58 protein-coding genes and 2 pseudogenes are annotated in these 57,671 nt (G+C 43.4%); 52 read left to right on the forward strand and 8 right to left on the reverse strand.

Going from position 1 to position 57,671, the window contains the following annotated elements; all coding sequences use genetic code 11:
- A pseudogene (locus tag DXC01_RS20435) lies at positions 1–189 on the reverse strand (plasmid mobilization relaxosome protein MobC); the annotation flags it as partial.
- A gap of 400 nt (positions 190–589) precedes the next feature.
- Here DXC01_RS20435 and DXC01_RS07540 point away from each other — a divergent pair.
- Positions 590–949, forward strand: coding sequence for an MmcQ/YjbR family DNA-binding protein (locus tag DXC01_RS07540; protein WP_118045779.1), 360 nt, complete (start codon positions 590–592; stop codon positions 947–949).
- A gap of 53 nt (positions 950–1,002) precedes the next feature.
- Here the strand turns inward: DXC01_RS07540 and DXC01_RS07545 are convergent, their stop codons facing one another.
- From DXC01_RS07545 to DXC01_RS07550, 3 genes are all read right to left on the reverse strand, one after another.
- Positions 1,003–1,341: a type II toxin-antitoxin system RelE/ParE family toxin gene (locus DXC01_RS07545; protein ID WP_015541273.1), complete on the reverse strand. Its 339-nt coding sequence runs from the start codon at positions 1,339–1,341 to the stop codon at positions 1,003–1,005.
- Positions 1,328–1,501: a hypothetical protein gene (locus tag DXC01_RS20270; RefSeq protein WP_015541274.1), complete on the reverse strand. Its 174-nt coding sequence runs from the start codon at positions 1,499–1,501 to the stop codon at positions 1,328–1,330. The genes DXC01_RS07545 and DXC01_RS20270 overlap by 14 nt, the downstream gene beginning before the upstream one ends.
- Positions 1,502–1,595: 94 nt before the next feature.
- The gene (locus DXC01_RS07550) at positions 1,596–1,859 is read right to left on the reverse strand and encodes a helix-turn-helix domain-containing protein (RefSeq protein WP_118045780.1); all 264 of its coding nucleotides are present in this window, start codon (positions 1,857–1,859) and stop codon (positions 1,596–1,598) included.
- A 171-nt stretch (positions 1,860–2,030) separates the two neighbouring features.
- Here DXC01_RS07550 and DXC01_RS07555 point away from each other — a divergent pair, with 171 nt between their 5' ends.
- Complete coding sequence (locus DXC01_RS07555; RefSeq protein WP_022214380.1) at positions 2,031–2,366, forward strand: hypothetical protein; 336 nt, start codon at positions 2,031–2,033, stop codon at positions 2,364–2,366.
- 63 nt (positions 2,367–2,429) lie between these two features.
- On the opposite strand, the gene DXC01_RS07560 is transcribed toward DXC01_RS07555, so the two are convergent.
- Positions 2,430–2,789, reverse strand: coding sequence for a helix-turn-helix domain-containing protein (locus DXC01_RS07560; protein WP_015524620.1), 360 nt, complete (start codon positions 2,787–2,789; stop codon positions 2,430–2,432).
- 456 nt (positions 2,790–3,245) lie between these two features.
- On the opposite strand from DXC01_RS07560, the gene DXC01_RS07565 reads away from it, so the two are divergent.
- Entirely contained in the window at positions 3,246–3,536 is a 291-nt protein-coding gene (locus DXC01_RS07565) for a CD1845 family protein (RefSeq protein WP_118698648.1), read from the forward strand.
- Positions 3,537–3,615: 79 nt separating this feature from the next.
- Positions 3,616–5,031 (forward strand): annotated as a pseudogene (locus DXC01_RS07570) (relaxase/mobilization nuclease domain-containing protein).
- A 168-nt stretch (positions 5,032–5,199) separates the two neighbouring features.
- Here DXC01_RS07570 and DXC01_RS07575 read toward each other — a convergent pair.
- Positions 5,200–5,559 carry a helix-turn-helix domain-containing protein gene (locus DXC01_RS07575; protein ID WP_044996579.1) on the reverse strand — a complete coding sequence of 120 codons (360 nt, stop codon included), beginning with the start codon at positions 5,557–5,559 and terminating at the stop codon, positions 5,200–5,202.
- 197 nt (positions 5,560–5,756) lie between these two features.
- On the opposite strand from DXC01_RS07575, the gene DXC01_RS07580 reads away from it, so the two are divergent.
- The 11 genes from DXC01_RS07580 (at position 5,757) to DXC01_RS07630 (ending at position 14,541) form a co-directional block, all read left to right on the forward strand.
- Positions 5,757–6,440, forward strand: coding sequence for a response regulator transcription factor (locus tag DXC01_RS07580; protein WP_005423706.1), 684 nt, complete (start codon positions 5,757–5,759; stop codon positions 6,438–6,440).
- A 79-nt stretch (positions 6,441–6,519) separates the two neighbouring features.
- A complete protein-coding gene (locus DXC01_RS07585) occupies positions 6,520–7,434 on the forward strand; it encodes an ATP-binding cassette domain-containing protein (RefSeq protein WP_117962351.1) in 915 nt (304 codons plus the stop codon).
- A complete protein-coding gene (locus DXC01_RS07590; RefSeq protein ID WP_118698649.1) occupies positions 7,427–8,182 on the forward strand; it encodes an ABC transporter permease in 756 nt (251 codons plus the stop codon). The genes DXC01_RS07585 and DXC01_RS07590 overlap by 8 nt, the downstream gene beginning before the upstream one ends.
- A 19-nt stretch (positions 8,183–8,201) precedes the next feature.
- Positions 8,202–9,119, forward strand: coding sequence for a sensor histidine kinase (locus tag DXC01_RS07595; RefSeq protein ID WP_118611846.1), 918 nt, complete (start codon positions 8,202–8,204; stop codon positions 9,117–9,119).
- A gap of 434 nt (positions 9,120–9,553) precedes the next feature.
- Complete coding sequence (locus tag DXC01_RS07600) at positions 9,554–9,976, forward strand: RNA polymerase sigma factor (protein WP_199704986.1); 423 nt, start codon at positions 9,554–9,556, stop codon at positions 9,974–9,976.
- Between the two features lie 511 nt (positions 9,977–10,487).
- The gene (locus tag DXC01_RS07605) at positions 10,488–10,925 is read left to right on the forward strand and encodes an RNA polymerase sigma factor (protein WP_005426505.1); all 438 of its coding nucleotides are present in this window, start codon (positions 10,488–10,490) and stop codon (positions 10,923–10,925) included.
- Positions 10,912–11,184 (forward strand): helix-turn-helix domain-containing protein, encoded by a 273-nt coding sequence (locus tag DXC01_RS07610; protein ID WP_118698650.1) that lies wholly within the window; start codon positions 10,912–10,914, stop codon positions 11,182–11,184. The genes DXC01_RS07605 and DXC01_RS07610 overlap by 14 nt, the downstream gene beginning before the upstream one ends.
- Before the next feature lie 424 nt (positions 11,185–11,608).
- Positions 11,609–11,830, forward strand: coding sequence for an excisionase (locus DXC01_RS07615; protein ID WP_243111571.1), 222 nt, complete (start codon positions 11,609–11,611; stop codon positions 11,828–11,830).
- Between the two features lie 104 nt (positions 11,831–11,934).
- Positions 11,935–13,149, forward strand: a complete 1,215-nt coding sequence (locus tag DXC01_RS07620; protein WP_044960653.1) for a site-specific integrase — start codon at positions 11,935–11,937, stop codon at positions 13,147–13,149.
- A gap of 400 nt (positions 13,150–13,549) precedes the next feature.
- Positions 13,550–13,927: a TnpV protein gene (locus DXC01_RS07625; protein WP_118265303.1), complete on the forward strand. Its 378-nt coding sequence runs from the start codon at positions 13,550–13,552 to the stop codon at positions 13,925–13,927.
- A gap of 47 nt (positions 13,928–13,974) precedes the next feature.
- Positions 13,975–14,541, forward strand: a complete 567-nt coding sequence (locus DXC01_RS07630) for a CPBP family intramembrane glutamic endopeptidase (protein WP_118265302.1) — start codon at positions 13,975–13,977, stop codon at positions 14,539–14,541.
- 99 nt (positions 14,542–14,640) lie between these two features.
- Here the strand turns inward: DXC01_RS07630 and DXC01_RS07635 are convergent, their stop codons facing one another.
- The gene (locus DXC01_RS07635; protein ID WP_118698651.1) at positions 14,641–15,447 is read right to left on the reverse strand and encodes a helix-turn-helix domain-containing protein; all 807 of its coding nucleotides are present in this window, start codon (positions 15,445–15,447) and stop codon (positions 14,641–14,643) included.
- 483 nt (positions 15,448–15,930) lie between these two features.
- Here DXC01_RS07635 and DXC01_RS07645 point away from each other — a divergent pair, with 483 nt between their 5' ends.
- The 27 genes from DXC01_RS07645 (at position 15,931) to aspS (ending at position 43,882) form a co-directional block, all read left to right on the forward strand.
- Positions 15,931–16,119, forward strand: coding sequence for a hypothetical protein (locus tag DXC01_RS07645; protein ID WP_002592123.1), 189 nt, complete (start codon positions 15,931–15,933; stop codon positions 16,117–16,119).
- Positions 16,116–16,457, forward strand: a complete 342-nt coding sequence (locus tag DXC01_RS07650; protein WP_116705710.1) for a DeoR family transcriptional regulator — start codon at positions 16,116–16,118, stop codon at positions 16,455–16,457. Before DXC01_RS07645 ends, DXC01_RS07650 begins: the two co-directional genes overlap by 4 nt.
- Positions 16,450–16,746 carry a DUF3847 domain-containing protein gene (locus tag DXC01_RS07655; protein WP_116705709.1) on the forward strand — a complete coding sequence of 99 codons (297 nt, stop codon included), beginning with the start codon at positions 16,450–16,452 and terminating at the stop codon, positions 16,744–16,746. The genes DXC01_RS07650 and DXC01_RS07655 overlap by 8 nt, the downstream gene beginning before the upstream one ends.
- A gap of 370 nt (positions 16,747–17,116) precedes the next feature.
- On the forward strand, positions 17,117–17,497 hold the full coding sequence (locus DXC01_RS07665) for a GNAT family N-acetyltransferase (RefSeq protein WP_044987242.1): 381 nt from the start codon (positions 17,117–17,119) through the stop codon (positions 17,495–17,497).
- Between the two features lie 110 nt (positions 17,498–17,607).
- A complete protein-coding gene (locus tag DXC01_RS07670) occupies positions 17,608–17,829 on the forward strand; it encodes a DUF4318 domain-containing protein (RefSeq protein ID WP_004612768.1) in 222 nt (73 codons plus the stop codon).
- Between the two features lie 184 nt (positions 17,830–18,013).
- Positions 18,014–19,594: a MobQ family relaxase gene (gene mobQ / locus DXC01_RS07675; protein ID WP_118698652.1), complete on the forward strand. Its 1,581-nt coding sequence runs from the start codon at positions 18,014–18,016 to the stop codon at positions 19,592–19,594.
- Positions 19,595–19,659: 65 nt separating this feature from the next.
- On the forward strand, positions 19,660–20,304 hold the full coding sequence (locus DXC01_RS07680) for a CHC2 zinc finger domain-containing protein (RefSeq protein WP_118698653.1): 645 nt from the start codon (positions 19,660–19,662) through the stop codon (positions 20,302–20,304).
- On the forward strand, positions 20,273–21,610 hold the full coding sequence (locus DXC01_RS07685; protein ID WP_118698654.1) for a virulence-associated E family protein: 1,338 nt from the start codon (positions 20,273–20,275) through the stop codon (positions 21,608–21,610). Before DXC01_RS07680 ends, DXC01_RS07685 begins: the two co-directional genes overlap by 32 nt.
- 242 nt (positions 21,611–21,852) lie before the next feature.
- Positions 21,853–22,086, forward strand: a complete 234-nt coding sequence (locus DXC01_RS07695; protein ID WP_118698655.1) for an excisionase — start codon at positions 21,853–21,855, stop codon at positions 22,084–22,086.
- A 111-nt stretch (positions 22,087–22,197) separates the two neighbouring features.
- A complete protein-coding gene (locus DXC01_RS07700; RefSeq protein ID WP_008703747.1) occupies positions 22,198–23,397 on the forward strand; it encodes a site-specific integrase in 1,200 nt (399 codons plus the stop codon).
- Between the two features lie 185 nt (positions 23,398–23,582).
- Positions 23,583–24,059, forward strand: a complete 477-nt coding sequence (locus tag DXC01_RS07705; protein WP_118698656.1) for a low molecular weight protein-tyrosine-phosphatase — start codon at positions 23,583–23,585, stop codon at positions 24,057–24,059.
- A 249-nt stretch (positions 24,060–24,308) separates the two neighbouring features.
- Positions 24,309–25,235 (forward strand): DUF5688 family protein, encoded by a 927-nt coding sequence (locus DXC01_RS07710; RefSeq protein WP_118252649.1) that lies wholly within the window; start codon positions 24,309–24,311, stop codon positions 25,233–25,235.
- A 69-nt stretch (positions 25,236–25,304) separates the two neighbouring features.
- Positions 25,305–26,069 carry an N-acetylmuramoyl-L-alanine amidase gene (locus DXC01_RS07715; protein WP_022214376.1) on the forward strand — a complete coding sequence of 255 codons (765 nt, stop codon included), beginning with the start codon at positions 25,305–25,307 and terminating at the stop codon, positions 26,067–26,069.
- A gap of 20 nt (positions 26,070–26,089) precedes the next feature.
- Complete coding sequence (locus DXC01_RS07720; RefSeq protein WP_118252650.1) at positions 26,090–26,680, forward strand: YdcF family protein; 591 nt, start codon at positions 26,090–26,092, stop codon at positions 26,678–26,680.
- Positions 26,681–26,996: 316 nt separating this feature from the next.
- Entirely contained in the window at positions 26,997–28,658 is a 1,662-nt protein-coding gene (locus DXC01_RS07725) for a hypothetical protein (RefSeq protein WP_243111572.1), read from the forward strand.
- A gap of 64 nt (positions 28,659–28,722) precedes the next feature.
- A complete protein-coding gene (locus tag DXC01_RS07730) occupies positions 28,723–29,073 on the forward strand; it encodes a TIGR04086 family membrane protein (RefSeq protein WP_022214373.1) in 351 nt (116 codons plus the stop codon).
- Between the two features lie 76 nt (positions 29,074–29,149).
- On the forward strand, positions 29,150–29,290 hold the full coding sequence (scfA, locus tag DXC01_RS07735) for a six-cysteine ranthipeptide SCIFF (RefSeq protein WP_015541285.1): 141 nt from the start codon (positions 29,150–29,152) through the stop codon (positions 29,288–29,290).
- A gap of 94 nt (positions 29,291–29,384) precedes the next feature.
- A complete protein-coding gene (gene scfB / locus DXC01_RS07740; RefSeq protein WP_022214372.1) occupies positions 29,385–30,749 on the forward strand; it encodes a thioether cross-link-forming SCIFF peptide maturase in 1,365 nt (454 codons plus the stop codon).
- A 24-nt stretch (positions 30,750–30,773) separates the two neighbouring features.
- On the forward strand, positions 30,774–33,200 hold the full coding sequence (gene secD, locus DXC01_RS07745) for a protein translocase subunit SecD (protein WP_118698657.1): 2,427 nt from the start codon (positions 30,774–30,776) through the stop codon (positions 33,198–33,200).
- A gap of 83 nt (positions 33,201–33,283) precedes the next feature.
- Positions 33,284–34,996, forward strand: coding sequence for a single-stranded-DNA-specific exonuclease RecJ (gene recJ / locus DXC01_RS07750; protein WP_022214370.1), 1,713 nt, complete (start codon positions 33,284–33,286; stop codon positions 34,994–34,996).
- A gap of 114 nt (positions 34,997–35,110) precedes the next feature.
- Positions 35,111–35,635 (forward strand): adenine phosphoribosyltransferase, encoded by a 525-nt coding sequence (locus DXC01_RS07755; RefSeq protein ID WP_022214369.1) that lies wholly within the window; start codon positions 35,111–35,113, stop codon positions 35,633–35,635.
- Positions 35,636–35,700: 65 nt separating this feature from the next.
- Positions 35,701–38,034 carry a RelA/SpoT family protein gene (locus DXC01_RS07760; RefSeq protein ID WP_118698658.1) on the forward strand — a complete coding sequence of 778 codons (2,334 nt, stop codon included), beginning with the start codon at positions 35,701–35,703 and terminating at the stop codon, positions 38,032–38,034.
- Between the two features lie 26 nt (positions 38,035–38,060).
- Positions 38,061–38,690 carry an MBL fold metallo-hydrolase gene (locus DXC01_RS07765; RefSeq protein ID WP_022214367.1) on the forward strand — a complete coding sequence of 210 codons (630 nt, stop codon included), beginning with the start codon at positions 38,061–38,063 and terminating at the stop codon, positions 38,688–38,690.
- Positions 38,662–40,212, forward strand: a complete 1,551-nt coding sequence (gene hemZ, locus DXC01_RS07770) for a coproporphyrinogen dehydrogenase HemZ (protein WP_118252654.1) — start codon at positions 38,662–38,664, stop codon at positions 40,210–40,212. Before DXC01_RS07765 ends, hemZ begins: the two co-directional genes overlap by 29 nt.
- Positions 40,213–40,234: 22 nt before the next feature.
- Positions 40,235–40,795: an HD-GYP domain-containing protein gene (locus DXC01_RS07775; protein WP_118252671.1), complete on the forward strand. Its 561-nt coding sequence runs from the start codon at positions 40,235–40,237 to the stop codon at positions 40,793–40,795.
- A gap of 12 nt (positions 40,796–40,807) precedes the next feature.
- A complete protein-coding gene (gene hisS / locus DXC01_RS07780) occupies positions 40,808–42,058 on the forward strand; it encodes a histidine--tRNA ligase (protein WP_118698659.1) in 1,251 nt (416 codons plus the stop codon).
- Between the two features lie 27 nt (positions 42,059–42,085).
- Positions 42,086–43,882, forward strand: coding sequence for an aspartate--tRNA ligase (aspS, locus tag DXC01_RS07785; RefSeq protein ID WP_022214363.1), 1,797 nt, complete (start codon positions 42,086–42,088; stop codon positions 43,880–43,882).
- Between the two features lie 80 nt (positions 43,883–43,962).
- Here the strand turns inward: aspS and DXC01_RS07790 are convergent, their stop codons facing one another.
- The gene (locus tag DXC01_RS07790; protein ID WP_022214362.1) at positions 43,963–45,261 is read right to left on the reverse strand and encodes a hypothetical protein; all 1,299 of its coding nucleotides are present in this window, start codon (positions 45,259–45,261) and stop codon (positions 43,963–43,965) included.
- Positions 45,262–45,560: 299 nt separating this feature from the next.
- Between DXC01_RS07790 and DXC01_RS07795 the strand changes: the two genes are divergently transcribed.
- From DXC01_RS07795 to DXC01_RS07840, 10 genes are all read left to right on the forward strand, one after another.
- Positions 45,561–47,006 carry an efflux RND transporter periplasmic adaptor subunit gene (locus tag DXC01_RS07795; RefSeq protein ID WP_118698660.1) on the forward strand — a complete coding sequence of 482 codons (1,446 nt, stop codon included), beginning with the start codon at positions 45,561–45,563 and terminating at the stop codon, positions 47,004–47,006.
- Positions 47,006–47,686: an ABC transporter ATP-binding protein gene (locus DXC01_RS07800; RefSeq protein WP_118252658.1), complete on the forward strand. Its 681-nt coding sequence runs from the start codon at positions 47,006–47,008 to the stop codon at positions 47,684–47,686. The genes DXC01_RS07795 and DXC01_RS07800 overlap by 1 nt, the downstream gene beginning before the upstream one ends.
- The gene (locus DXC01_RS07805; RefSeq protein WP_118698661.1) at positions 47,683–49,650 is read left to right on the forward strand and encodes an efflux RND transporter periplasmic adaptor subunit; all 1,968 of its coding nucleotides are present in this window, start codon (positions 47,683–47,685) and stop codon (positions 49,648–49,650) included. Before DXC01_RS07800 ends, DXC01_RS07805 begins: the two co-directional genes overlap by 4 nt.
- 14 nt (positions 49,651–49,664) lie before the next feature.
- Positions 49,665–50,921, forward strand: a complete 1,257-nt coding sequence (locus DXC01_RS07810; protein WP_118698662.1) for an ABC transporter permease — start codon at positions 49,665–49,667, stop codon at positions 50,919–50,921.
- Positions 50,922–51,145: 224 nt separating this feature from the next.
- On the forward strand, positions 51,146–52,018 hold the full coding sequence (locus DXC01_RS07815; RefSeq protein WP_118698663.1) for a DegV family protein: 873 nt from the start codon (positions 51,146–51,148) through the stop codon (positions 52,016–52,018).
- A gap of 12 nt (positions 52,019–52,030) precedes the next feature.
- A complete protein-coding gene (gene argS / locus DXC01_RS07820) occupies positions 52,031–53,797 on the forward strand; it encodes an arginine--tRNA ligase (protein ID WP_022214356.1) in 1,767 nt (588 codons plus the stop codon).
- 93 nt (positions 53,798–53,890) lie between these two features.
- On the forward strand, positions 53,891–55,174 hold the full coding sequence (locus DXC01_RS07825) for a serine/threonine protein kinase (protein ID WP_158583624.1): 1,284 nt from the start codon (positions 53,891–53,893) through the stop codon (positions 55,172–55,174).
- 29 nt (positions 55,175–55,203) lie between these two features.
- The gene (locus DXC01_RS07830; RefSeq protein ID WP_022214354.1) at positions 55,204–56,049 is read left to right on the forward strand and encodes a hypothetical protein; all 846 of its coding nucleotides are present in this window, start codon (positions 55,204–55,206) and stop codon (positions 56,047–56,049) included.
- A 15-nt stretch (positions 56,050–56,064) separates the two neighbouring features.
- Entirely contained in the window at positions 56,065–56,712 is a 648-nt protein-coding gene (locus DXC01_RS07835; protein WP_022214353.1) for an HAD-IA family hydrolase, read from the forward strand.
- A 110-nt stretch (positions 56,713–56,822) separates the two neighbouring features.
- Positions 56,823–57,545: a CPBP family intramembrane glutamic endopeptidase gene (locus tag DXC01_RS07840; RefSeq protein ID WP_243002410.1), complete on the forward strand. Its 723-nt coding sequence runs from the start codon at positions 56,823–56,825 to the stop codon at positions 57,543–57,545.
- Positions 57,546–57,671: the final 126 nt, after the last annotated feature.

A 57,671-nucleotide genomic window follows, 5' to 3' on the forward strand; every position in this document is an offset into this window, starting at 1 on the left:
GCCCAGCAGGGTATTCATTTTTCGGATATGAGAGTAGTCTACTTCATATACAAATCCATATAAGATCATTTTCCGTAGAAAGGCAGATTTGCTTTTCATCCTGGAAAGACGATATTTTTCTTCTAAAATGTATTGTTCGTCATCATTCAAATAAAATTGTACGGGATGAATTCTGGTACGTTTGCTCATTGAAATCCTCCAATTCGTTTTTTTTTATAAAAAAGAGTACAAAAAAACTGTCTAACCAGTTCGGCTATGACAGTTATGGTACTTGGTTTTTTGTTGGTTTGGACAGATGTATCTGTAAGTTATTTTAACAGGACTGGGTGAAAGCGTCAAATTAAGAAATTATAAAATATGAGAGGGCCAGGGATACTCCCTGATACATTTTGGTAGAATGAACCGGAAAGGGAATTTGACAAAATGAGCCAGTTGTCATGACACTGGCAGTGCTTGCTTCTTTTGGGGTGTAGCCTGCAAAGCAGGCTATGCAAAAGCTATAAAACATAAATAGAACTGTGAGAAGTGGTTGAGAATACAATCCTGATAGCGTATAATCAGAGAAAGAAATCGTAAGTGAGGGATAAATTTGAAACGTGAAGAAATTTTTCAATATGTAAAAGAGCAATATGGAACTGAACCGGAATATTTATGGAAAAAAGATCCTGATTCTGCGGTGCTTCGACATAAAAATGGAAAATGGTATGCTATAATTATGGCAGTGGAAAAGAAAACACTGGGATTAGAAGAAGATGGAAAAATTAATATCCTAGATGTAAAATGTGATCCTGATCTGGTTGGGATGATTATTCAAACGTATGGATTTTTACCGGGGTATCATATGAATAAGCGGCACTGGATTACGATTCTTCTGGATGATTCTGTCAGTGAAGCTAAGACACTGGATTTTCTGGATATGAGTTATGATTTAATTGACAGTGGGAAGTAATTAAAATTAAAAAGGAAGCCTTTCAGAAAAATCTCTGATCGGCTCCCAGGTATTTATTCTGGATATGTATAAGTTGATCTTTGCAATAGGATATTTTCCCAATCTCGTTCATGGCGCAGCACTCGGAGAATATGAATCTCTTTTGTTTCTTCCATTATAATATAAAAAATAATAGATGGCGGAAAAGATCTTTTATGTATGGAATATCCTCTGTACAGAATTTGAGTTCGGGGAAAGGCAGTACTGAACTGACTTAAATTCTGCATTTGTTCTTTCAAATCAGATTGAAAACGGTCAGCATGTTGCTGGCCGAATTCTTCTTCAATATAATCTGCAATGTCTGTGACATCGTAAATTGCTTCCCAGGTTAAAATAATTCTATATTCTTGCATTTCTTCGTGCATCCCTTAATTCTGTGATTTTGCGAAAAGCATCTTCCAGTGGCAATTCACGACCAGCTTCCATATCATCAATTCCCCGGTCTAACATGCGGAGAAGATGATTGTTTTCCTGGCTTTTATCGGTTGTAGGGACTTTTTTTGTTAATTCCATGAAATCACTCCAATCATACGGTTTATAAATAGTGTATGTTGTTCAGAAGTATCTATCCATAGTTTAGCATATAATTGGAGGCAATACAATTAAATTATTTTGCAGGAGCGTCCGTCAGACCGAGAAGATATTCGCAGGAAACATTAAATACTTCGGCCAGTGCGACAACTTCGTAGTCGGGAACGAAACGTGTGCCTTGTTCAATTCGCAGGATTGCCAGATCATTAACATCATATCCTGCAAGTTGTAATTTGGCAGCGAGTGTTTTCTGAGTAAGATTATGAGCCTTTCGTAATTCTTTTACCCGTTGTCCTATTCTGTTTTTACTGTTCGTTTTTTTATCCCAATAAATAATCATTCTGATCCTCAAAAGTTTCTAAAGATGAAGTATTATTATTGATTTTAAGGAAAAATATTGTTACTATACTTCTAAAGATGAAGTTTTTGGAAAGTTTATTTGATTTTTGAAATAAGAAAATGATAATGCTGCCTGTAATGAGAAATAATTCTAATGAGAGGTGGAAAGAAAATGAATGAATTTTATGAAGCAGTATCGAATTTATTTGAGGAATTGCGCTGTGACTTCGGAGAAAGAGAATATACAGTACAGCCGGAAGAATGGAAAGAAGCAGAGAAGAATTTGAAACAAATACAAAAGAAGCTGCCACTACATCTGGAAAAAATCCCAGAGCGTGAGCAGAATTTCTGGAATAAATATCTGGATCAGTTAGAACATTTCCATTATGAAGAGGAGCAGCGGGCTTATTACCAGGGAATGATGGATGTAGTTGAGTTTCTTATTAATATAGGGGCAATAAAGAAATCCACGAATGTTAAGAGAATGATAGAAAAATATGCACGTTAAGAGTGGCGGTATGGGAAACCATACCGCTTCTTCAGAATAATTCAGATAGAATTCAAATGAATTTCAGGGATCTTGTTTATCGTGGTCTGTAGGAATTTTGTATGTGCGCAGGTATGCTTCTACGATGGCAAGGATAGCGGTAATTTGCTCATCGTTGCATTTTGACAGGTACATGAGCAGGCGTTGATAATCAAGATTATCTGTATGATTGTTTGGATAAAACAATGGTTCAGGAGGAACATTTAAAGCGCGTACCAGTTTTCTGATTTTATGAAAACTGGGAACTCGGCCCCCATTTTCAATTTCCTTTAAATATCGGCTGGACATTTCTGCTTTTTCAGCTAATTCTTCATAAGTCAATTTTTGCTCGTGTCGGGCGTTCTTAAAAAACAATCCCAGTTCTTTATCTGTTTGTTTTGGCATATGATACACCTCCATGTTTAGTGTATAGTTCCCTTTCTTGAAAGAAAATGAACTAATATTTCACTAAAAAAGAGGGTGATATTTCACTTTTTAAAAGACATATAAAATTCTGAATTTCCGTAAAACAGATCCGGAGGTATAGGAAAGATTAAGAATTTTATTGTCTGGTATCATATCCGTCATTACGTGACGGATGAAATAGATAAATAGTTCAAAAAAGCAAATAAATTTCTTTACCTCAAAAAGTGAATTATATGCCACAAAAAATGATGGCAAAATATTATCTTTTGATATAAATAGCGTCCGATGGGCTAAAAACTACCCATTTCATTAGACCATCCGTTTTTATTTGAAAATAGATTTAGGACAGGATTTACTAATCTTTCGCAACATTTATGTCCCCGGGCAGGCATGATAAAATAGAGGTAGAAAGGATAGATAAAGGAGGTTTTGAAGATGAAGATACTGCTGAAAATATTGGTCGCTCCCTTTGCTTTAGCGTTGTCCCTTCTGGCGGCTCTGCTGGTGTTCCTGTTTGATATTTGTGCCGTCCTGCTGACGATTGCCTCTGTGATTCTGGTGGTGCTGGGTGTCGTTCTCTTTTTCACGCCGACGCCCATAGGCGGGATTGTATTTCTGTTTCTTGCCTTCCTTCTTTCGCCGTATGGACTGCAAGCGGCGGCGGGCTCCCTTCTTTGGACGCTGGATGGAGGCAAATCCGCTCTGTACCGGTTTCTGGCAAGTTAAGCAGCCTCGGGCCATACTGGCCCGAAGTTGGGGCGGTCTGGATGGGCCGCCCCTTTCTCATGGAAAGGAGGGATGATTTTTGGCTACCACAACTTTGTTACAGCGCCATGCGGGCGAAGGCGAAACGATTGCTGAGGCAATCCGGGATTGTCTGGACTATGGCAAGGACCCGGAGAAAACAGAAAGCGGAAAGTATATCTCCGCTTATGAATGTGATCCGGCCACCGTGGCGGACGAGTTCCTTTTGGCAAAGGCCAGCTATGCCGCTATGACGGGCCGGGAACAGAAAAAAGAAAATGATGTGCTGTGCTATCAGATACGACAATCCTTCTATCCGGGCGAGATCACCCCGAAGGAGGCGAACCGTATCGGCTATGAGTTGGCTATGCGCTGGACGAAGGGGCGGCACGCTTTTATCGTTACCACGCATACCGACAAGCAGCACATCCATTGTCACATTTATTACAACTCCACCACCCTTGACTGCACCCGGAAATTCCGAAACTTTTGGGGCTCCAGCTTCGCCCTCCGTCGGCTCTCTGACAGGCTGTGCCTTGAAAACGGGCTATCCATCGTGGAGAACCCGAAGCCCCGGAGCAAGGGTAAGTATCGGAATTATGGAGAATGGCAGAAAGAACGAAAAGGACCGCTTTCCTATCAGGACAGGCTGCGCCTCGCCATTGATACTGCGCTGGCGGAGTACCCCGCTGATCTGGACAAATTTCTCAATTTGATGAAGAGGGCCGGGTATGAGGTCAAGAAGGTTCGGGGCGGCGGTATCAGTTTCCGGCTGACCGGGCAAGGGCAGGAACGCTTCACCCGTCTGCGTGCCTCCACGCTGGGGGACGGCTACGACTTGCAAGATGTTCTGTCCGCCATTGAGGGCAAAGAAAAACGCCCCGGACATTCGGAGCGGAAAATCAGTCTGGCGGTGGATATTCAAGCAAAACTGGCTGCCGGTAAGGGACCGGGATATGAACACTGGGCGAAGGTATTTAACATTAAGCAGATGGCCGCTGCCCTTGCCTATATACAGGACAATGGACTGACCGATTATGAGCAGTTGGCACAGAAAGCCACCGAGGCGGCAGAACGTTTCCATGCCATTTCCGAGTAGATCAAGCAGACGGAACAGGCCATGAAAACCAATGCCGGGCTAAAGGCCGCAACGGTTCAGTATGCCAAAACCCGTCCGGTCTTTGAGCAGTATAAGGCGACGAAGTACAGCCGGAAATTCCTTGCGGAGCATGAGGCCGACCTTGAACTGTACCGGGCTGCACAAGCGGAAATGCGCTCTCTGCTGGGCGGGGCGAAGCTCCCTAAAATGGATGTGCTGAAGGAGGAAGGCCGCAAGCTCACAGCAAAGAAAAAACAGCTCTATGGAGAATACCAGAAGGCACGACGGGATATGCAGGAGATCGTCACGATCAAGGCGAACATTGACACTTTGATGGGCTACACCGAGCCGGGCAGAAAGCATGAAAAGGAGCGTTGAGATTATGAAAACAAGGAGCAAAGCGACGCTGACACTTCGGGCCATGTTGGCCCGAAGATACGGGTTTGGGGCGAGCCCCAACAAGCCGCCTTTGTGCCACTTGTGGTCACAGAGGCATTGCTTGCCATTTAGCGACACCCCCAAAATAGCACAAAAAAACAGAGGCTCTTATTTCTGAACCTCCGTTTCTCTGGCTTTCTTGAGCCCTTCGGCTGTGGCCTCCATGACAACTAGCTCCTTTTCATTCATGGAGTTGAGAAGTACATCAATGTGCTTTCTGCAACTGTGCTCGTCCCGCTGTTCTTCCCGGTAGAAAAACTGGTCTACGGAAATATCGAACATGGTAACGAGTTTGAAAAATAAATTGAAGCTGGGATGTTGTCCCTTATTTTCAATATTCATAATCGTGCGGTCTGTCTTGCCGACCAGCTCCGCCACATAGGCCTGTGTCCAGCCTCTTTCTTCTCTAGCTTGTTTGATTGCCAGCCCGAGCCCATGAAAGTCAAACCTGATTTCATCTTGGTTCATTCTCATATCACCCTATATCATTGTACATTTCGGGTTGAATTATGAGAATGTAATGAAATTTGATGTTAAGTAGTATTTTATTTCGCTGTCAGATAGCCACATGATTGAATATAGCAAACGATTGTGATAAAGTTGATACGAATATGCCATAAAATTATATTCTGCAAATTGATCAATGTTAAAGAGAGGTATTTTATATGAATTACACAATTCTAATAGTTGATGACGATATGGCTATCAATGATATGCTTGTTAAATATCTTCGGAAAAATGGTTATATAACATATTCTGCTTATTCAGGAACAGAAGCCCTTCTTTTTCTTGAAAAGCAAAAAGTTAATCTGATTATTTTGGATTTAATGCTTCCCGGTCTTTCTGGCGAACAAGTTTTAGCAGAAATAAAGAAAACAAAAAATGTACCTGTAATCGGTCTATCTGCAAAAGAAGATTCTAAAAGTAAAATTTTCTTATTGAAAAACGGTGCTGATGATTATGTAACGAAACCCTTCGATATAGAAGAACTACTTGCAAGGATTGAAACGATTTTGCGACGGATTTATGAAAATCAATATACATCAAATTCCTTGTTATGTTGTGGCGATTTAAATTTAGATACAATAGGAATGGAGGCCACTCTAAAAAATCAAAAATTGCCCCTTACAAAAAATGAGTTTGCTATATTGAAAATGCTTATGGAACATCCGCAACAAGTATTTACGAAAGATATGATTTATGAGCAATTATGGAATGAAACTTTAGAGGGAACTGAAAATGCTATCAATGTTCATATCAGCAACTTACGCAAAAAAATTGCTGCAATAGATAATAGTAAATCATATATTAAAACGGTTTGGGGAATTGGGTTTAAGATGGACATATAATCTTTATGAAATCCTTAGATTTAGAAAATAATTTACTTAAACTTATCCCTTACACTAAAACCACAAGGAGGGATATATCATGGAATATATATTAAGAACGAACACAGTATCTAAAAAATACACAAATTATTATGCTGTTGATAAAGTATCCATTTCTATTAAAAAAGGCGAAATATATGGCTTGATTGGAGAAAATGGTGCTGGTAAGTCTACTTTAATGAAAATGATTGCAGGTTTGGTTGAACCATCAGAAGGCTCTATTGAACTATTTGGAAATTTTGTTCCCCAGACCGAGCGTTATCGTATTGGTTGTGTAATTGAATCTCCGGCACTTTATGCAGAATTAACCGCAAAACAAAATTTGGAAGTATTTAGAAAAGCATATGGACTGTCAAGCAAAGAATCTGTACAGCAAATTTTAAAGCAGGTGGGTCTGTCACAATATGAAAATAAAATTGTCAAAAAATTTTCATTAGGTATGAAACAGCGTTTAGCCATTGGCATTGCCTTGTTGGGAAATCCTGATTTTCTGATTCTTGATGAACCTATTAATGGTTTAGATCCGACTGGAATACAAGATATGAGGAATTTCTTATTAAAACTAAATAGGGAAGAACATATTACTATTATGATTTCCAGTCATATCTTGGGGGAATTGTCAAAAATTGCAACGAAATACGGCATTATTAAAAATGGCAAGCTGATTGAAGAAATCACTGCAAAAGAATTAAATGAAAAATGTCAATGTTGTTTAAAAATTAAGGCATCAGATACTGCACAGGCCGCTATTTTAATAGAGAAAAATCTCCATACTAAAAACTACGAAATTCTTTCCGATAATAATATTCGGATTTTTGAATATGTAGACAATCCCGGAATTGTAAACTCCTTACTGGTTAATCATGGAATTTCTGTTGATGAATGTACTGTAACAAAGGAGTCACTGGAAGATTACTTTAATGAAAAAATGAGAGGAGGCATAGTCAATGCTTAATTTAATTAGAGCTGATTTTTATAAAGCAATACATGGAAAAGTCTTGAAAGTATGTTTTCTTATGATGACAGGATGGATATTCTTATGTGCTTATGCACAAAAAGCAACGATTGGCATGAGGGAATATTTGGTAGGTACAGAAGTTTCTGCAAATTACTGGGATTCTTTTTTTAATTATTACCCGGTTGTATTCCCTTTGATTATTTTTTGCAGCTACTATTTCTCAAATGATTTTTGTCAAGGGACTGTAAAACATTATATAGAAAAAGGTCTGTCACGATGGAGTTACTTCTTATCAAAATTGGTAATTGGCTGGAGTGTATCATTCTTTTTTTTGGTGTCTGCCTTTTTAATTGGTTTGTTATGTAATAAAATTTTTTTTGGAATAAGCGGTCTTACTTTTACAAGCATTAGCAATATAGTGTCCTACATATTCTGTGAGGCATTATATCATATGGCTGTATCAACGCTCGCAATTTCACTTGTTTTTCTCATAAGAAACAGTTCAGTTAGCATGGCAGTTAATGCTTTGCTTATATTTTTTGGTTATCTGGTTCTTCATGGATTGGAAAGTATTTTGGGCTTAGGATATAACATCACAATTTTTTGGGCAATTAGTAATATCAATAAAACAAGAATAGATATGGCAGTTCAATGGCTTCCAACCGCAATTATCATTTTCTTCGCCTATATGATTATATTTGGTGGAGTTATAGGAACAATTTTCAAGAAAAGAGATATTACATAATGCAGGGAGGGATAATGTTATGAGTGTGGTACTTCAAATATATGCTATCATTGTGACACTATCTCTTATTATTGTTTTATCATTTTACTTGTTTCATCGTAGGGAGGTAACCCGGTTAAGCCAGAAATTGCAAACACTTTTACATTCATTTACCCATGCGGAATTGACATTAGATTTTCCTTCTTCCGATATAACCGATCTTGTAAATGCTTTAAATGAATTGCTTCGAGTTTACCACAAACAAGTATATTCATTACAAAAAAAGGATGAGGCAATCAAAGAAACAATTACAAATTTAGCTCATGATCTTAGAACACCTGTGACTGCTATTCAAGGATATACCCAAATGCTTCTACAATCGCCGGAGTTGTCCGAGGAAGATTTAGATGCAGCAGCTGTTATAAACGAAAGATTGAATGTTTTAAATCAGTTACTAAATCAGTTGTTTGAATTTGCACGAATAGAAGCTGATGAAATGGAATTTTCTTATACTACATTTGATTTAAATGCTGTTTTACGCTCTGTTGCAGTTTCCTTTTTTAAATCTTTTGAGGAACGCAAAATAATTCCAGCATTAAGTATTGCAGAGATTTCTTTTCCATTTTATGGAGATGAAAAAGCAGTAACCAGAATTTTTGAAAATATCATTTCTAATGCCTTGTCACATGGGAAAAGTGATTATCATTTTTCATCTTATGATGATAATGAAAATTACCATTTTTCTTTTCAGAATTTTACAGACAGCATAAATGAATCTGATATAGACAAAATATTTAATCGTTTTTATACAACAGATTTATCCCGTTCCCGCAAAACAACCGGTTTGGGTCTCACAATAGCAAAGAATTTAACAGTAAAAATGGGCGGTTCTATCAGTGCTTCTCTAAATAATAATGTTTTTGAAATTGTAGTGTGCTTTCCTAAGCAAAAAGGATAAAAAACTGATGAGCCTGCTTTGGTGGTTAAAAAAAACCGCTTATAAAGTAGGTGTATTACATTGCTTATTCACATAAAAAACTTGATGGCGGTTTCAAAGCCGCCATTTTTCGTGCAAATAATATTCTAACACAAACATGGTGGCGTAGGAGGATGCCGTCATGTCTGCGTTAGTGATTCACAATACCCATGAGTTACATCAGTTAAAAAAAGCCTTGCCCCTCCTCCGGGGTATTCTGGTTACTTATATGAAAAATATTATCATGTAAACGACAGTTCTATTTCATGCGTCCGTATGGCTTCATGCCGTCCGGGCGTTTTTCTGTTTTTATGGGACAACTTCGGGTCATACTGGCCCGAAGTCCAGCCCCGGTGCCGTTCCCCGCCGGTTTCGTTTCGGTCACTTGTCAACCAACAACCGAAACGGAGGTCTATATGGCTATTATCAATTTGCGGGACTATTACCCATTCTATACATCAGATTGTTTTATGGAAGTATCAGAGGAAGTTGCTGAAATGTTCAAGGAATTTGACCGGAAAGAGGCGGCTTACCGTCTGCGTACCTACCGCCATAAAGCCTACTACTCCCTTGATCGGGATGATGGGCTGGAGCATGAAGCGGTATTTGTTTCTCTTTCTCCCCATGAACTGTATGAACGCAAGATTTCCATGCAGGAACTTCACGCAGCCATTTCCAGTCTGCCTGATAAACAGGCAAAACGGATTTATGCTCATTTCATTCTTGGCATGACAAAAAAGGATATTGCCCGGGCTGAGGGCGCGGATGAAAAGGTGGTTCGTGTGGCGATTGAGCGGGGACTGAAGAACTTAGAAAAATATTTAAAAAAATTTTTGTAAGGCGTACCGTTTTTGCCTCAAAAATGAAAAGGCTTATGAAAGGCAACAGAACTTCGGGTCACAGTGGCCCGAGGTTCCCATAAGCCTTCTGCACCTTGCTACGAAAATAAAACTCGTAGCAAAAAACTGAACCTTGACAACAAATGTTTTTAACAATTATGAAAGCATCACTATAAAGCAGTCACAGTATTGGCTGCCTGTAGTGAGATATTGATCGTATTTAAGAAAGGCTAGCTTTGAGCTTCCACATGATAGCCATGCTTTTCCGATTCCCGTATATAACGAGAAAGCTGTTTTTGTTCACAGTGCTTACGTCTTGTTTCAAAACAGGATTAGGACGTTTTTTATATACCTCAAAATACAGGAAAAACAATTTTCTCGTATTTATTAAGAAATTTTTTAAAAATTTCTTCCCACACCCCGACAAATGCACTCATCTGTTTGGGATATGTGTGAAGGGGAAGCAAGAACTTTGCTTATTGCCTACCGGCGGGGAAGGAGGTGAACTCTTATGGAGCAATCCTCTTTTCAAGATGAGCAGACAGTCAGACATCAGTTTGATTCTCTGTGCAAGCTGGCATTGAAAAGTGAAGTTATTAATTATGAAAAGCATATGGCATATCGCCAGAAGTATGAAGTGATGTTGTCAGAATTATCAGAAAAGGAGTTGAGCAGACTTTTTATAATGGATGAGCATGAAATGGAAACACATCGTTTTCAGGTCCTGGGTTACGACATAGAAGTCAAAGATGCATTGATTGCTGAAGCACTGCAGACACTTACTGAAAAGAAAAGGAATGTTGTGTTATTATCATATTTTATGGATATGAGTGATGCAGACATTGCCAGAGAAATGAATCTTGTACGCAGCACAATTAATGAGCATCGTAGACGATCACTGGAACTGATGAGAAAAAATATGGAGGAATCTGCAAATGAAAAAAAGTAAAAAACAGAAATGCGCATTTGATTTGCTGCCATTCCATGTTATTGAGGCAGCATCAACTGGTGATACTGAGGCAATCCAGGCAGTGTTGAAGCATTATGAAGGGTACATAACAGTTTTGGCTATCAGAAAAATGTTTGACGAATTTGGACAGGTGCATTATTGTGTAGATGAAACTCTGCGTCAACGCCTGGAAGCAAAACTGATTACTAAGACCTTGGGATTTGATACGAAATCATATGTAAGGAAAAGTAATCAGTAAAGGGAGTATTTAATATAGATTCCTTTTCCCCTTCAGGAATTTTTGTACCTTGAAAATTGTATATTGTTTTACATACAGGACGTGAAGATATGTAGAGCCACTAGGTAAATCCGCCATGATATATCTGCTCTGTTAATGGAGTAAATACGAGGAAATGCTGAAATATAACATTGAAGTAAAGGTATGGAGCGAGAAGAATTTGACAAAATGTGTAGCAGCTGCACAGGGCGACGAAGCATATCTGTGATAATGATACTTCCAGAAAAAATCTGGTCATATTTAATGACGGTGCAAAACCGATGTGGGCAGAGTACTGAACTGCCACCTGTATTGTAATTTTATCTGCCGATGACAGTGTATAAAATTGTAAATTGTCATGGGCAGATAAAAATGTTTTGTCCAAAGAGAAAAGGAGGAGAGAAGAGTGGCGATTAAAATTGAAAAAGGTAAGATTCCAATTTGGGAAAAATATATGCTTACGGTGGATGAAGCAGTGCAATATTTTGGAATAGGTGAAAAGAAAATAAGGATGTTTATTTCGGAACATCTAAATTCAGAATGTTGCTTTACAGTCCAGGTGGGGTGTAAGTCATTGATTAACCGTAAGAAATTTGAGGCCTTTCTGGATCAGACTACGTCTTTGTAAAAAATATACGAACAATTTAGCACTTTAAAGTGGAAATGCTAGCCCTGGTATGATATAATACCTATATCGTGCTAGGGCTTCTTCGTAGAAAGGGGCGAAGACGTTTGGGTAAAACAAAACGTGACCAAAAACGACGAGATAAAAAAGGTCGAATTTTACGAAACGGAGAAAGTCAGAGAAAAGATGGAAGATATGCGTTTGTATATACAGATTGTTATGGAAAGCAGAAGTTTTTGTATAGTTGGAAATTAGAGCCAACAGATTCTCTGCCAACTGGATGCAGACCATGCTTAGCTCTAAGGGAAAAAGAAAAAAATATCCAAAGAGATTTACATGATGGTATAGTACCTTACGGAGGAAATTTAACAGTTTTGGATTTGGTTCAAAAATATATTGGACAAAAAAAGGGGGTTCGTCATAATACTCAGGCGAACTATGATTTTGTGATCAATATAATAAAAAAAGAAGAATTCGGAACCAGAAGAATAGATAAAATAAAATTGTCGGATGCAAAAGCATGGTTTATTAAGCTGCAAGCAGATGGAAGAGGATACAGTTCCATTCACAGTGTGCGTGGAATTGTAAGACCTGCATTTCAGATGGCAGTTGAAGATGATTTACTGCGCAAGAATCCTTTTGAATTTCAATTATGTACAGTTGTCGTAAATGACAGTGTTACAAGACAGGCAATTACAAAAGAACAGGAAGAGTTATTTCTGGAGTTTATCCGAAATGATGACCATTACTCAAAATACTATAATGGAATGTTTATTTTGTTTAAGACTGGACTTCGTATTTCTGAGTTTTGTGGATTGACAGTGAAAGATATTGATCTTCAGGAGAGAAAAATCAATGTGAATCATCAGCTTCAGAGAACCAGAGGAATGCAGTACGTCATTGAAGATACCAAAACTTCAAGTGGAACACGAATGTTACCGATGACAGATGAAGTTTATGAATGTTTTGAACAGATTGTGAAAAACCGTAAAAAAGTAAGGGTTGAGCCGATTATAGATGGATATAGTCGATTCTTATTTCTGGATAAAAAAGATATGCCTGAAGTAGCACTTCATTGGGAAAAACATTTTCAGTGGGCGTTAGGAAAGTATAATCGTACTCATGAGGAACAAATGCCAAAGATCACGCCTCATGTATGCAGGCATACATATTGTTCCAATATGGCGAAAGCTGGAATGAATCCGAAAGCACTCCAATATTTAATGGGACATTCTGATATAGGGGTTACGTTAAATGTATATACGCATCTGGGATTAATTGATGCAAAAGAAGAGATGAATAGGATTGCAAAACTGGCATAGTATGATAAAATAATAGAAAAAAGAATTAAGAATAATCTGATTATAAGGTTCTTAGAAAGCCTGTTTTCCAGGCTGATTATTACTAAGAAGTTACTAAATTTGGATAAGAAAATATACGAATTTATGCTGTGATATACAGGAAAATGACAGGATTGAAGATTATCGGAAAATGCCTGCAAACAGCGTAAATACAGCATTTCAAGGAGTTTTAAGCAATGATAAGTGTGTTATTTGTCTGCCACGGCAGGATTTACCGGGCATGATGAAAAGTCTCAAATCGTCTCATAAGCCCCGTTTTTAAGCGTTTTTTGTGCTTCAGTCTCAAATTTACCAAAGATTTACCAATATTTCTGGAGAGCCAGACTTGCAAAAAAATGAGCCAGAATGAGGAGATTAAAACATGAGCGAATTGAAACCAAGAATAACGGAAAACGGAATTGATTATATCCTTGTTGGAGATTACTACATCCCAGACCTGAAACTGCCGGAAGAACACCGCCCCATTGGAAAGTATGGACGGCTGCACCGGGAATATTTAAGGGAAATCCATCCAGCCCGATCGAACACATTGACCTTGACTGGGGAGTTATGGACATATCTTTCAGACCTGAACGAACAGGCACAGGAACGGTTAGACACCATCATGGAGCAGATGAAAATTGCCGAGGGCGTAACCGAGGAATTAAAGTGTACCCGTCAAATGGAATGGGTGCGGCGGTGCAATAATATCCACAATCGGGCAGAAGAAATTGTTTTGCATGAGATAATTTATTCATAATAGTATGGTGTCAGGATTATGACAAATCAGAGGTTAAAAGGTGCGTTATGTTAAAAAGCATAGGGTTATATTTTAGAAAAATAGATTTTCTGAATTTTGCAGTTGGAGCTATAATGCCAATCATTGTATTGTTTATAGTTTATTCATCAGTCAAATCAAATATAATTCTTCAAGACACTGATTTTTTATCACTGTTGATGAATCATAAAGGGAAATTCATATTTTACTTTTTCGTGTCCTTTATTGAAGAAGTTATTTTTAGAGGAATTATTTTTGGGCTGTTGCTGCAAAAATGTAAAAATAAGTATTTGAGTTGCGTAATAGCTGCACTTATTTTTACACTACCACATATTTTTAATACCGATAATATTTCTGTTCTGGTAATGTTTATTTTTCCTTTTCTATATGGAATATTTGCCAATGAAATGTTTTACACTACAAAGAGTATTTGGATGCCCACAGGGTTTCATTGGTTATGGAATTATACAATAACAAGTTTGTTTCTTGTTACAGGAACACAAAGTTTCATATATGTACATATCATAGTAGCAATGATTATAATGATACCGTTGTTTTACATTGTTATTGGGAAAACACGCCTAAGTGGCGATTGATAGCTTACAGTTTATCGCTTTATACAATATCAACTGAATAACCACAGCACAAACCGCTGCTACATGGAAGCCAACAAACCATGCAACAGCGGTTTTTCTTTACCGTTTTTTCCTCTGGCTGATAGGCGTTCCCATTTTCTTTGACTTCTTGAGAATACGAATGAGCCAGCGAAATTCTTCATCTGACAGATTTTTATAGTTGATACCAAGCTGCTTACAGTAAAGGACAACCAGCTTTTCATCCCGACTGCCCTTGAAATTTTTAACCGCTTCCAGATTTTCTTTCAGTTCATCGGCAACGGTGGTCTGGGGTGCACTCTCACTGTCCTTTTTGTGGGCTTCCCGAATATCCCGAATAATGAGGTTGAGGTCATCCAGAACCATGTGGCTGAAATATTCATCATCGCTGATATGGGCGGCTTGCAGCACTTTCAAGTGCAGATCATCTTCGCCGGGGCGATACCGTTCAATGATTTCATGCCGGACGGTATCGACAAGGGCGTTGAGGTTTTGAATCTGCATGGTGGCAATCCCGTCCACATAAATCTCAATGTCTGCAAGAAACTTGATAAAATCCTTATGAGTGGCAAGCTCACAGAGCAGACGGTTGTTAATCCGCCCACTTTTCAGAAGTGCCACCATCTCATCATTCAAATGCAGTTCCGTTAATGGCGTGTTGATCTGCTCCCGGTTCTCTGTCCGGCACAGCAGATAATCAACGGAAACTCCATAGAAGTCTGCCAGCGTGATGAGGTTGCCATGATTGATTTCTTTATAATCCTCTTTTTCATAATTTCCAAGAGCTGATTTGGAAATGCCCGTCAGCTTTGATAATTCTTCCAGATTTAAGCCTTTGTCCTTGCGGAGTTCCCAAAGGCGTTCCTGTATGCTTGTTGCTCCTTTCATGGGCGCACGCTCCTTTCCGGTGGTTTGATTGCTGCCGCTTATCTGGATTATATCACACTTTCCGCAATCGTGGAAATTTCTGATTTTTACCTCTAATTCCTACTTTGTGGACATACGGCACAGGGCACAAAAATGTTCTATGATACAGGTAGTTCATCGATGGATTATTCCAATCGAATGACCAGCCTGTGTGGGATATGCTTCCCCGGCGATGTAGTGCCATGACTTTTGGCAGGGATATGGAGGAACCCTGACCAAAACGAGCGTACCAAAGGGAGCGATACGCCGCTGTGAGATTCAGGGGAGGAACGACACCGGGGAGAACTGGCGAACTGACACCGAAATGATACCGAAACACGACAATCTGATAGGGGGGCAGTCTACCCTATCGCTGATACTTCGGGGAATTTTAGGCGGCTCTATGACCATAATTTTGCCGAAAATCGCCCCGAAACCATACACGAAAACGGGAGGAAGCGCAATATGCCGAGAATGAGCAAAAAGAGGAAGCATGAGCTTTCCTTTTACCTCAATGACCGGGGGCGTGTCACTTACAACGAGTTATGCCGGAAATGCCAGCATGGATGCAGGCAGAGCTTCCGGGCGGTTGTGGTTGACTGCCCCCGTTATTTATCCAAACGAGCAAAGAAAAAGGAGGAACATACCGAATGAATTTTGAATTTATGACGATAGACACACCATTGCCACCCTGTATGCCATTCCCCAGAGCGTTGACAGGATTTCCAGTCAGCAGCACCGCAAAGGTCATGTACTGCCGGATGCTGGACGCTATGCTATCCAAAGGGCAGGAGGACGAGAACGGAATCCTGTTTGTCTGCTTCCCTATCACAGGCATTGCCGCAGTCCTGTCTCGCAGCCCCATGACGGTCAAGCGTTCTCTGAATGAACTGGAAACCGCCGGACTTATCATGCGGGTGCGTCAGGGCGTGGGAGAACCAAACAGGATTTATGTGCTGATACCGGGAAAGGAGGACGCTGCCCTTGCCTGATACCTCAAAGCTGGAAAAGCTCAACCAGGAGTTGGAAAAGAGTGAAAAGAAACTGCGGAAAGCTATTAATGATGAAAAGGCATTGCAGCACCAGCTAAAGCAGCTTACCCGAAAAGAACGGACACACCGGCTCTGTACTCGTGGCGGTATGCTGGAAAGTTTTCTGCAAGAGCCGGAACGCCTGACAGATGATGATGTCATGCTGTTGTTGAAACTCATTTTTCACAGGCAGGACACGCAGGAACTATTGAAAAAACTGTTGGAACGGGAGAAGCCGGAAACCCCTTAGTTTACTAAGGGCGCAATTATACACCACCCAGAGGTTGGTGCATTGCGTTCTCCGAAGGCTCCTCGCCGGAGGGCTGTGATTTGTGCGAGCAATGAGCCGAACGAATATGCTTGCATATTCACTCGGCGAATGCCGCAGCAGCCGACAGAATGTCGGCTTCCGCGGTCATGGTCTGCTCCAAATCATACAGGGGACGCTACGCTTCCCCTGCGCTGGCTGCCGCCAGCTACCCTTTTGTGGACTTGCCATCTGGGGACACCTTGCGCTGCAAGCTGTTCCCAGCCGACAAGTTTCATAAAATATGCTATCTTTTCGATAGGCGATGAAGTATAATGAAGATGACAACAAATCGGTAGTTGGAGGAAAAATAATGGACTACAAAATAGATGATAAAAACCTTGATGTATCAATGTTTATTTCTTTTGTCAATCAAGTATGGCAAGGTAATTATGATGTGGAACAAACAAGGATGGCATTATCTAAAACATTAAATATAACAGCCTATGACAATAAAAAGCTAGTAGGATGCTTGCGTATTCTTTCCGATGGTTACTATTTTGGAACAATTACAGAGTTACTGGTTCTTCCTCAATATCAAAAACAGGGGATTGGAAGCAAACTTCTTCAACTTGCAAAAGATAATACACCTACAATGTTATATTTCGGCTCTCAACCAGAAGCAGAAAAATTTTATGAAAAGAATGGTTGTCAAAAAAGTTTACAATCTTACATGATAAATAGAAAAGAGTAAGGGACAATTTGAAATTATAAGTGGATTTTTGCGAAGCTGTATGATACTATTATTTTATAACGATTTGAAAATTCGTGGATTACTTAACAAATTAGAAGGAGGTATTTTATATGTTTAAAAAAGCTTTTTGGGTTCCTTATGAGGATAGTGCCAATTACCCAACTCTTGCAAAAACTATGGAAGCAATTTCAAAGTATTGTGAAGAAAATGGTGAGTCTTATACATTTATTAACGATGACGAAGTGGAGATAAATGGAAAAAGATATGAAATATATAGGGGCTACGAAAATGGTAGTAGGGGAAATTACGGCATAAAATGTAAAGAAAAATAAATCCAATTTGTTATTCTACACACATCGGGTCAACTTGTCCCGAACTTTCACAACTAAATACCCGCCGCTTACACAGCGGCACACCGAGCAGGAAATCTGAAAAAGGTCTCCTGCTTTTTTTCTGCCCAAAATGAGGTGGTAAAACGCCACCCCATCTGCCAAGCATAGAAAGGAGTGACACGAAATGCCCTGTCCACACAACGAAATCTCGATTGTTCAGCGAAGTCAACAGCAGTCTGCGGTTGCCGCAGCTGCCTACCAGAGCGGCGAAAAACTGTTCTGTGGATACGACCAAGAAGTGAAGCACTACCCGGAAAAGCGTGGTATCGTCCACAATGAAATCCTGCTCCCGGCAAATGCCCCGCCGGAGTATGCAGACCGCAATACCCTATGGAACGCCGCCGAAGCGGTGGAAAAGCAATGGAACTCCCAGCTTGCAAGGCGGTGGGTGCTTACCATCCCCAGAGAGATACCGCCTGACCAGTACGCTGTCCTTGTCCGGGAGTTTTGCCAGCAGCAGTTTGTTTCAAAAGGCATGATTGTTGATTTTGCCATCCATGACCCCCATCCGCCGGGATACAATCCCCACGCCCATGTCATGCTGACCATGCGGGCAATGGACGAACATGGGAAATGGCTTGGCAAGAGCCGCAAGGTTTATGACCTTGACGAGAACGGGGAACGGATAAAACTTCCGTCCGGCAGATGGAAAAGCCATAAGGAAGATACCGTTGACTGGAACGACCAGAAGTATTGTGAAATCTGGCGGCATGAATGGGAGGTCATCCAGAACCGCTATCTGGAAGCCAACAACCGCCCGGAGCGTGTGGACTTGCGTTCCTATGCCAGACAGGGGCTTGATATAGTCCCTACTGTCCATGAGGGGGCTGCTGTCCGGCAGATGGAAAAGCGAGGTATCCAGACGAATATCGGAAACCTGAACCGGGAAATTAAAGCCGCCAACAGCTTAATGCAGTCCATCTGGCAGCTCATCCAAAACCTCAAAGACTGGATTACCGAACTGGGCGAAAAACGGAAAGAACCGCTTGCACAAAAAGCAGCGGAGGAAGCTGTCTTTCTTCCCAATCTACTGATGAAATATATGGAGATACGAAAAGAAGAACGGAAAGACTGGACGAGGGCTGGACAAAACCGGGGGACTTCCAAGGACTTAAAGACAGTCAGCGAAGCATTGTCCTATCTCCGGCGAAAGGGGCTTTCCACCGTAGAGGATTTGGAAGCGTTTCTGAAATCTTCCGAGAAATCTGTTGCCGACTACCGCAGCCAGATGAAGCCAAAGGAAACCCGCAGTAAAGTGATTGACGGGCTTCTTTCTGCCCGGATAGACTGCAAGGAATGTAAGCCCGTCTATGAAAAGTACCAGAAGCTATTTTTTAAGAAAACAAAGGAAACTTTCAAGCAGGAACACCCGGAGGTTGCCCGGTATGAGAAAGCCATCGCCTACCTTGCCAAGCACCCGGACGATAAGGACAGCACCCAAAAGGAACTGCAAGAGGAGCAGGAAACACTTCTGGAAGAAATTGCAGCCCTGAAAACACCGCTGACCGAGGTACAGGAGGACTTGAAGAAGCTGCGGGACATCCGCTACTGGGTACGGAAAGCCACACCCGGCACAGAAGAAAGCAAAGAGCCGCCCAAGAAGCAGCCCATCAAAGAAGTCTTGCAGGATAAGGCGAACGAGAAAAAAGCACAAAGAACTGTCCCGGCACAGACGAAACACAAACAACAGGATATGGAACTTTAACAGGCACTTGCCATTTTCAATCAGAGAATGGCAGGTGTTTTTCTTATTTTTAAGGAGGGATAGATTTGAATGTATTTGAAGCTGTGAAGCAGTCCGTTACAACAAGACAGGCTGCGGAGCATTATGGAATCCGTGTAGGTCGGAACGGGATGGCTTGTTGCCCGTTCCATAACGATAAAACCCCAAGCATGAAGCTGGATCGGCGTTACCACTGCTTCGGCTGCGGTGCGGATGGGGATGTGATTGATTTTACCGCCGCCCTGTATGGGCTGGGAAAGAAAGAAGCCGCCGTACAACTGGCACAGGACTTTGGAATTTCCTATGAGGACTGGAAACCGCCGGGAAAGGTAAAAAAGCCCAAGCCCCGGCAGAAATCCCCGGAAGAACAGTTTCAGGAAGCAAAGAACCGCTGCTTCCGTATCCTTGCCGATTATCTCCACCTGCTTCGGGCATGGAGAAAGGATTATGTCCCGCACTCCCCGGAGGAAGCCGTTCATCCCCGGTTTGTGGAAGCCTTACAGAAGCAAGCCCAAGTGGAATATCTGCTGGATGTGCTGCTGTTCGGGGAAACGGAGGAAAAAGCAGCTTTGATTACGGACTACGGAAAGGATGTGATACAGCTTGAACAGCGAATGGCAGAGCTTGCAGCCGCAGACGCAGCAAGAACTAAAAAACACCATGAACGCCATGCAGCCGCCCCAGAGCATTGAGGAAATCAAGGCGGGGCTGGAAACTACCGAGAAAGGCGGTGTCCGTCAGAGCATACGGAACTGCCTGACCGTATTCCAGCGTGACCCGCTGCTTTCCGGGGCTATCGCATACAACATCCTGACCGACCGCAAGGACATCATAAAGCCCATCGGTTTTCACAGGGAAAGCACTGCCCTGAACGATACGGACATGAAGTATCTGCTTCTTTATCTGGAAGAAACCTACGGGCTTACCAATGAGAAAAAGATTGATAACGCCATCGGGATTGTGGCGAATGAAAACAAGTACCATCCCATCCGGGACTATTTAAGTACCCTTGTGTGGGACGGGACAGAGCGAATCCGTTTCTGCCTGCGGCACTTTCTGGGGGCTGACGCAGACGATTACACCTATGAAGCATTGAAGCTGTTCCTGCTGGGTGCAATCTCACGAGCCTTTCAGCCGGGGTGCAAGTTTGAAATCATGCTCTGCCTGGTAGGCGGTCAGGGGGCTGGCAAGTCCACTTTCTTCCGTCTGCTGGCAGTCCGGGACGAGTGGTTCTCCGATGATTTGCGGAAGCTGGACGATGACAATGTGTACCGCAAGCTGCAAGGTCACTGGATTATCGAAATGTCGGAAATGATGGCAACCGCCAACGCCAAGAGCATTGAGGAAATCAAGTCATTTTTAAGCCGACAGAAAGAGGTCTACAAGATACCTTATGAAACCCACCCGGCAGACCGCCCCCGTCAGTGCGTGTTTGGCGGCACTTCCAATGCCCTTGACTTCCTGCCCCTTGACCGTTCCGGCAACCGCCGCTTTATCCCCGTCATGGTGTACCCGGAGCAAGCCGAGGTTCACATTTTGGAGGACGAAGCCGCTTCCAGAGCCTATATCGAGCAGATGTGGGCAGAAGCGATGGAGATTTACCGAAGCGGAAGGTTCAAGCTGGCTTTCAGCCCCGCCATGCAGCGGTATCTCAAAGAACACCAGCGGGATTTTATGCCAGAGGACACCAAAGCCGGAATGATACAGGCGTATCTTGATAAGTACACCGGGAGCATGGTCTGTTCCAAGCAGCTCTACAAGGAAGCCTTGAACCATGCTTTTGACGAGCCGAAGCAATGGGAAATCCGGGAAATCAACGAGATTATGAACCAGTGCATTGACCGCTGGAGGTACTTCCCAAACCCAAGAATGTTTTCCGAATATGGCAGACAAAAGGGCTGGGAGCGTGAAAACCCGGCAACGGACTCCGGCAACCCGTCTGAAAAAACAATGGACGGTTTTGTGGAGGTCACAGAACAGATGGAGCTTCCATTCTGAAAATGACAGCCCGTTGCCCCCCCCTGTTGCTATCCCGTTGCCGAGCCGGTTGCCGGGGAAAATCCCGAAACTGTCGGTTTTTCTCCCCTATGACAACCAAAACAACAGAAAAATAAAAGAAAAGTATAAATAGTAACCATCGCCAGATTGAGATTGTTTGCAAGGTCTTTTGAAGCCCGTTGCCGGACTTCGTTGCCGACACCCTCTGTCTGGCTATTCTCATGTATGGAGGATAACTGCCTATGGCAAATAATAAGATGAATATTGAGGGAAAAAATTACTCGGATATTCCGGTGTGGCGTAGATATACGCTTACCATTGAAGAAGCAGCCAGATATTATCATATCGGCGAAGGAAAATTGAGAACGCTTATTGATGCACATCCCAATGAGGATTTTTATGTGATGAACGGCAATCGTGCCCTCATTAAGCGTGAGAAATTTGAGAGGTATCTGGATCAGGCTACTGCTGTGTAAACAGAGCTGACAGATTTACCGATTTCACATGATATAACTATGCGGAGAACTGGATTTGTGCTATGATAAAAGTGCAAGTCTGGCTCTCTTTTTTTGAAAGGAGAGTTCACGATGAGTGAGAAAAGACGAGATAACCGTAATCGGATTTTGCGAGAGGGCGAGTACCAGCGTAAAGATGGGAGGTATCGGTTCCGCTATATTGATGAGGACGGAAAAGAGAAAAATGTATACAGCTGGCGTTTAGACAAGAATGACCCAATGCCAAAGGGGAAGAAGCGGGAGCCTTCCCTGCGTGAGAAAGAAAAACAGATTGAAGCGGATTTGTTTGACCGTATCGTAACCAACGGTGGCAACTATACTGTTTTGGAACTGGTAGAAAAGTATGTTTCATTGAAAACAGGAGTTCGTCACAATACGGTTGCCGGGTATAAAACGGTCATCAATATGCTGAAAAAAGAGAGTTTTGGGAATCTGCGAATTGATAAGGTGCGTTTGTCAGACGCCAAGGCATGGTTGATTAAGCTCCAGCAGATTGATGGGCGGGGATATAGTTCCATTCATTCCATCAGGGGAGTTCTCAGACCGGCATTTCAGATGGCGGTAGATGATGATTTGCTTCGTAAAAATCCATTTGAATTTGAGCTTGCCTCCGTCATTGTCAATGATTCTGTTACCAGAGAAGCGATCACCCGAAAGCAGCAGAGAGATTTGTTGAAGTTTATTCAGGAAGATAAACATTTCAGCAGATACTATGATGCAATCTATATTCTTTTTCACACAGGGCTTCGTATCTCAGAGTTCTGTGGATTGACGGTTTCAGAAATCGAGTTTGGAGAAATGCGTATTAAGGTAGACCATCAGTTACAGCGTACTGCACAGATGCAGTATGTAATTGAAGAACCAAAAACTGACAAAGGCATCCGCTATGTGCCGATGACGGAAGCTGTCGCAGCGTGTTTTCGCAGAATCATTGCCAACCGCAAGACACCAAAAGTTGAACCGATGGTGGAAGGATATGCAGGATTTTTGTTTCTGGATAAAAACGATATGCCGATGGTTGCCCTTCACTGGGAAAAGTATCTGGAGCATATCATTCAGAAATACAACAGGATTTACCGTATCCAGATGCCGAAAGTTACCCCTCATGTATGCAGGCACACCTTTTGCTCTAATATGGCAAAATCCGGGATGAATCCGAAAACCTTGCAGTATATCATGGGTCACGCAGACATCAGTGTAACCTTGAACACTTACACCCATGTGAATTTTGATGATGCAAAGGAAGAAGTATATCGGATAGCGAATAGTTAAAAAAGCCCGTTGGTAAGGACGCTTGCTTTACCAATGGATTTACCAAGATTGCAGGGAAAAACATAAGAAAATATGAGAAGATTTGAGAAGATACCTTGAAAAGAAAGGAAAACTCAAAAGTCGGAAAACCCTGAAATATCAAGCGTTTGAGAAGAAATACAAGACTTAAATGGAGATATAAAAAGATGATTAAAGTATTATTCATTTGCCACGGCAACATCTGCCGTTCCCCAATGGCAGAATTCGTCTTCAAAGACATGATCAACAAAAAACAACTGCAGTCGGATTTCTATATTGCGTCTGCTGCGACGAGTACGGAGGAGATCTGGAATGGAATCGGGAATCCGGTTTATCCGCCGGCGCAGAGGGAGCTTGCAAAGCATGGGATTTCCTGTGAGGGCAAGCGGGCGGTGCAGCTTAAGAAATCGGATTATGATAAATATGATTATCTGATCGGGATGGAAGGCGTGAACAGGAGAAACATGCTGCGGATCCTTGGCAGTGATCCGGAACACAAAGTAAGTCTTCTGCTGGATTATTCAGACCGGCCGAGGGATATTGCAGATCCGTGGTATACGGGAAACTTTGAGCTGACATACAGAGATATTGTAGAAGGATGCGAGGGATTTCTGGAATATCTGAGGCGCAAAGGCTCTATATAAAATAAACAGTAATATTTGTCAGTATGCAGAATGGACAAATACCTTCGAAATAAGTTTAGATTCTTTTTTATTCAACGACATTCAACATCGACGGGGAGAATTTGTCGATGAAAACTTCTTTACACACATTTCAAATCTGTATATACTGTTCATACAGCAACTCTTAAAAGGGAGCAGTCAGGCTCCCTTTCTATCTATCATTTATCAGGGGCGTTCGCCCGAACATTCAGAAAGACGAGGAAATTAAATATGGAAATGACATACGAAAGTTTTGTAGAAACACTTCGTTCAGAGTTACTTGAAGCGACAGGATACGATGAGGAGATGATCTGTTATAAGCAGGAAACGGAATATCCACCTACATCGGGGGATCGGCTTCTATTGAAGAGACAGCGGAATGAGGAAATCATGGAAGTCTGTGCGTTGTATGTGCAGGACCTGTTCAGGGAATATCAAAATGGCTGGAGCATGGAAGCGATTGTGCGGGAGATCGTTGAGCGGCTGGATGCGATCGCAAGATCAGAATGTTTTCAGCGCTCCAGAAATCTTGAGGATTATGATAAGATAAAAGAGGACTTGTTTATCCGTCTTTTAAATATAGAAAAAAATCAGGTAGAACTTGAAGACTGTATTTACAGAACGATTGGCGACATTGCACTGGTGCTTTACGCGAGAATGGGAGAACTGAATGGCAGCAGTGCAAGCATTAAGATTAAACGACACATGTTGGAAAAGTGGGAGCAGGAGCCAAAACAGGTTTTTGAGGAAGCTTTGCTGAATACATATTTTATTTCGCCACCAAGGATCTATTGCTGGGAAAAGCTGATTTTTGATCCGGATTATGCAGGAGAGAATTTCATGAACCTGTTATGTGATTACAAGCTGAAGAAAGATGTACTGGGGAACTGTCTCAGTACGACAATCCGGACGAATGGAGCTGTGGCAATTTTTCTGCCCGGTGTGGCAGAGCGGATCGGGCAGCTGATGGGGGGAGGATTTTATATGGTGTTTACCAGCATTCATGAGGTGATGATCCACAATGAAAAGAGTGCAGATCCGGAAGAATTAAAAAAGGTTCTGGAGGATACCGTGAATGAAACGACTCCGCCAGAAGATTTTCTGACATATCAGATTTATCATTATGATCTTGAGACAGGATCATTTAGTGTCTTGTGATACAAACGACAGTGCCAAATGCCGGGTGGATGCATATAATATTAAGAAAGGATTTCTGGAGGAAAGACTTTGGCGTATAAAATTGTGCTGGATGCAGGCCATGGTGGTACAGACCCAGGTGCTATATATAAGGAAAGAAAAGAAAAAGATGATAATCTGGAATTGACGCTGGCAGTGGGCAAGATCCTGGAAGACAATGGGATAGATGTGGTGTATACTAGAACTACAGATATTTATCAGACACCTTTTGAGAAAGCGAAGATTGCAAACGAGGCGGGTGCAGATTATTTTATTTCTTTCCATAGAAACAGCAGCCCGGAGGAGAATCAGTATCAGGGAGTAGAAGTGCTGGTATATGATAAGAGTGGAATCAAATATGATATGGCGCAGAATATTGTGGGAGCCCTGGGTGAACTTGGATTCAAAGAACTGGGGGTCAATGCGCGGCCAGGTCTTGTCGTTCTTCGTAAGACCAGGATGCCGGCACTTCTGGTGGAGACAGGATTTCTGAATTCAGATGAGGACAATAAGCTGTATGACGAGAAACAGAAGGAAATTGCAGAGGCGATCGCGACATCTATTCTTGGAACCCTGAATGATGAGACGATAGAACAGCCATTGTATTATCGGGTTCAGACAGGAGTTTTCCGGCGTCGCGAAAATGCAGACAGGATGCTGTATCAGCTGACAGATCAGGGATTTCCTGCATTTTTGCTCTATGAAGGTGATCTGTATAAGGTTCAGGTAGGAGCTTTTCAGCAGATCGGCAATGCGATCCAGATGGAACAGAGACTCCGGGACGCGGGATACAGTACGATAATCGTTACAAAATAAAACACAGACAGGAGAAATTTATGTACGAGAAATTTTTGGAGGAAGTAGGAAACTTTGTTTTTATGGAGAATCAGCCGGAATCGGCGGATATTATTTTTGTTCCGGGAAACAGTTACCCTTATATGGCAGAAAAAGCGGCAGAGCTTTATCGACTGGGGCTGGCGCCGATGGTTCTTCCAAGTGGAAGATACAGTATTTCTGCAGGAAAGTTTTCCGGAGTGACAGGAGAGGCAGAGAAATATAATGGAGCCTACCAGACGGAATGGGAATTCCTGAAGGATGTACTGATGAAAAACGGCGTGCCGGAGAATGCCGTTTTAAGGGAAGACGAGGCAACTTTTACATGGCAGAATGCACTTTTTTCGAGAAAAGTGACAGATCAGGCCGGATTAAAAGTGAAAAAAGCAATTTTGTGCTGCAAGAATTATCATGCCAGAAGAGCATTTATGTATTATCAGAGGGCGTATCCGGAAACAGAATTTCTGGTATGCCCTTGCTCTGTGGATGAAATTACAAAAGAAAACTGGAAACTGACTCAGCATGGAATTGATGAAGTGCTGGCAGAGATAAAACGAATTGTCAGCCAATTTCAGATAATGATGCAAAAATAAATCCCATAATTTGTAAATTCTAAAAATAATTTAGGGGTGTCGAAAAAAGCAGAACTGTGATATAATACGTGTGTCGTAAAAGAAAATATTATGTTACGAAATATTTACAAAAAGGTAAAAGTTTGGTATATTGAAGTTTGGCATATCTTGAAAAAAGTAATGTCAGAATATTTGAATTAAATTTACTGATAGATAGAATATAACTGAGCGGATTTTATGGACGGGCAATGAAATGAATTATAACATAAGCACATCTGGTCAGGATAAATTGTTGATCATTTATATAATGTTTAGAATAGATTGAGGTAGAATAATTATGAAAAATAATAATAAAAATATGCATCTTTTTGCAATTGCAGCTCTTGCAGCAACTCTTATGGCAGGACAGGTTTCAGTTTCACCGGCTTATGCTGAGAGCACATCTGTGCAGTTAAGCAGTCTGATCCCGGATAACGTGACCGTAGAACAGCCAATGCCGCTTTCTGATATTTCACTTCCGGACAGTGAGTATGGAACACTTTCCTGGGTAGATTCATCCAGCGTGCCGTCTGAAAGGGTGCAGTCGTATGATGTCGTATTCAAACCATACGATTCTTCTGTGTTGTCAAAAATTTCCGGATGGGATGGAGAATCTGACGCAATTTACAGCACTGTGACAGTGGTTGTAAGTGGAATGGAATCAAATTCAGAGGAATCTGATGAGTGGAATGAAGATTCTTCGGAGAATTATGACGAAAATTATAACGATTCCGAAACAGAAAATGACGAAAATCAGGATAATTATGACGAAAACCAGGATTCTTCCGACGCAAATGAGGGGCAGAAGGAAGATTCAGCAGAGGATGACCAGAAAGCAGCACCAGAAGTAACAGCAGCTCCGGCTGAAGAAGAAAGCTCTGAGAAAGAAGCAGAAATCACTGAGGAGCCGTCAGAAGAAGCTGATGGTGAGTCAGAAACAACCAAAACAGATACAAAGGAAGAGCAGAAATCCGAAGAAAACAACAAAACAGAAGATACTGCCGAAGAAGATGCGAAGGTCACTCCATCTGAAACACCGGAGGTAACTGAGACACCAGAAGTAACAGAAACACCGGAAACAACCGAGACACCAGAGGCAACAGTGACTCCGGAAGCTGACAAGGACAATATCTTTGATGGTGCAGACAAGGATATCAAAGAGGATAACCGTTCTACAGATTTTGAGGAAGATCTGACTGATGCTCAGAAGGCAGCACTTGCTGAAGAAAATCACAGTGCAAATGGAATTACCGTATCAGGAATCGACCTGCCGTACTATGTTCAGTTCCGTGTTGCCAGTGGAGATGATTATGAATTTACCAATGAATCTGAGGCAAATGTCTTCCAGTCCTACGAGTTTGAACTGTGGGATCTCAAGAATGATACAGAATATGAGGTTCCGGATGGAGAATACGTCAGTGTGACAGTTCCGGTTAAAGCCGGCTACAGCTATACGATCGAACATCTTCTGGACAGCGGAGCAATGGAAACAATTGTGCCGAGTGTAGATGGAAGTACCATGATTTTCAGCACACATTCTTTCAGTCCGTTTGGAATTGCAGGAAGTAAGACACTGGTTGGTGAGGAAATTGAGGAAGATGGCTACGACACAGCAGTAGTGACAGAAACTCCGGATGCTGCCGGTTCAGCGGATCTCACACCAGTAGCAGATGATACAAATGATTCAGCAGCCGCTGATACAGCAGATACAACTACGACTACAGACAGTTCAGCAGCAGATACCACGAATACAGAAGTTACATCTGCACCGGAGGACAGTACTGCACAGACTTCTTCAGATTCTTCTGACGAAGATGAGAACAGTGAGGAAGATAACAGTAGTTCTGTTAAAGCGGTACATACAGGAGATACGACCAGCATTCTTCCATTTGTGATCCTTGCAATTGCAGCAGCAGCTATCGTTGGTGTGATCGTTTATCTGAGAAAAAGAAAAAAATAATAAATAAATCCGAGGGAATATACAGGTGATCCTTTCATATAATCTATATGGGAGGGTTGCCTGCATGAAAATAAAAGCAGTACTCAGATCTTTGTTTCTGGCGTATGCGCTGACAGGAATATGTCTTTTGCTTCTTGCATTTCTTGTATTCCAGATGGATATCGGGACAGGTCCGGTCACGGTTGGGATTATCGTGATTTATGTGATCTCCTGCATGGCTGGTGGATTTCTGGCGGGAAAGATCACCAGGAGAGAGAAATACCGCTGGGGCGCCCTGGTAGGTCTCTCTTATTTCATACTTTTGGGAACTGTTTCTTTTATCGTGAGCGGAAGCTGGGATATGAGCCCGGGACATATGATAACAACGCTTTGTATGTGCCTTGGAGGAGGTACTCTTGGAGGCATGCTATCTTAAGAAAAAAATGCTTTTAATTGAGCAGGATTTATGCTATACTATGCCCAGATAACTATACATAAGGAGGTATGATAATATGGAACATATCAAAACATTAAATACAAAGAATCTGCAGAACACAGTGAAAAAAGGTGGATGTGGTGAATGTCAGACATCTTGCCAGTCTGCTTGCAAAACTTCCTGTACTGTAGGAAATCAGAGCTGCGAGAACAAATAAAGCAAGTTCAAAGCAATCAGTTAAGCAGCGGAGTGAAATCCGCTGCTTATTCTTATGATTAAAAAGTTTTTATAATGAAAGGATTTTCAGAGAGATGAGTCTGATTCACAGATATCAGAACAATGGATACAATATTGTTCTGGACATAAACAGTGGATGCATCCATCTGGTAGACCTGGTTACATACGAAGTGCTTCCATATATGGAAGAAGGATTGAACGCAGAGGAAATTGTTTCCAAATTAAAGGATCGTTTCCCGGAAGAAGATATCCGTACTTCTGTTTCCGAGTGCGAGAAACTTAAGGAGCAGGGAATGCTCTTTACCAGAGATGCATATGAGAATGTAATAGAAGAATTTACCAAGAATCGACAGACCGTAGTTAAGGCTCTGTGCCTGCACATTGCCCATGACTGTAATCTGGCCTGTCGATATTGTTTTGCCGAAGAAGGAGAATATCACGGAAGACGTGCGCTGATGTCCTTCGAGGTTGGAAAGAAAGCACTGGATTTCCTGATCGCAAATTCCGGTTCAAGAAGAAACCTGGAAGTTGATTTCTTTGGCGGTGAGCCGCTGATGAACTGGCAGGTGGTCAAGGACCTGGTTGCCTACGGAAGAGAACAGGAGAAACTTCATAATAAGAAGTTCCGTTTCACACTTACCACGAATGGTGTCCTTCTCAACGACGAAGTGATGGAGTTCTGTAACCGTGAGATGGGAAATGTTGTTCTCAGCGTAGATGGCCGTAAGGAAGTCCATGACTTCATGCGTCCGTTCCGCAAGGGAGCCGGAAGCTATGACCTGGTCATTCCGAAATTCCAGAAATTCGCAGAATCCAGAAATCAGGACAAGTATTATGTAAGAGGTACTTTTACTCATCATAATCTTGATTTCTCCAATGACGTTCTGCATCTGGCAGATCTCGGATTCAAGCAGATCTCTGTAGAGCCTGTAGTTGCGGCTGACACAGAGGATTATGCGATCAGAGAAGAAGATATCCCGCAGATCAAGGAAGAATATGATAAACTGGCAAAGGAAATGATCGCCAGGGAAAAGGCCGGCAAGGGCTTCAATTTCTTCCACTTTATGATCGACCTTACCGGTGGTCCTTGTGTGTACAAGCGTCTGTCCGGATGTGGTTCAGGAACCGAATATCTGGCGGTAACTCCGTGGGGTGATTTTTATCCATGTCATCAGTTTGTTGGTGAGGAACAGTTCCTTATGGGAAATGTGGACGAGGGAATCACAAGACCGGAGATCCGCTGCGATTTCAGCAAATGTAATGTATATACAAAGGAATCCTGCAAGGACTGCTTTGCAAGATTTTACTGCAGTGGCGGATGTGCTGCCAATGCTTATCATTTCCAGAAAGATATTAATGGCAATTATGATATCGGATGCGAACTTCAGCGTAAGAGAGTGGAGTGCGCGATCATGATAAAGGCCGCATTAGCGGAATAAAATAATTCAGGAAAGGAAAGAACGATGAAGAAAAACAGAGCAATCGTTGCGCTGCTCCTGACCGCCATTATCACAGTCTTTCTGTGTTACACGGCTGGGATTGGCCTCGGACCAACAGGAACCGGTGCAGCAAAGAACATCAAGACCGGTCTGGACCTGTCAGGTGGTGTCAGCATTACCTATCAGGCAAAAGACAGCAACCCAAGTGCTGAAGACATGTCAGATACTGTATACAAGCTCCAGAAGCGTGTAGAACAGTACAGTACAGAAGCACAGGTGTACAAAGAAGGAAGCGACCGTATCGCAGTAGAAATCCCAGGAGTAACAGATGCAGACCAGATCCTCAATGATCTTGGTAAACCTGGTTCTCTGTGTTTTATCACACAGACAGACGATGACGGTAATGCAAACTTCTCAAGCACAGGAAGCGGTTATGCGCTTGCAAGAAGTCTGGATGAGATCCGCGAAGCAGGATCAGTAGTACTGGAAGGTACAGATGTGAAGGATGCCCAGGGAGGCGCTTTCCAGTCTGACAAAAACAGTTCCAGAGAATATGCTGTCAGCCTGACTCTTACAGATGAAGGTAAGACGAAATTTGCAGAAGCAACAGAGGCAAATGTCGGAAAACAGATTGCAATCGTTTATGATAACCAGATCTTAAGTGCTCCGAAGGTAAATGAAGCAATCACCGGAGGACAGGCACAGATCACCGGTATGTCAGGTGTAGAAGAAGCACAGAATCTTGCTTCCTATATCCGCATCGGTTCTCTGAGTATCGAACTTGAAGAACTCCGTTCCAGCGTAGTAGCAGCACAGCTTGGTGAGGAAGCAATTTCCACCAGCGTTATGGCAGGTTTGATCGGACTTGTGATCGTCATCATCTTTATGATCCTGATGTATCGTGTTCCTGGTGTGGTTGCAGGTGTAGCACTGGTTCTGTATACAGCGATCGTGCTGATCACACTGAATGCATTTGATATTACACTTACTCTTCCAGGTATCGCGGGTATCATCCTTGGTATCGGTATGGCGGTGGATGCCAACGTTATCATTTACGCACGTATCCAGGAGGAGATCGCAGCAGGAAGCTCCGTGAGAACTTCCATCAAAGCAGGTTTTGCCAAAGCGTTCAGCGCAATCCTTGATGGTAATGTTACAACTCTGATCGCGTCACTGGTCCTGATGTGGTTAGGTTCCGGTACGGTTAAGGGATTTGCATACACACTGGCTATTGGTATCGTAGTTTCTATGTTTACCGCACTGGTTGTGTCAAGACTGATCGTAAATGCACTGTATGCAGTAGGTGTCCGTGATCCGAAATTCTACGGAAGTGCAAAACAGCGTAAATTTGTTGATTTTGTTGGAAAGCGTAAAGTATTTTTCATTATTTCCATTATCCTGATCCTGAGCGGTCCGGTTGCAATGGTGGTTCATCATCAGACTGGCGGAACAGCATTAAACTATGCACTTGACTTCTCCGGTGGTACAGCTACAACAGTAACATTCAACGAAGATATGGATATCAAGCAGATCGATTCTGAAGTTACACCAGTTGTAGAAGAGGTTACAGGAGACAAGAATGTACAGCCGACCAAGGTATCTGGAACAAATCAGGTAGTGATCAAGACACGTACTCTGTCACAGGAAGAACGTGAGAAACTGGATCAGGCTCTGGTTGAGAACTTCGATGTAGATGACAGCCTGATCACAACAGAAAGTATTTCTGCTACTGTAAGTTCTGAGATGAGAAGAGATGCGATCGTTGCAGTTCTTGTTGCAACACTCTGCATGCTGGTATACATCTGGTTCCGTTTCAAGGATATCCGTTTTGCGAGCAGTGCGGTCCTTGCACTTCTCCATGACGTTCTGGTTGTTCTTGCATTCTATGCGATCTCCAGAATTTCTGTAGGTAATACCTTTATTGCCTGCATGCTGACAATCGTTGGTTATTCTATTAACGCAACGATCGTCATCTTTGACCGAATCCGTGAGAACATGCATGGAAGAAAGAATCCGGATAATCTGGAGCAGATCGTAAACGATAGTATCACACAGACACTGACAAGAAGTATTTATACTTCCTTTACAACCTTCGTAATGGTTGCAGTACTGTACATCCTTGGAGTATCCTCCATCCGTGAGTTTGCAGCTCCTCTGATGGCAGGTGTGATCTGCGGTGCATATTCTTCTGTATGCATTACAGGTGCACTGTGGCTGGTAATGAAGCGCCGCCAGGGCAAAGCCGTGGCACAGGCAGCGCTGGCTGGCAAGACAGCAGGTTCCAGCAAATCTTCTGCAAAACAGCCGACCAATACAGCACAGAACAATCAGCCTTCCAAGAAGGATAAGAATCAGCCGAAGAAGAAAAACCGCAAGAGAGTTGCAGAACGTCTCGCAGCTCAGGAAGCAGCGGCAAAAGAAGCGGCAGATAACGAAAACAAAACAGAATAATCAATAAATAAACCATATTCCCGGGCAGGATATCTGTTCCGGGAATATGTATTTTATGGAAGAAGACACAGGGAGAAAGAACTATGGAAAAATGGGTAGTCTGCGCGAAACGTGCAGATTTTCAGAAGATCAGCCAGGAATTCGGGATCGATCCGGTGATCGCAAGACTGATCAGGAACAGGGATGTAGAAGGAACAGAAAATATCCGTTCCTATCTTTATGGGACATTAAAGGAACTTCCATCACCGTGGCTTTTGAAAGACATGGACAAAGCAGTGGAGATCCTTCAGGAAAAAATAAAAGAACACAGAAAAATCAGGATTATCGGGGATTATGATATAGACGGCGTTACCTCGACCTGCATTCTGCTCAAAGGATTCCAGAGACTGGGGGCGGATGCGGACACCTATATTCCGGACAGGATCAAAGATGGATATGGAATCCATGAACAGCTTATCCAGAAAGCAGTGGAGGATGGGATTGATACGATCGTCACCTGTGATAATGGAATTGCAGCTTCGGCAGAGATCGCGGATGCAAAGGAACGTGGCCTGACGGTAGTTATCACTGACCACCATGACATTCCATTCCAAGAGACAGAAAATGGAAAAGAATGGATCATACCGCCGGCAGATGCGGTGATCAATCCGAAACAGGCAGACTGTGCGTATCCGAACAAAAACCTCTGCGGGGCAGTCGTTGCATGGAAACTGATCTGGGCATTATATGAAAAAAATGGAATCTCACAAAGTGAAGTTCTGGATTTTACAGAACTGGCAGCTGTTGCGACCGTTGGCGATGTCATGGATCTGCAGGGAGAAAACAGGATCATCGTAAAAGAAGGTCTGAGACAGCTTTCGGCGACACATACACCGGGACTTCGGGCACTGATCCGTGCGAATAATCTGGATGGTGCGGAGATCACGGCATATCATGTAGGTTTTGTGCTTGGACCATGCATCAATGCCAGCGGACGTCTTGACACGGCTGCGAGGTCACTGGAACTTCTCTGCGAAACAAACGAAGAAAAGGCAGCAGAGCTGGCGGGAGATCTTCTTGCCCTGAACCAGAGCAGAAAGGCAATGACAGAAAAAGGAAAAGAAGAAGCCATCCGCCTGATCGAAGAGACGGGCTTAAATGAGGATCGTGTGCTGGTGGTCTATCTTCCGGACTGTCACGAAAGTCTTGCAGGTATCATTGCGGGCAGGATCCGTGAAAAGTATCATAAACCGGTCTTTGTTCTCACAAAGGGTGAAAACTCTGTCAAGGGAAGCGGCCGTTCCATAGAAGCGTATTCAATGTACGAAGAAATGGTCAAATGCGGAGATCTTCTGATCCAGTTTGGCGGACATCCGATGGCAGCAGGACTTTCTATCGAAGAAAAAAATGTTGAACTGTTCCGAAAACAGCTGAATGCAAACTGTACTCTGACAGAAGAAGAACTCCGTCCAAAGATCGTGATCGATGTACCAATGCCGGTTTCTTATCTTTCCAGGGAACTTACAGAGCAGTTAAAAATTCTGGAGCCGTTTGGCAAAGGAAACACCAAGCCGATTTTTGCACAAAAGGGGTTACGGGTTTTAAACTTAAGGATTTTTGGGAAGAATCAGAATGTGGCAAAGATGAAACTGGAGGATCAGACCGGCATGCAGATGGATGCGGTGTACTTCGGAGAAGCGGAGAAATTTGCGGATTTTGTACGGCAGCAGGAGGAGATTTCCGTGACATATTACCCGGAGATCAATGTATATCAGGGACGTGAAACCCTGCAGGTTGTCATTCGCAACTACTGTTAAAAGTCGAAAATCCCTGTATTTTCACGACTCTTGTCGGGTTAGACATTGATTCCATCAAAAAAAAGTGATATACTGATTACCTAGATTTATACAAAAAGTCGGAGGTACGCATATATGAAAAGAGTAGAGGATTATGTAAGAAGCATTCCGGATTTTCCGGAACCGGGCATTATTTTTCGTGATATAACAAGTGTTCTTCAGGATGCGGATGGTTTACAGCTTGCAATTGATTCCATGCAGGCCTGTCTTAAGGATACAGAGGTAGATGTGATCGCAGGAACAGAATCCAGAGGATTTATCTTTGGCGTGCCGATTGCATACAATCTTCACAAACCATTTGTACCGATCCGTAAGAAGGGCAAACTTCCGTGCGAAACTGTCTCACAGAGCTATGATCTGGAATATGGCAGTGCCACGATCGAGATGCATAAGGATTCCATCAAACCAGGACAGAAGGTTGCAATCGTAGATGACCTGATCGCAACGGGCGGTACTATCGAAGCTGCGATCAAACTGGTAGAGGAACTTGGCGGTGAAGTAGTCAAGGTTGTTTTCCTTATGGAACTTGCCGGACTGAAAGGCAGAGAAAAACTTGCAGGCTATGATGTAGCTTCTGTCATCAAATACGATGGCAAATAATGTAGAAGTAACCCGATAAGAAGCACAGATACAAAATCTAAACGATGGCAGGCAGGTGGGAGAGAATGGCAGAGAAGAAACAAAATGCACAGCCTGAGAAGAATCCGGATCAGGTAGAAAAAGAAAAACTGGAATCTGTAAAACGGGCAGATGCGGCAGTAAAATCCATGAATGATTTTACAAGCCCGGAAGTCTTATACGATGAGCTGATCTCCAGCGTAAAGAAATATCATCCTTCTACGGATATTTCTATGATAGAGAAGGCATACGAAGTTGCAAGAGAGGCACATAAGGATCAGAAGCGAAAGTCAGGAGAGCCGTATATCATTCATCCGCTGTGCGTTGCGATCATCCTTGCCGATCTCGAACTGGACAAGGAAACAATTGTTGCAGGTCTTCTTCATGATTCTGTAGAAGATACCTGGATGACCTGCGAGGAACTGGAGAAGGAATTTGGCGCAGAGGTTGCGCTTCTTGTAGATGGTGTAACAAAACTGGGACAGTTGAGCTATTCCTCAGACAAGGTAGAACAGCAGGCAGAGAACCTTCGTAAGATGTTTCTTGCCATGGCAAAGGATATCCGTGTAATCCTGATCAAACTTGCTGACCGACTTCATAATATGCGTACCCTGCAGTATATGAGACCGGAGAAACAGCAGGAAAAGGCAAGAGAGACCATGGACATCTATGCACCGATCGCCATGCGTCTTGGTATTTCCAAGATCAAGGTGGAGCTGGATGACCTGTCACTGAAATATCTCAAACCGGATGTATATTATGATCTTGTGGACAAGGTCGCTCTTCGTAAGAGTGAACGCCAGAAATTTGTCAATAATATCGTAAGCCAGGTCAAGCAGCATATGGACGATGCCGGAATCAAGGCACAGGTGGATGGAAGAATCAAGCATTTCTTCAGTATTTACAAGAAGATGGTCAATCAGGACAAGACGATCGATCAGATTTATGATCTGTTTGCAGTCCGTATTCTGGTAGATACAGTCAAGGACTGTTATGCAGCCCTTGGCGTCATCCATGAGATGTACAAACCGATCCCGGGCAGATTCAAGGATTACATTGCCATGCCGAAGCCAAATATGTACCAGTCCCTGCATACCACACTGATCGGACCAAATGGACAGCCATTTGAGATCCAGATCCGTACTTTCGAAATGCACAAGACAGCAGAATATGGTATCGCTGCACACTGGAAATATAAGGAATCTTCCGATGGCAAACTGCCGGTAGATAAGCGCGAGGAGGAGAAGCTGAACTGGCTCCGTCAGATCCTTGAATGGCAGAAGGACATGTCCGATAACAGGGAGTTCATGAGCCTTCTCAAGAATGACCTGGACCTTTTTGCGGACAGTGTTTACTGCTTTACTCCGCAGGGAGATGTCAAGACTCTGCCGAATGGTTCCACACCGATCGATTTTGCGTACAGTGTACACAGTGCGGTAGGAAACCGTATGGTAGGTGCGAGAGTAAACGGCAAGCTTGTCCCGATCGAGTATCAGATCAAGAATGGTGACCGTATTGAGATCATCACTTCGATGAATTCCCAGGGACCGAGCCGTGACTGGCTCAAGATCGTCAAGAGTACACAGGCAAAGAACAAGATCAATCAGTGGTTCAAGAAAGAACTTAAAGAAGACAATATCCTCAAGGGCAAGGAAATGCTGACACAGTATGCGAAGTCCAAGGGATATAAGATCAGTAATTATACCAAATCACAGTTTCTGGAATCTGTTATGCGCAAGTATGGTTTCCGTGACTGGGATTCTGTGCTGGCAGCAATCGGACATGGCGGACTTAAGGAAGGCCAGGTCTTCAATAAACTACTGGAAGCTTATGAGAAGGAAAATCAGAAGCATCTTACTGATGAGCAGGTCCTTGAGGCGGCCGGTGAACAGCAGGAGAAGCTTCATATAACCAAGAACAAGGGCGGAATCGTAGTAAAGGGTATCCATGATGTTGCAGTCCGTTTTTCCAAGTGCTGCAGTCCGATTCCGGGAGATGAGATCGTAGGTTTTGTCACAAGAGGCCGTGGAATCACGATCCACAGGACGGACTGTGTAAACGTTCTGAACATGTCAGAGACAGACCGTTCCCGTCTGATCGAGGCAGAATGGCAGCCAACAGAGAACAAAAGCTCTGAGAAATATATGGCAGATATTCAGGTATTTGCCAATAACCGTACAGGTCTTCTGGTAGACCTTTCTAAAGTGTTCACAGAACGTAAGATTGATATGCGAACGATCAACAGCCGTACCAACAAGCAGGAGAAAGCCACAATTTCCATCAGCTTTGAGATCGGAAGCAAGGAAGAACTGGCGTCTCTCATTGAGAAACTCCGTCAGATCGAGAGCGTACTTGATGTAGAACGTGGAACTCCAGGCTGATGAACGATATATAGGAGAAAGAGTGCATGAAAAAACTGGAATTACAAAAATGCATTGTCGGAAGTGTATACACAAACTGCTACTTCCTCAAAAATAAAGAAAATGGTGAACTGCTGATCGTGGATCCGGGAGATGCGGCGGATACGATCGAGCGCAAAGTTTCCGAGATGCAGGGCAAGCCTGTCGGAATCCTTCTGACGCATGGTCATTTTGATCATATCATGGCAGCAGATGAGGTAAGAAAGAAATACAATATTCCAATCTATGCAAGTGAAAAAGAAGAGACAACACTTCTGAATCCGAAGGTGAATCTGTCAGTGTTTGGTCATGGAAGCTGTACACTGGATGCGGATGTTTATCTTAAGGATCTTCAGACCGTAGAACTGGCCGGATTTTCAGTACAGATGATCGAGACACCGGGACATACTGTTGGAAGCTGCTGTTATTATCTCAAGGATGAGGGTGTGCTTTTCAGTGGCGACACCGTATTTCAGGGATCAGTAGGAAGAACGGATTTTCCGGAGGGCAGCACAGCAGCAATCGTCAGAAGCCTTCATCGTCTTCTGGATGCACTGCCGGATGAGACAGAGGTATATCCGGGGCATGATGCATCGACAACAATCGGTTATGAAAAGAGGTACAATCCATTTGTATAAGATTGATATACTTTTTCTTGATAAAGAATTTGAACATGATATTTATGAACTGATCCGTGCTTTTTATCCAGGAAGTGAAATCACTTCTTCCTATGATGAGAGAAAGGAAGGCTGTGATCTTTATTTCCGGATCGAAAAGCAGGATGAGTCCTGCATGATCCGCTATGAGGATCATGAGAACAAAGGTGTGACAAGTGCAGAATTTGTAGAAGGGCAGTCTTCGGATGCCCTTGTTTCTTGTTCGGCGTCAGAAGATGCTGATGCGAAAGAACAGGCACATGCAATCCGTAAAGAACGCAAGGACATCGTGAAACTGGCACTGTACAGGTTATTGGTCAGCCTGACGGGCAAAACCCTTCCATGGGGAAACCTGACCGGGATCCGTCCGGCGAAGCTGGCAATGGGACTTATTGAGTCCGGAATGAAAAACACAGAAGCAGCGCAGGAAATGAGAGACCGCTACATGGTCAGCCCCCAGAAAACTGCACTGGCGATCACGATCGCAAACAGAGAGCGGGAAATCCTGAAGGACATTGATTATGAGAATGGTTACAGTCTTTATGTCGGAATCCCGTTCTGCCCGAGTATCTGCCTTTACTGTTCTTTTAGCTCTTATCCGCTGAAACAGTGGAAGGACAGGGTAGATCTGTATCTTGAGGCTTTGTGCAAAGAAATCAAAGCTGTCTCTGAGATTATGAGACAAAAGGGTAAAAAACTGGACACTGTCTACATCGGAGGCGGAACACCGACTACTCTGGAACCAGAACAGCTGAAAGTCCTGTTTGATTCCCTTATGGAACATTTTGACTGCGAGCACCTTGTGGAATTTACGATCGAGGCAGGAAGACCGGACAGTATCACCAGAGAAAAACTGATGATGATCCGAAATTACCCTGTCACGAGGATTTCTGTAAATCCACAGACCATGAACCAGGAGACACTGGATATCATCGGACGCAGACATACGGTACAGGAAACAGAGCAGGCGTTTAAACTTGCAAGAGAGTGTGGCTTTGATAATATCAATATGGACTTGATCGTGGGACTTCCAGGTGAGGACAAAGCGATGGTGGAGCATACATTAGAGGAAGTCAGACGGCTTGCACCTGACAGCCTGACGGTACATTCCCTGGCGGTAAAGAGAGCAGCGCGCCTGAATATGTTCAAAGACAAATATCAGGAAATGACGTTTGAGAACAACCAGGAGATCATGGATATGACCATGAAAACAGCCTATGAAATGGAAATGGGACCTTATTATCTGTACAGACAGAAGAATATGAAGGGTAATTTTGAAAATGTAGGCTATGCAAAGGTTGACAAAGCCGGGATTTACAATATACTAATTATGGAAGAAAAACAGCCGATCATTGCCCTTGGCGCAGGCGGCTCATCCAAACTGGTCTTTGACCATGGCAGACGCATCGAGCGTGCAGAGAATGTCAAAGACGTAACTAATTATATTTCCCGTATCGATGAAATGATAGAAAGAAAACGTGCAGGAATACAGAAATGGCTCTAGGCAGGAGGTATATACGTTGGAAATGACACAAGAAGAAGAGATAAAGTCCCCGGACAGGCTTCTGGAATTTGATCTGTCTGCCGAACTGAATCACGGAATTGCGGTCAGTAATCTTGCGTATGCGGTAGCGAAGGAGCTGGGGCAGGATGAGGAGTTCTGTTATCAGCTTGCCATTGCAGGAATACTTCATGATATTGGCAAACTGAAACTTACAGGATACATTAACGGACAGGAAAACGATCCGCTTCTGATCGAGGAACTGAAATATGTCAGGATGCATTCGACACTTGGTTATGAAGAACTGAAAGATCAGGATTATTCGGAAACAGTTCTTCAGAGTATCCTTTATCACCATGAGAATTATGACGGAAGTGGATATCCATCCAATCTGTCCGGTGACAGTATTCCCCTGGGCGCCAGGATCCTGAGAGTCTGTGATGTATATGCAGCACTGATCTCAGACAGACCTTACCGCAAGGCATTTGATGTAAGCAGTGTGATAGAGCTGATGATCGATGAGATCAAAAACTTTGATATGGAAGTTTTTCTTGCATTTCAGAGAGTGGTACATGATAACAAATAACAGGAGGACAGCATGGCATTAAAGAAAAAACCGGTAACCGGTATGAAAGATATTTTACCAAAGGAAATGGAGATCCGTAATTATGTGATGAACATGATCCGTGAAACTTACGGCAAATTCGGATTTACAGCAATTGAGACTCCGTGCGTGGAGCACATCGAGAATCTCAGCAGCAAACAGGGTGGGGAAAATGAGAAACTGATCTTCAAGATCCTCAAACGTGGAGAAAAACTGAAACTTGATACAGCAGAGTGTGAGGCAGATCTGGTAGACTCCGGACTTCGTTATGACCTGACTGTACCGCTTTCCAGATATTATTCCAACAATGCCAGCCAGCTTCCGGCACCATTCAAGGCACTGCAGATGGGAAATGTATGGAGAGCAGACCGTCCGCAGAGAGGCCGTTTCCGTCAGTTCATGCAGTGTGACATCGATATTCTTGGTGAGTCCACATACCTTGCAGAGATCGAGCTGGTCATGGCGACTACCACACTGCTTGGCAAACTGGATTTCCATAACTTCACGATCCGTATCAACGACAGAAAGATCCTCAAGGCTATGGCACAGTACAGCGGCTTCCCGGAAGAAAGCTTTGATACTGTATTTATCATTCTTGACAAGATGGACAAGATCGGTCTTGAAGGCGTAGCAGAAGAACTCGAAAAAGAAGGCTTCAGCAAAGAAAGCATTGATACATACCTTGGTATGTTCAAAGAAATTACTTCTGACATTGAGGGCGTACGCTACTGCAAGGAGAAACTGAGAGATGTCCTTGATCCGAAGGTTGCAGAAGATCTGGAAACTATCATCACAGCAGTAGATTCTGTAAAGAACGCAGATTTCAAGATCTCCTTCGATCCGACTCTGGTTCGTGGAATGTCTTACTACACAGGTCCAATCTTTGAGATCGCAATGGATGAATTTGGCGGCTCTGTCGGCGGCGGCGGACGTTATGATGAGATGATCGGTAAATTTACAGGTCAGAATACATCTGCATGTGGATTTTCCATCGGATTTGAGAGAATCGTTATGCTGCTTCTGGAGAGAGGATATGAGATCCCGACAAGCGCAGCCAAGAAAGCATATCTGATCGAGAAAAACATGCCGGCAGACAAACTTCTTCCAATTCTGAAACAGGCAGAAGAAGAGCGTAAGAACGGCGTTCAGGTCAATATTTCTATCATGAAGAAAAACAAGAAATTCCAGAAGGAACAGATGACCGCAGAAGGATATACAGAATTTGTAGAATTCTTTAATAAATAATATAAATGCTTCAAAAGGAGAAAAATCATGGCTGAAAGTATGAAAGGTCTGCACAGGACATGCCGATGTGCAGAAGTAACAAACGATATGGTCGGCAGCAAAGTAACTCTGATGGGATGGGTTCAGAAGGCCCGCAACAAAGGTGGACTTGTCTTTGTTGATCTTCGTGACCGTTCCGGAATCATGCAGGTTATTTTTGAAAATGGCGGCATTGATGAAGAGGGATTCGAAAAAGCCGGCAAACTGAGAAGTGAGTTTGTGATCGCAGTTACAGGTACTGTTGAGAACCGTGGCGGCGCTGTAAATGAAAACCTTGCTACAGGTGCACTCGAACTTCGTGCAGAATCCTTAAGAATCCTGGCAGAGTCCGATGTTCCGCCTTTCCCGATCGAGGAAAACAGCAAGACAAAAGACGAGATCCGTCTGAAATACCGTTACCTTGACCTGAGAAGACCGGACCTTCAGAGAAATCTGATGATGAAGAGCAAAGTTATGATGCTCACCCGTAAATTCTTCACAGACGAAGGATTCCTTGAAGTTGAGACACCAATGCTTGGTAAGAGTACACCGGAAGGTGCAAGAGATTACCTTGTTCCGTCCAGAATCCATCCAGGTTCTTTCTACGGACTTCCACAGTCTCCGCAGCTTTACAAACAGCTTCTGATGTGCTCTGGATATGACCGTTATATCCAGATCGCACGCTGCTTCCGTGATGAGGACCTTCGTGCGGACCGTCAGCCGGAATTTACGCAGATCGATATGGAGCTTTCTTTCGTAGATGTTGATGATGTCATCGACGTAAATGAGAGATTCCTTGCATACCTGTTCAAAGAAGTTCTTAATGTAGATGTTAAACTTCCGATCCAGAGAATCACCTGGCAGGAAGCTATGGACCGTTTCGGTTCTGACAAGCCGGATATGCGTTTTGGAATGGAACTGCATGACGTAAGCGAAGTAGTTAAGGATTGCGGATTTGTAGTATTCAAGGGTGCTCTTGAGGCAGGCGGAAGTGTTCGTGGTATCAACGCAGAAGGCCAGGGCAGCATGCCGCGTAAGAAGATCGACAAACTCGTTGAGTTTGCAAAGACTTATGGTGCAAAAGGTCTTGCTTACATCGCGATCGCAGAAGACGGCACCCGCAAATCTTCTTTCGCCAAATTTATGACAGAAGAAGAGATGGATGCACTTGTTCAGGCTATGGAAGGTAAGCCGGGGGACCTGCTTCTCTTTGCAGCAGACAAGAACAAAGTTGTATACGATGTTCTCGGAGCTCTCCGTGTAGAACTTGCAAAACAGATGGATCTTCTTGATAAGAATGAATATCGTTTCGTATGGGTAACAGAGTTCCCGCTTCTTGAGTGGAACGAAGAAGAAAACCGTTACACAGCAATGCACCATCCATTCACCATGCTGATGGATGAAGATATCCCGCTGATCGAGAGCGGAGATCTTGGAAAGATCCGTGCAAAAGCATACGATATCGTACTGAATGGTAACGAGATCGGTGGTGGTAGTGTTCGAATCCACCAGAATGATATCCAGGAGAAGATGTTTGAGATGCTTGGCTTCACCAAAGAAGCTGCTTATGAACAGTTCGGATTCCTCCTGAATGCATTCAAATACGGAGTTCCGCCTCACGCTGGACTGGCTTACGGACTTGACCGTCTCGTAATGCTGATGGCAAAAGTTGACAGCATCCGTGACGTCATCGCTTTCCCGAAGGTAAAAGATGCTTCCTGCCTGATGACAGAATCGCCGAGCAGAGTAAGCGAGCAGCAGCTTGAAGAACTTGGACTTGAGACAGCTCCGGAAGAAGCTGAATAATTAATTATATACAAAAACTCCCGCCAGCCTGTGATATAAAGGTCTGGCAGGAGTTTTTTGATCTGGAGAAGGACGAAAGTTTATTCTTCGTAGGAACTGTCATCGGATGCAGTGTCATCTTCATAATTATCAGCATTTGCGTCATCATCCGAAAAATCGTAGCCGGAATCGAAATCTTCTTCATCGATATATTCGGAAGAATCAGACAGTGTTTCGTCAGATGGTTCGGAGTTACTTTCATCATTTGAAAGTTCGCTGTTTTCATCTGGGACAGGTGTGGTGCTGAGCGTTCCAAATATAGCATTTCCGATGGCTTCACTGTTTTCCAGGAGTTTCCAGGATGCACCGTCGTTGGTAAGATGAAAAGTAACAGAAGAAGTGACGGTATCTGTGTTTTCCTTAATGCTGTTAAGGAGAAGTTCCAGAGAATGCTCATATCTTTTGGAAGAACCATCAATGACGGCATCAACAGAGGAGAGATAAGTATCCCGGCTGCTCTGATAATCAGAAAGTATGGCTGCACTGTCAAAAGTTGTAATTTCTGTAGTTACGACAGCATTGTAACTTTGAATATTGCAACTGGTGATCTGATAATCAAGAGTTTTGTGAACCTGATCGACAAGAGCTGATGCAATGGAATTCTTGGCAGAATCTGAAGTGTTCAAAAGACTTTCCAGACCAAGATAATTTCCCATTTGTTTAGAATCCATGGTTTTGAGGGTATCTAAATAGACGGACAGTGTTTCTTCTGGAGACATGAGATCACTGTCGGACAGATAAGTCATAAGACCGCCGACAAGATCATTTTCCAGAGAATGGGTCCGTATGATCTCCCATTCCTGTTTGGAAGTACCTTTGTCTGTGAGCCTGATGGTACATTCCGTTTCCATAGTTTCATAGTGATTCTGCTTCAACAGATCATCAAGGATCAGATAACGGTCCTCCATGGAAGTTGTAGTTTCTTCGGTGTCTGCTGAATCAGAACTGGCTGCCTTGAGGATTGCTGCTTTGAGGGAAGCTTCGGCGTAATCGGAAGCTAAGGTCTGAGCATCTATGGTAGTCAGCTTTATCTTTGCTGTGGCTTCTTTTTTATCTTCGTCGACGTCAAGATCAAGAATTTGATAATCAAAATCCTGAAAGAAGAGAGAAAAAACTTCTTCTACTTCCTGGGAAAGAGAAGTTTCCGTCGTTGCGTCGGGGAACAGTTCTTTATAGGATACATATTTCTGGGCAGTATCGGAGTCCAGATTCTTGAGGAGATTCAGTTCGTTGCTGATCACTGTTTTTACATCGGTTTTATCGAGGTGGGAACAGCCGCCAAAACAGACAACTGCAAGGATAAAAACGAAAAGAGAGATCAGATTTTTGGCAATCTTCATAAGTATCTTTCCTTTCAAAAAAATATTCTTATACATTTTACCAAAAATCAGCTCAAAAGTCAAAAAAATGGATATTTTACTCTGTTTTTGGAAAGAAAACGTGAAAAAAATGTGAAAATCTTAATGATTTTGTGGAAGACTTTCTTTTTTGGAAACAATCTGCTATAATAGGTAAGATAAAAAAGTAGCTGTTACAGAATTGTAGCAGTAATCATGTAACATAAATTAAGAAACAAAAAACGACAGGAATATGTCAGAATGTCCGATGGCGAAGGGCTGTAAGGAGGAAACTTCATATTATGAAAAAAAGAATTCTGATCCTTTTGGGGATCCTGATAATAGGAGGAGGCGCAGCGGGAGTCTGCTGGAAAACAGGAGTGTTTGGACAGCAGGAAGTCAGCGGAGATGTTGTATATGTAACACTGATCAGTGAGATCAATGGAGATGCTGCAGGTGTATCCAACAGATATGCAGGCACGGTAGAACCGCAGGAAACGGTTGAGGTGGAACTGGAGAGTGGAAGATCTGTCAAGAAAGTCCAGGTCAAGACAGGAGACCAGGTCAAAAAAGGACAGCTTTTGTTTGAATATGATCTCAGCAGTATTCAGGACAGCCTGGAGGAAGCGCAGCTGGAACTGGACCGTCTCAAGAATGAGGAGTCCAGCCTGAATGATCAGATTGCTACTCTCGAGAAAGAAAAGAAACAGGCATCTCAGGACAATCAGCTGTCTTATACAATTGAAATTGAGACAAACAAAATGAATCTCAAAAAAAATGAATATAATCAGAAAAGCAAGCAGGCAGAAATTGATAAACTGCAGAGCGCAACAGGTAATACTGAGGTGAGAAGTTCGATTGATGGTGTAATTCAGAAGATTGACACATCTAAATTATCAACAGATGATGGAGACAGTCTGGATGACAGTGCTGACGATATGTCTTCTTATTCTGATACAGGAAGTGGAAGCAGCAATGCATTTATTACGATTCTGAGTACTGGTTCGTACAGAGTCAAAGGAACTGTAAATGAACTGAATATCCAGAACATTGTAGAAGGAGAACCGGTAATTGTCCGGTCTCGTGTGGACAGCAGTCAGATCTGGCATGGGACCATGGGTACTATTGATAAGGACAGTGCAACTACCAACAGTAACAGCAACAGCTTCGGTATGATGGATGCAAGTGGAGATTCCCAGACTTCTTCAAGTACCTATCCATTTTATGTGAATCTTGATTCTTCTGACGGTCTCATGCTTGGACAGCATGTTTACATAGAAAATGACGAAGGACAGGAAGATCAGAAAGCAGGCCTGTGGCTGAGTGAAGTGTATATTTCAGATACAGATACTGACCAGCCGTATGTCTGGGCAATGGGTAAGGACAAGAAACTTGAGAAGCGCAGCGTGATTCTTGGACAGTATGATGAAGAACTGGGAGAATATGAGATCGTAGACGGACTTACGAAGGATGATTATATTGCTTACCCGGCAGAAAATCTCAAAGAGGGAATGGCAACGACCAAAAACAGAGAAGAAGCTGTTGAGTCAGATAATGTAGATATGGAGCCTGTTTCTGATATGAGTTCTGATGAACTTCCGGCAGATGATAATATGGATAGCATTGACTACGGGTATGACGGAACAGACGACACCATGATAAGTGATTACGATACGGGTGATATGACCGATGGCGATCTCCCGGACGAAGATCTGGTCCCGATACAGGATGATACGGAGGCAGAGTAATGATCTTGGAATTAAAAGGAATCTATAAGGATTACCAGCAGGGCAAAATGAGCGTTCCGGTACTGAAAGATATCAACTTTTCCATGGAAGAGGGAGAATATGTGGCAATCATGGGACCGTCCGGTTCAGGCAAGACAACACTTATGAATATCATAGGATGTCTTGACAAACCGACAAAGGGAGAATTTTTTCTGGATGGTCAGGAGATTGGAACCTGTTCCGAAAATGACATGTCAGATATCCGTCTGAACAAGATCGGTTTTGTTTTTCAGAGTTTTCATCTTCTTCCGCGGCAGTCAGCAGCAGCAAATGTGGAACTTCCGCTTAACTATGCCAAAGTTCCAAAGAAAGAACGCAGACAGAGAGCCCTCAAAGCACTGGATCGTGTAGGACTTGCTGATCGAGTTGACTTTAAGCCGAACCAGCTTTCCGGAGGACAGATGCAGAGAGTGGCGATCGCCAGGGCAATCGTAAACAGTCCGAAACTGCTTCTTGCAGATGAACCCACAGGAGCACTGGACAGTAAGTCCGGAGCACAGGTCATGGAGCTTTTTCAGAAGTTAAATGATGAGGGGGTAACAGTCCTGATGATCACGCATGATCCGGAAATCGCAGCACATGCGAAACGTGTAGTAACGATCCGTGACGGTGAACTCAGGGAAAAAGAGGTGAATTCATGAAGAAAAAAATCATCATAGGAGTTCTGATCGCTGCATTGATAGCGGGCGGTACTGCCGGTGGTGCAGTTTATTACAGAAAATCACATCAGAGTGAAGTGTCAGTTGTAAGTGTGGACAGCCTGGCGAGTCAGTATTATACGGATGATACCAGCCTGGAGGGAAATATCGCTACAAGTGCAGTTCAAAGTATTACCATAGACAAAGACATGATCGTTCAGGATGTTTATGTATCAAAAGGCGATACAGTAAAAAAAGGAGACAAACTGGTTTCTTTTGATATGACACTGGTGCAGATGGAACTCAAGATCGCGAAACTGAAGCAGGAACAGCAGGAACAAAATCTGGCAAAGGCACAGAAACGACTTGCGAGTCTTCAGAATGGAGGTCCTGTTGAGGAAAGCGATGCAGGCAGTGATTCTCTGAATGCAGACCAGCCATCGGACACAGATACAAGCAGCACCGGAGATGAGCTGGCTTCGGCTGGAAGTTCCCTGAACGGAGTTTATCTGGCAGCAGTAATGAATCCAATTCTGGCGGCAGCCATGCTGGAAAGCACAGCTTCGACCGAGGATTTTACGGATACGCAGCAGGAAGCTTCCTCTGAGGAAGCAGATACGAGCGCAGATGTGGATTTTGGTTCTGATGATACAGGGGAAGATGATACGGAACCTACGCCGATTCCTGAACAAACAGAAACACCGGAAGAGACACCGATACCAACACCAACGGAAACACCGGGAGCAGATCAGCCGCAGGACGATTTTGTGGATGATGTAAAAATTGTGGATATAGCACCAGGTGAGAATAAAGATAAACTGATGGATGGAGAATCACAGTTTGTGAAGATCCTGAATGATGAAACAGAACCTATTACCGGAACTGGTACAAAGGATGATCCGTTTGTGTTCCTGTGTGACTCGTCCGAAGGATATGTAGTTGCAAAAGGTTCTTTCCTTAACAAAATGGCACAGTTTAACAGTGACGGTACAAGAGATGCGGGAAAGACAGGATACTGGTATCAGCTGGAATTTCATCAGAATAATCAGGTGGCAGATTATCAGGACAGAAAGTCATCCTGTATTGGGTATTATCTCATTGATGGAAATCTTCTTGACAAACGTGTAGATAATGATTCGGAAATTGAATATACACTGGATGGTGCAAGTCAGTATGAGGATGAATTACCAGATGATGATGGTGGAGATTATGATAATGCGGATGATTCAGGAAACGCTTCAATTACCAGAGATGAAGCAATCAAAATCCAGAAATCAAGAATTCAGAGCCTGAGTCTGGATATTCGGGAAAGCAAACTGAATATCAGTAAACTGGAAAAGAAGGTTCAGAAAGAAACGATTTACAGCAGACTGGATGGAACTGTGGCAAAGGTTGGAGATTCCACAACTTCATCTTCTGATGGAAGCACTTTTATGACAGTTAAGAGCAAAGAAGGATACTATGTTAAAGGAACGGTAAGTGAACTGATGCTGGATCAGATAAAGGAAGGCACAGAATTGAAATGTTCCACTTCAAATGGTGACTTTAATGCAAAGGTGGCATACGTGTCCGAGTATCCTGTTTCGGGCGATTCTTCCTATTATGGAAGTGGGAATCCGAATGCTTCTTACTACGAATATACAGCTACTATAGAGGACAGTTCCGTTAAAGTATCAGATGACGACTGGCTTACGGTTATGCTGGCAGGGAATGTGGTCAGCAATGGAATTGTTCTGGACAGAGCATTTGTCCGCACTGAAAATGGAGTCAGCTATGTCTACAAGGATGATAATGGTGTGCTGAAAAAACAGATTCTGAAAGTGGGAGGCAATGTAAACAGTGGATACAGTGTTCTCGTAACAGGAGGAATCACCAGAGAAGACAAAATTGCTTTTCCTTATGGCGATGATGTTGCAGATGGTGTCAAAACAAAAGAAGTTTCAGCAGACGAAATGTATGGCTACTAGGAAGGTGGGAATTTATGCTTGAAAATATCAGAATATCCATTCAGGGAATCTGGTCTCACAAAATGCGATCCTTTCTGACAATGCTTGGTATCATTATCGGTATTGCCTCCATTATTGCAATCGTTTCAACTTTGAAGGGAACAAATGAACAGATCAAGGAAGACCTGATCGGTGCGGGTAATAACACGGTTTCCATTACGCTTAATTATGGAGACAGTGCTTATGACCAGGATTACGGAATGAGTGATGGGACAGCTGCACCGCTTCTTTCAGATGAACAGAAAGAAGAAGTACGGAAACTGGATCATGTAGAGAATGCGACATTTTTTTACAGTCGTTCTTATGCGAGCAACGTTTATTATCAGAATGTCAGTTTCCAGGGCGGAAGCATTTATGGAATAGACATGGAGTATCTGGAAACCCGCGGGTATATGGTCAGAGCGGGTAGAGGTTTTGTACAGAAAGATCTCAATGAGATGAGAAAGGTCGTTCTTGTGGATGATAATGCAGCAGAGAATCTGTTTGCAGGAGAGAATCCGGTAGGTAAGACGATTGAGATTGGATCAGAACCGTTTACCGTTGTCGGGGTTGTTCAGCAGAGTGATGACTATCTTCCGAACATCAAGACGATTGACGAGTTCAATGAATATTATCAGACCATCATGGGAACAGTTATGATCCCGGAAACCACCTGGCCGACAGCTTTTCAGTTTGACGAGCCGCAGAATGCAGTGATCCGTGCGGATTCTACAGACAATATGAGTTCTGCCGGAAATGCAGCAGCGGAAGTTATGAATCAGGGAATTGATACAAATTCTTCCAAGTTCAAATACAAGGCTGACGATGTGATGCAGCAGGTAAGAAATATGCAGAAACTCAGCGAAAGCACCAATACACAGCTGATCTGGATCGCAAGTATTTCTCTGCTGGTAGGAGGTATCGGTGTTATGAACATCATGCTGGTATCTGTCACAGAGCGAACGAGTGAGATCGGTCTAAAGAAAGCGATCGGAGCAAGAAAAAAGGTCATTCTTTTTCAGTTTCTGACAGAAGCGGCCATGCTGACAAGTATTGGCGGTATCATTGGAGTTATTGTCGGAATTGTCCTGTCGAAAGTGGTCTCCAAGCTTTCGGGAGCACCGACGGCGATCAGTATTCCGGCGATCATCGGATCAGTAATATTTTCCATGCTGATCGGAGTTATCTTTGGACTGCTCCCATCTGTTAAGGCAGCAGACCTGAACCCGATCGATGCACTGCGAAGTGAATAAGTCAAAAATCCGTTACTGTGAACGGAGTGAACAGTAACAAAAAACCTCTATGGTTCCCGGGAACCATAGAGGTTTTTTTATATAAAATGTAAAAAATATCCGGCTTTTATATTTTTAATTGAGATACCGGGTGAGATGTGCTAAACTATAAACAGTATGCAATGATTCAATAAGGATATGAGTATTGTTATCTGAAAACAGAAAAACACATGAGGAGATACAGTATGGGAAAAATTGCGATTGTAACAGACAGTAACAGTGGCATTACACAGGATGAAGGACGAGAGCTTGGAATTTCTGTCCTCCCGATGCCTTTTTATATTAATGATGTTATGTATCTTGAGGGGATCACACTTTCTCAAGAAGAATTTTATGAGAAGCTCAAGAACGATGAAGCAATCTCTACTTCACAGCCAGGCCCGGCAGAAGTCAGCGGACTGTGGGACAATCTTCTGGAGGAGTATGATGAGGTTGTGCACATTCCGATGTCCAGCGGATTAAGTGCAGCATGCGATACTGCAACAGCACTTTCCAGAGAATATGGCGGCAAAGTACAGGTTGTCAACAACCAGAGGATTTCCGTAACACAGCGTCAGTCCGTTCTGGATGCACTGGCACTGCGTGATGTAGGCAAGACAGCCGCAGAGATCAAAGAAGTTCTCGAAGCGGAAAAAATGGAATCCAGCATCTACATCACACTGGAAACACTGAAATATCTCAAAAAAGGCGGCAGGATCACTCCGGCAGCAGCAGCGATCGGAACTGTTCTCAACCTGAAACCGGTTCTTCAGATCCAGGGAGAGAAATTGGATGCCTATGCCAAGGTAAGAGGTAAGAAACAGGCAAAGAAAGTCATGCTCAAAGCAATGAGAGAAGACTGGGACAGCCGTTTTAAGGAATATGCAGAAGCAGGAGAAATGTGCCTCCAGATGGCATATACAGGAAACAAAGAAGAAGCAGAGGAATTCAAGAATGAAGTTCAGGCAGCATTCCCGGGTCTGGACATCCATATGGATCCGCTTTCTTTAAGTGTAGCCTGCCACATCGGACACGGAGCACTCGCCGTAGCCTGCTCCAAAAAAGTAACTGTAAAATAAGGAGATATGATAATGAAAAAACTTATGGAATTAATGGCAGAGGAACTTGCTTCTGCTTTTGAAAAAGCCGGATATGATCCGTCATACGGCAAAGTAACTGTTTCCAACCGTCCTGACTTATGTGAATATCAGTGCAACGGAGCAATGGCAGGAGCCAAAGCTTACAAGAAAGCACCGTTCATGATCGCAGATGATGTAGTTGTATATCTCAAGGACAGCAAGATCTTTTCTATGGCAGAGGTTGTAAAACCAGGTTTTATCAACCTCAGAGTCAGAGAAGAATTCCTTGCAGACTACCTTAAGGAAATGGAAGCAGACCCGAAATACTCTGTCAGGACTGCAGAGACACCAAAGACCATCATCATCGACTACGGCGGACCGAACGTAGCAAAACCGCTCCACGTAGGACATCTTCGTTCCGCGATCATCGGAGAGAGTATCAAACGTATCGGCAGATATGTAGGACACAAGGTGATCGGTGACGTACATCTCGGTGACTGGGGACTCCAGATGGGCCTTATCATCACAGAACTCAAACACCGCAAACCGGAGCTTGTTTACTTTGACGACAGCTATCAGGGAGAATACCCGCAGGAAGCACCGTTCACCATCAGCGAACTAGAAGAGATCTATCCATGTGCAAGCGGTAAATCCAAAGTAGATGAGGAATACCGTAACGAGGCACTTGAGGCAACACATCAGTTACAGCAGGGCAAACCAGGCTACATGGCTCTCTGGAACCACATCATGCAGGTTTCCGTAACTGACCTCAAGAGAAACTACAGCAATTTAAATGTATCCTTCGACCTCTGGAAAAAGGAATCCGACGCGCAGCCATATATCCCGGATATGGTCCAGATGATGAAAGACCAGGGCTTCGCATACGAAGATCAGGGAGCACTCGTTGTAGATGTCAAAGAAGACACAGACACCAAAGAAATTCCGCCATGCATGCTTCTCAAATCCGACGGAGCATCCCTTTATACAACAACAGACCTTGCAACGATCGTAGAACGAGTAAAACTCTTCGATCCAGATGAGATCCTCTACGTCGTAGACAAACGCCAGGAACTCCACTTCATCCAGGTATTCCGCTGCGCAAGAAAGACCGGTCTCGTAAAACCAGAGACAGAACTTTCCTTCCTTGGCTTCGGTACCATGAACGGAAAAGACGGCAAACCATTCAAGACAAGAGACGGCGGCGTTATGCGTCTTGAAAACCTGATCGCAGACATCGACGAAGAAATGTTCCACAAGATTGTCGAAAACAGAAGCGTCAAAGACCAGGATGCGCAGGAAACAGCCAAAGTAGTAGGCCTCTCCGCAATCAAATACGGTGACCTCTCCAACCAGGCAACCAAAGACTACGTCTTCGACATCGACCGCTTCACCTCCTTCGAAGGAAACACAGGTCCGTACATCCTCTACACAATTGTACGAATCAAATCCATCCTGAACCGTTACAAAGAAGAAGGCGGAAACCTCGAATCCGGAGAACTCCTCCCGGCAGTAAACACCAGCCAGAAAAACCTCATGCTGGAACTGACCAAATTCGGAAGCACCATCGAAAACGCCTTCGAAGAAAAAGCACCACACAAAATCTGCGCTTACATCTACGAAGTCTCCAACGCCTTCAACAGCTTCTACCACGAGACCAAGATCCTGAGCGAAGAAAACCAGGGCCAGAAAGAATCCTTCCTCAAACTCCTGAGCCTCACCAAAAACATCCTCGAAACCAGCATCGACCTCCTAGGCTTCTCAGCCCCAGACCGCATGTAAAAGTTTCTGTCCCTCAACCATCTCCCCCTGTCCACAAAGCGTGGCCGAAAAAGGGGGTGCCCGAGGGGGAAAAAGCGGCCTTCGCAACTTCGAGTGCGTTCCCCCTCGGACGGTTTTGGAAAATTAGAAAGGAGAATAGTTATAGATTTAACAGGCAAAATCCTAAAAAACCGCTACTGCATCATATCCAAGATAGGAGAGGGCGGGGAGGGAACCACTTACCTCTCCCGCGATATGGACCTGGGCACCTTCTGGACCATCAAACAACTCCCCATCTCAAAGAAAACCGAAGCAAAACTTCTAAAACATCTCAACCACCCATCCCTCCCAAGAATGACAGACTACACCGAACAAGACGATTCCTGCTACCTCGTTATGGAATACATCAAAGGCAAATCCCTTGAATCCCATCTAAAAGAATCTTATCAATTTTCTTTCGACCAAATCTTAACGATCACCCATACAATTCTTCAAATTTTTCAATACCTGCATTCACAAAAACCCCCCATTTATTATGGCGACTTAAAACCAGACAACTTAATCTTAGATGAAAATGGAAAAATCTACCTCATAGATTTTGGAAGCGCCCTGTGCAGTTACAAAACTGCAAGAAAAACGATAAAGGGAACAAAAGGCTACGCCGCTCCGGAACAATACGAAGGCATCCTGACCGCACCCAGCGATTTCTACGCCCTCGGCAAAACACTGCAAAAACTTTGCGGAAAAAAGAAATACCACTATTATATCCGCTCCCCGCAATTCGCAAAATTCATTCACAAATGCTGCCGCCAGGACCCGGACAAACGCTGGCAGAATGCAGAAGAAGCAGAAAAATATCTTTCAAAGATCAATTGGAAACCATTCTCCCTGAAATCCGTCCTGGTTCCGGTCTGTGCTGCACTCCTCACCCTCCTGGCAGTTATCCACGGCGCAGAACAGCAGCCGGTACTTCCAGAATTCCAGAACGCACTGGCAGCCGTGACAGCCAGATTTTATAGCATGGAATATCAAAGCAGCGATAAAAAATCCAGAGAACTTTTCTGCCTGGATACGGAACACAGATTACAGCAGATGCTCAAACTCTACAGAAAAAGTGAAGAGCAGATCCGCCTCCTGGAATTACTGGCGTGGAACGGAGAACTGTTTGGCAAAGCAAACAAAGCAGAGTTTTATTACAGACAGCTGATCACATACGAACCGGAATACGGAGCAGGCTATCTGGAGTTTGGAAACTTTCTCAACAGACAGGGGCGATATGAACAGAGTATGGAGGTATACAGAGAATGGGAAAAACAGACATCAGAAAAGAAAACAGACAACAGTCGGATAACGCAGAATCAGATAGAAGCATGGAAAAAAGAAGCATCCTCAAAATAAAAAAGAACTTTCTGGCAGGAGTTTCGCTGTTGATATTTTTACTGCTCGCAGTAAAGGTTGTCCAGGCAATCGAACTGGGCGGCTTTGATGTTGATATGGGAACAGGAAGTTTCGAGGATGATTCCAGTTGGGATCAGGAAGAAACCACAGGCGGGACGACATCGTCCGACAATGATAATTATGACAGTAACAACAATTGGAGCAGCACAGAAGATTCCTGGAATACAGGAGACGATTCCTCTGGCGCAGGTGCAGGAAGTTACACGACAGGAAACACCAATACCGCACAGCCAGAAACAGACTGGAACGATTTTTTCTCAGCAGACTCGTATGAAGATGGAACTTCAAACAACAACACCGTGTCTCAAAATAACAGCTCAGAAACCGCCAGGGCCGCAGACCATCAGAACAGTAATGATACCCTTTACAATATTGAAAATACAGAACAACAGATCGCAGACATATCTCCAACACCAATTCCTTCCCCCACACCAACAATGACACCAATCCCATCCATCAGTCCCACTCCAACCCCGGTCTCAGAAATCCAGAAAAATATCCTGACAGTTCCACAAAAAGAAGAAGAGCTTACCGAAGAAGAATGCCGCCAGAAAATGCAGCTCATTTACTGCAGAAAAGAGATCCGGAATGCAGCAGAGGCAGAAATCATCCCGGATCGATCACGTGTGATCGCAGTTGTCTCGATCCGGATAAATGGAAAAGAAGCAGACTGGCACTGGAGGAGCAGCAGGATCCTGCTGAAACTGAACCCACAGGAAATGCAGACAGAAATCGAGACAGCCATAATGTGCAGGAAAGAATTGTCGTGGACGGAAGCAAAAAAGAATGCTATACTAACGTATAATATTTTTTGACAATGGAGGAAATTTATGTATAAAGCAATTTTTTTTGATCTGGATGGAACACTGACAGAGTCTGGCGAGGGAATCACCAAATCCGTTCAGTATGCACTGGAAAAGATCGGAAAACCAGAAGAAGACCTGGAGAAACTGAAAGTCTTTGTCGGACCGCCGCTCATGGAACAGTTCATGAAATACGCCGGTGTGGACGAGGCTACTGGACGCAAGGCAGTAGAATTTTACAGAGAACGATATGAAGTAAAGGGAATTTACGAGAATCATCCATATGAGGGTGTGGAGGAGATGCTTCAGGAACTGAAACGCAAAGGTTACATTCTGGCAGTCGCTTCCTCAAAACCAGAGTACTATGTAACGCAGATCCTTGATTATTTCAAGCTGAGTTCTTATTTTGATGTGGTTGTAGGAAGTGAAATGAACGGTGCCAGAACAAGCAAATCAGAGGTGATCGAGGAAGCATTGAAACGCATCAACATGAGCGATAAACGAAACGAAGTTCTCATGGTAGGTGACAAAGAGCACGATGTTCTTGGCGCGCGTGCGGCAGGACTTGACTGTGTGGCAGTTGCATATGGTTATGGGACACAGGAAGAACTGACAGAGGCGAATCCTCTCAAGATCGTTGATTCTGTCGATGAACTGCTTCATTTTTTCGACTGAGCCCTCTGCGTAAACAAAGCCGCATCCGCCGGATATGGAGAGTTCTTTATCCATGCGGAATCCATTTCCTGATCTCACAGATCATAGGGTATGCAGGAATCTGGCTTGCGATGCAGCTTTTGGGCGAAGGGGGAACGGAGGCTTATTATAATAATGCGATCCTGCTCACAGGGCTTACCGGACTTATCACTATGATTCCCTGTCTGTACTTTTACAAGAAGGACTGTCGGGCGAGAATAGCTGGCGGGCTGGTAACAGGACAGAAACCGAATCGGTTAAGCATTGGCGAATGCGGACTGATCCTGGTCATGGGAGCTGGTTTTGCGCAGTTTGCAAATATGTTCGTCAATATGATAGGTTCCTTTCTCAATGCAGAGGAATATCAGGAGACGATGAGCCAGCTGACGGATGGCAAGAGCATGTTTTTCCTGATCGTGTGCATGGGAATCATAGCACCACTTGCGGAGGAAATCGTGTTCCGCTGGCTGATCTATCTGAGACTCCGGGATTATATGCGCTCCGGTGAGGCGATCGTGATCTCCGGTCTGTTCTTTGGCATTTATCATGGAAATCTGGTGCAGGGTGTCTATGCAAGTATACTCGGATGTCTTTTCGCGTATTTTCTTGAACAGACAGGTAGCCTGTGGACAAGTGTCCTGCTCCACATGGGTGCCAATATATGGTCGCTGGTCCTTCCTGAACTGGCGGCATGGCTGCTTGATAGATATCCGATGGGAATTGCCGTGATGCTGGTTCTGCTTCTGACTGGAATGTGCGCCGGGATCAGCTATTTCCGAAACCGTACGGATACAGAACAGCGAAGGATCATATAAGAAAAAGAAACTTCTGGAATGAGATTTTATTCCGGGAGTTTTTTTATTGCCCGAACGGCTCAAACCGGCTTTGTGGAAATTTTAGATTTGAAAGTATTGTCTGAAAGGCATGGATATGCTAGAATG

Origin of the sequence: Blautia sp. OM07-19, from assembly GCF_003481595.1 — a bacterium.
Classification (GTDB): domain Bacteria; phylum Bacillota; class Clostridia; order Lachnospirales; family Lachnospiraceae; genus Blautia_A; species Blautia_A intestinihominis.

Coding starts and splice junctions, on each gene's coding strand:
- DXC01_RS07545 (WP_015541273.1), bottom strand. CDS start 1,341: ATGCAAGAATATAGAATTATTTTAACCTGGGAAGCAATTTACGATGTC.
- DXC01_RS20270 (WP_015541274.1), bottom strand. CDS start 1,501: ATGGAATTAACAAAAAAAGTCCCTACAACCGATAAAAGCCAGGAAAAC.
- DXC01_RS07550 (WP_118045780.1), bottom strand. CDS start 1,859: ATGATTATTTATTGGGATAAAAAAACGAACAGTAAAAACAGAATAGGA.
- DXC01_RS07555 (WP_022214380.1), top strand. CDS start 2,031: ATGAATGAATTTTATGAAGCAGTATCGAATTTATTTGAGGAATTGCGC.
- DXC01_RS07560 (WP_015524620.1), bottom strand. CDS start 2,789: ATGCCAAAACAAACAGATAAAGAACTGGGATTGTTTTTTAAGAACGCC.
- DXC01_RS07565 (WP_118698648.1), top strand. CDS start 3,246: ATGAAGATACTGCTGAAAATATTGGTCGCTCCCTTTGCTTTAGCGTTG.
- DXC01_RS07575 (WP_044996579.1), bottom strand. CDS start 5,559: ATGAACCAAGATGAAATCAGGTTTGACTTTCATGGGCTCGGGCTGGCA.
- DXC01_RS07580 (WP_005423706.1), top strand. CDS start 5,757: ATGAATTACACAATTCTAATAGTTGATGACGATATGGCTATCAATGAT.
- DXC01_RS07585 (WP_117962351.1), top strand. CDS start 6,520: ATGGAATATATATTAAGAACGAACACAGTATCTAAAAAATACACAAAT.
- DXC01_RS07590 (WP_118698649.1), top strand. CDS start 7,427: ATGCTTAATTTAATTAGAGCTGATTTTTATAAAGCAATACATGGAAAA.
- DXC01_RS07595 (WP_118611846.1), top strand. CDS start 8,202: ATGAGTGTGGTACTTCAAATATATGCTATCATTGTGACACTATCTCTT.
- DXC01_RS07600 (WP_199704986.1), top strand. CDS start 9,554: ATGGCTATTATCAATTTGCGGGACTATTACCCATTCTATACATCAGAT.
- DXC01_RS07605 (WP_005426505.1), top strand. CDS start 10,488: ATGGAGCAATCCTCTTTTCAAGATGAGCAGACAGTCAGACATCAGTTT.
- DXC01_RS07610 (WP_118698650.1), top strand. CDS start 10,912: ATGAAAAAAAGTAAAAAACAGAAATGCGCATTTGATTTGCTGCCATTC.
- DXC01_RS07625 (WP_118265303.1), top strand. CDS start 13,550: ATGAGCGAATTGAAACCAAGAATAACGGAAAACGGAATTGATTATATC.
- DXC01_RS07630 (WP_118265302.1), top strand. CDS start 13,975: ATGTTAAAAAGCATAGGGTTATATTTTAGAAAAATAGATTTTCTGAAT.
- DXC01_RS07635 (WP_118698651.1), bottom strand. CDS start 15,447: ATGAAAGGAGCAACAAGCATACAGGAACGCCTTTGGGAACTCCGCAAG.
- DXC01_RS07645 (WP_002592123.1), top strand. CDS start 15,931: ATGCCGAGAATGAGCAAAAAGAGGAAGCATGAGCTTTCCTTTTACCTC.
- DXC01_RS07650 (WP_116705710.1), top strand. CDS start 16,116: ATGAATTTTGAATTTATGACGATAGACACACCATTGCCACCCTGTATG.
- DXC01_RS07665 (WP_044987242.1), top strand. CDS start 17,117: ATGGACTACAAAATAGATGATAAAAACCTTGATGTATCAATGTTTATT.
- DXC01_RS07670 (WP_004612768.1), top strand. CDS start 17,608: ATGTTTAAAAAAGCTTTTTGGGTTCCTTATGAGGATAGTGCCAATTAC.
- mobQ (WP_118698652.1), top strand. CDS start 18,014: ATGCCCTGTCCACACAACGAAATCTCGATTGTTCAGCGAAGTCAACAG.
- DXC01_RS07685 (WP_118698654.1), top strand. CDS start 20,273: ATGAACGCCATGCAGCCGCCCCAGAGCATTGAGGAAATCAAGGCGGGG.
- DXC01_RS07695 (WP_118698655.1), top strand. CDS start 21,853: ATGGCAAATAATAAGATGAATATTGAGGGAAAAAATTACTCGGATATT.
- DXC01_RS07700 (WP_008703747.1), top strand. CDS start 22,198: ATGAGTGAGAAAAGACGAGATAACCGTAATCGGATTTTGCGAGAGGGC.
- DXC01_RS07705 (WP_118698656.1), top strand. CDS start 23,583: ATGATTAAAGTATTATTCATTTGCCACGGCAACATCTGCCGTTCCCCA.
- DXC01_RS07710 (WP_118252649.1), top strand. CDS start 24,309: ATGGAAATGACATACGAAAGTTTTGTAGAAACACTTCGTTCAGAGTTA.
- DXC01_RS07720 (WP_118252650.1), top strand. CDS start 26,090: ATGTACGAGAAATTTTTGGAGGAAGTAGGAAACTTTGTTTTTATGGAG.
- DXC01_RS07725 (WP_243111572.1), top strand. CDS start 26,997: ATGAAAAATAATAATAAAAATATGCATCTTTTTGCAATTGCAGCTCTT.
- DXC01_RS07730 (WP_022214373.1), top strand. CDS start 28,723: ATGAAAATAAAAGCAGTACTCAGATCTTTGTTTCTGGCGTATGCGCTG.
- scfA (WP_015541285.1), top strand. CDS start 29,150: ATGGAACATATCAAAACATTAAATACAAAGAATCTGCAGAACACAGTG.
- scfB (WP_022214372.1), top strand. CDS start 29,385: ATGAGTCTGATTCACAGATATCAGAACAATGGATACAATATTGTTCTG.
- secD (WP_118698657.1), top strand. CDS start 30,774: ATGAAGAAAAACAGAGCAATCGTTGCGCTGCTCCTGACCGCCATTATC.
- recJ (WP_022214370.1), top strand. CDS start 33,284: ATGGAAAAATGGGTAGTCTGCGCGAAACGTGCAGATTTTCAGAAGATC.
- DXC01_RS07755 (WP_022214369.1), top strand. CDS start 35,111: ATGAAAAGAGTAGAGGATTATGTAAGAAGCATTCCGGATTTTCCGGAA.
- DXC01_RS07760 (WP_118698658.1), top strand. CDS start 35,701: ATGGCAGAGAAGAAACAAAATGCACAGCCTGAGAAGAATCCGGATCAG.
- DXC01_RS07765 (WP_022214367.1), top strand. CDS start 38,061: ATGAAAAAACTGGAATTACAAAAATGCATTGTCGGAAGTGTATACACA.
- hemZ (WP_118252654.1), top strand. CDS start 38,662: ATGAAAAGAGGTACAATCCATTTGTATAAGATTGATATACTTTTTCTT.
- DXC01_RS07775 (WP_118252671.1), top strand. CDS start 40,235: ATGACACAAGAAGAAGAGATAAAGTCCCCGGACAGGCTTCTGGAATTT.
- hisS (WP_118698659.1), top strand. CDS start 40,808: ATGGCATTAAAGAAAAAACCGGTAACCGGTATGAAAGATATTTTACCA.
- aspS (WP_022214363.1), top strand. CDS start 42,086: ATGGCTGAAAGTATGAAAGGTCTGCACAGGACATGCCGATGTGCAGAA.
- DXC01_RS07790 (WP_022214362.1), bottom strand. CDS start 45,261: ATGAAGATTGCCAAAAATCTGATCTCTCTTTTCGTTTTTATCCTTGCA.
- DXC01_RS07795 (WP_118698660.1), top strand. CDS start 45,561: ATGAAAAAAAGAATTCTGATCCTTTTGGGGATCCTGATAATAGGAGGA.
- DXC01_RS07800 (WP_118252658.1), top strand. CDS start 47,006: ATGATCTTGGAATTAAAAGGAATCTATAAGGATTACCAGCAGGGCAAA.
- DXC01_RS07805 (WP_118698661.1), top strand. CDS start 47,683: ATGAAGAAAAAAATCATCATAGGAGTTCTGATCGCTGCATTGATAGCG.
- DXC01_RS07810 (WP_118698662.1), top strand. CDS start 49,665: ATGCTTGAAAATATCAGAATATCCATTCAGGGAATCTGGTCTCACAAA.
- DXC01_RS07815 (WP_118698663.1), top strand. CDS start 51,146: ATGGGAAAAATTGCGATTGTAACAGACAGTAACAGTGGCATTACACAG.
- argS (WP_022214356.1), top strand. CDS start 52,031: ATGAAAAAACTTATGGAATTAATGGCAGAGGAACTTGCTTCTGCTTTT.
- DXC01_RS07835 (WP_022214353.1), top strand. CDS start 56,065: ATGTATAAAGCAATTTTTTTTGATCTGGATGGAACACTGACAGAGTCT.
- DXC01_RS07840 (WP_243002410.1), top strand. CDS start 56,823: ATGCAGCTTTTGGGCGAAGGGGGAACGGAGGCTTATTATAATAATGCG.